The following is a 57,671-nucleotide window of genomic DNA, read 5'->3' on the forward strand; positions in this document are numbered from 1 at the left end:
CATAAAACATTGGCATTGACTATCAAGCACACTGTTGAGTTCTCAAACAACCGACGCACACCGTTCCGGTCCAAACCATGTGGTTTGACCCGAATCCGGGGCAACCTCTTAAACTTACCACCATCGATTCCGTCTCGCAAATCCCCAGATCATAATCTGAAGTCTGCTTCGAGACGGCGCGATGCCGCATGTCTCAGAGGAGAGAGTCAAACCCCGGCACGTCCAGCCGTTCACCTTGCGGTTCCTGGCTGTCCGTCTGCCCGTCGGGCTGACGTCGAGAACATTACACACGTCCGACCGCGCATGCCAAATCACGGCCGGCGCCTCGGACGCGCCGCGTCACCGCAGGTGAGTGGGCATTTTGAGGGCTCGTTGGCAATACCCGACCATTCCTTGTGACGGGCGCCACCGGACCTGACCCGCAGTTGCCCGCCATGGCGATCCGACTACTTCGAGCTCCCCGGATCCGGACGCCGATTTTGGCTTGCCGGCGGCACGGCAGGGGCCACCGGTCGGAGTGGCCGCGTCGTCGTACGCACGCGCCGGCCGCGGCCCCGCGCCGAAGGCGTCGGCACACAGCTGGGCGAAGTGCCTGACCACCGGCAGGGCCAGAGCCCAGCCCACCATCGCCCAGCCGAGATGCACGTACCCCAGCGCGCGGGCCACCGCCTCGACCCCTCGCACCTCGATACCCGCTGCCTCGTAGGGAGAGTCCACCACGCGAGAGCCAGCGCCGGTACCAGCGCCACCGCTACGCCCACCGCCTCGCCGAGCAACCAGTGCTCACCGAGCACCACCACGGGCGCACCCATCGGCATCAGTCCCAGATCCAGCCACACGAGCCCGGGTGAACCTGTTCTCCGTGATCGACCCGGACCAGTCCCGTACCGAGAGCGTCTTCGCCCCGGCCGGCCGCCTGGCGCCCCGCGCCAGGCTTCTCACCATGCGCCTGCCGGGAGCACGGCGCTGAATGCGGACGAGTGCTTCGCCCGCCTTCGCGCCGGACCGAAGCGGGCCCCCGCCGCCGAGGTGGCGGGGGCCCGCTTCAGGCCGTCACCGGGTCACTCGATGGACCATTGCTGCACGGTCAGCTCGTTGCATGTCCACAGCTGTGCCGGTGTGCCCGGCTCCGTGCCCCAGTCCGTGTCGTCCAGGCACAGGTCGTTGTGCCGGTTTCGGATCAGGTGGTGGCCGTCACCGTTCTCCTCGAGGGACCAATCCTGGTTGGCCCCTCCGTGGCAGGTCCACAGCACCACTTCGGTCCCCGGTTCGGTCCCCTCCCTGAAGGCGTCCAGGCACAGGTCGCTGTGCACGTTGCGGATCACGTGGTGGCCGTCACCCGAGTCCTCGAAGGACCAGTCCTGGTTCGCGCCGCCGTGACAGGTCCACAACACCACGTCGGTCCCCGGCTCGGTACCCCGGCCGAAACCATCCAGGCACAGGTCGCTGTGCACGTTGCGCAGCGCCTTCGCGCCCGGGGGCAGCGGGGCCGCAGGGGTGAGCTCCATCCAGTTCACCCGGACGGAGTTGTCCGGGAACACGAGGTGGAGCGGGAACGTGCCGCCGGTGGGCGGCAGGTCCACCGAGACGGTCTGCCAGGTGGCGGCCTCGCCGTCGAGCGTGAGCACCGCGTCGTTGCCGGCCGCGGAGGAGTCGACGACGACGGTCCCGCCGTCCTCCTCGAACTGGTACCAGGCGAGGTTACCGCCGCCGGAGGTCCCGCCCGGTTCGGCGACCAGCGACCCGATCTCCTCGGCGGTGAGCGCCCGGTCGAAGACGTTGAAGTCGTCGACCGCGCCGTCGAGCAGCGGGTCGGGCCACTGGGACCGGCCGATCCAGTTCTGCGGCGTCTGCCCCAGGTCCGCCGGGCTCAGCGTCATCTCGGTGTTGCTCCCGACCACTTCGCCGTCGAGGTAGAGCGTTCCCGTGGACCCCGAGAGCGTGACCGCGACATGGTGCCACCCGTCCGGCGGCAGCGCGGACGGAGCATTGATCTGCTGCTCCGCCGCGCTGCCGCCGGCCGTGATGGCGTACCGCAGGCTGTCGGTGCCCCCCGCGCTCGGCGTGAGGAACATGTAGGCGTCCGTGCCGGATCCGAAGTCGAAGATCCGTGCCCAGGTCTGCCCTCCGTCCCAGTTCACCCACGTGGAGATCGTGAAGTCCTCCACGCCGCTGACCACGCCCTGGGGCAGCTCGGTGTCCCGCAGCGCACCACCACCGTTGAGCGACACGGCACCGCCGAACCCGGCAGGCCCTTCGGACCAGCCGGCGTCGATCATCCCGGGAATCTCGGCGGTGGCCAGCAGCTCACCGTCGGGTGCGTCGCGCCGTACCTCGACGGTGGCGTCCTGCGCCGCCGCCGCCCGGAGCGTCATCGAGCCGACGCCGCCGAGATGGTACGGATCGTACGCCGCCCAGGCACCCGCCTGGCCCCGGATGGCTTCACCTCCCCCCGTCTCCGGATCGTTCGCGGCCGCGACGTCGATGTCCGACGCCTCGTCGTGGTGCTCCACCTCCTTGCGGGGCTGCTGCAGGACGTGGGTGACGGAACCCGTCAGCTCCGGCGCCCCCGGGTCTCCCCCGAGGTCGGTGTAGCTCGCGATGACGACGAGTGCGATGTCCGCGGCGTCGCCGTGCTCGGCGTCGGCTTGGGTGACGAGCACGCCCTCGCACCCGGTCTCCTGCTGCCCCGGGTGCACATGCGCGTTGCCGCCCTCGTCGTGGAACAGGCCCTGCTGAACCGTCACCCGCTCGCAGTCGATCGCGTCGCCGGAGCCGTCCTCGGGGTCCACCACGGAGACCTCGAACGGAATCTCGTCACCCCAGGAGAAGACCTGCCCGTTCGCTGGTGTCTCGATCGTCACCTCGGGGCGCGTGTTGCCGGCGGCGATGGTGAGGTTCGAGCTGTTGGACCGGCCGGACGGGTCGCTGACCGTCAGGCGTGCCGTGTACGCGCCCGGCTCCGTGTACGTGTGCGTCAGGTTCGGCTCGTCCGACGTCGTGCCATCGCCCAGGTCCCAGGCGTAGGTCAGCGGGTCGCCGTCCGGGTCGTGGCTGGTGTCCCCCGTGAAGGACACCGTCAGCGGTGTTGGGCCCGAGTCGACGTCGGCCGACGCCTCGGCCAACGGGGTCCGGGCGCCGTCGGTGTAGTTGATCCGGTACAGGCCGGAGTCCGGGTTCACCCCGCCGCCGCCGTAGTTGAAGTCGACCCCCCATTCGATGAGGTACATCGCGCCGTTCGGCCCGAACTCCATGTCGTGCGGGCTGCGGAACTCGGTGTTCGGCAGGAACCGCTCGAAGCCGGCGTAGTCGCCGTTCTCGTCCAGGCGAAGCGTACCGATCCAGTTCCGGGACCACTCCATGACGAACACGGCGTCGTCGTAGTACGCGGGGAACTGCCCGTCGCCGAGGAGGTCCGGATCGTCGTGGTAGACGTCGCCCGCGAACGCGGTGCGGCCGCCGCCCTCGGGGATCTCCGGGAACTCGGGGGACGAGCCGTAGGGGTAGTACACGAACGCGTCCTTCGCCGGAGGGACGACGTCGAGGCCCGTGTTGAACGGCGAGTCGTTGGCCGGGCCGGTCGCGCAGTCGAAGAGCTCACCCGGTGTCTCGGTGGCGAAGTCCCATTCCCGGTAGGGCTGGTTGTCGGCGATGCAGTACGGCCAGCCGTAGTTGCCCGCCTCGCGGATCTGGTTCCACTCGTCGTAGCCTCGCGGCCCGCGGTCCGGGTCGTCGCTCCCCGCGTCCGGACCGACCTCACCGGCGTAGACCCAGCCGGTCTCGTCGTCGACGGCGATCCGGAACGGGTTGCGGTGCCCCATGGTGTAGATCTCCGGCCGGGTACCTTCCGTACCCGGTGGGAACAGGTTCCCCTCCGGGATGGAGTACGTGCCGTCGTCCTCGGGGGTGATCCGCAGGATCTTGCCGCGCAGGTCGTTGGTGTTCCCGGACGTGCGCCGCGCGTCGTAGGCGTGCTGGGCGTCCTCGCTGACGTGGTCGTCGTGCACGCGACCGTCGATCGGCGCGAACCCGCCCGAGGCGAAGTGGGCGGTGTCGTCACCGGTGGAGGCCAGCAGATTGCCGTCCGGGTCGAAGGCCATCGAACCGGACGAGTGGCAGCACACCTCCCGCTGGTGGGTGAATTCCAGCAGGATCTTCTCGGACGTCATGTCCAGCGACTCGCCGTCGACGGTGAACCGTGCGATGCGCTGCACCTCCGGCTCCGGAGCACTGTAGAACAGGTACAGCCACTGGTTCGCGGCGAAGTCCGGATCGAGCGCGATCCCGAGCAGGCCGTTCTCGTTGCCGCGGTGCACCGGGATCTCGGCCACCTGGGTGACCGCACCCGTCTCGGGGTCGTACAGCTTGAGCGCACCACCCAGCTCGACGTAGAAGACGCGCCCGTCCGGCGCGACCGCGAGCTCCATCGGGTTCTCCGTGCTGTCGTCCAGCGTGACCTTCTCGAAGGAGGCCTCCGCCGGCAGGCCGCCGCGCGGCTCACCGCAGTCGCCCTCCGCGGCGCCGGCCGCCCACTGGATACCGCCGAGGATGTGATCGCGCAGCAGCGGCTCGTCGTAGTACTCGGCCTCGTGCCCGAGCGCGGAGTACCAGCTGCGGCCGCCGTCGTAGCTCGAGCACCACGCGATCGGGTGGTCCCCACCCATCGCGTCCGGTCCCGGGTCGTAGGTCGACTCGTCCAGGGTGGCCAGGACGTGGACGTCGTCCCGCGGGTTCGCGGTGAAGTTGTACCACTCGTCGGTCCGCACCCACTCGGCCGGCAGCCCCGCCGTCGACGGATGCGTCGCGTCCTCGATGCGGACGGTCGCCTCCTGGAACTGGTCGTCCCCGGACGGGTGGCTCTTGAAGAACGCTCCGCCCATGAGATCGGACCACCACGGCCAGTCCGTCTTGTCCATGTTCGACGACGAGTGCAGCCCGACGACGCCGCCGCCGTCCTGCACGAACGCCTCGAAGGCCGACCGCTGCTCGGCATCCAGCGTGTCCTCGCCATCCGTGAACAGCACGACCGCCTCGTAGTCCGCCAGGGTCCCGTCGGTGAAGACCGCGGCGTCCTCGCTCGCCGACACCGAGAAGTCGTGGTCGGCTCCGAGCTCTTCGACGGCGGAGATCGCCGCCGGGATCGAGTCGTGCCGGAACCCCGTCGTCTTGTGGAAGAACAGCACGTCGAAGTCGTGCTCGTGACCCTCGTGCGCCTGAGCCGCGCTGAACGCGGCCCCGGCCAGGGCCGACGCCAGCATTGCCGTTGCTGTGACACCTGCGATGAATCGATTGCGTCTTTGCATGATCCCCTCACCGTGTTTCATTGTCGGTGCGGTGGCGGCACGTCGCCGGCCACCGCGAACCCCCCGCAGGCGCTGTCAGTGCACCGGCGCCTCCTCTCCGACGAGCCCGGTCAGGAACGCGAGACCGTCGAGCGCGATCGCGTCCTGGTCCGCCGCGAGCGGCCGCCAGATCGCCGCCGCGGTGGCGATCGAGTCGTTGTCCCCGGTGAACGACTCGATGTTCAGCGGACCGTCGTAGCCGACATCGTCGAGCGCTGACAGGAAGCCACGCCAGTCGATGTGGTCGGCCCCGGGTGCGCCGCGGTCGTTCGCGCAGACCTGCACGTGCGCGACCCTCGAGCCCGCCCGCCGGACCGCCGCGGGCAGGTCCTGCTCCTCGATGTTCATGTGGAAGGTGTCCAGGGCCAGCCCGCACGCCTCGGGCGCCAGTCCCTCGACGGCCTCGAGCGCCTGCTCGACGGTGTTGAGCAGGCTCGTCTCGAACCGGTTGAGGGGTTCGACGGCGACGACGGCACCAGCCGCGCGCGCATGCTCCACGACCGGCGCCAGCCCGTCCCGCAGCTGCAGGTAGCAGGCACTCCGCTCTGCGGGCGACATCCGCCACGTGCGACCCACCGAAGCGTAGGCGGGCCCGGCGACCACCCGCGCCGAGACGGCGTGCGCCATGTCGACGACACGTCGCATGTAGTCGCGGGTCGCGGTGATCGTCGCGCGGTCCGCCGCGACGAGCTCCCGGCCCGGCGCCATGGCGAGCACCAGCGTAGGTGTCAGGCCCAGCGAGTCGAGCAGCTTCGCCGTGCGGACGGGGTTCCAGTCGTCGACGTTCTCCACGGGCAGCTCGATCGAGTCGAACCCCCACCCAGCGATGCGCGGCGCGAGCTCGGCCAGGCGCTCGTCCGTGAGCGGCGAGCACCACACCCAGGTGTTCACTCCGAAAGTTCTCGGTGCCTTCATCCGTCCTCCAACGACGTGTCCCGGCGCACGGGGCCGGGTGCTTGCTCACCTACGGTTTCTTCCGTGCCGACCCCCAGGTACCGGGCCTGCAGGTCCGGGCGCCGCAGCAGCTCGTCCCCGGAGAACTCGGCCTCGATACGGCCGGACACCATGACGAGCTGGCGGTCGGCCATGCGGACGGCGGCACGCAGGTTCTGCTCGACGACGAGCACGGCCACCCCTTCGCCGACCAGGTGGCGCACGGCGTCGACGAGCACGTCGACGACGGCGGGAGCCAGCCCCTCGGACGGTTCGTCCATCACCACCAGGTGGGCGTTCAGCAGGAGCGCGCGCCCGACGGCGAGCATCTGCTGCTCGCCGCCGGACAGGTCGCCCCCGCGGTTCTTCTTGCGCTCAGCCAGACGTGGGAACAGCTCGTAGACCGCCTCGGGGGTCCAGCGTTTGCCGCGCGCCCGCCGTGCCAGCATGGCGAGGTGCTCGTCGACCGTGAGCGACGAGAACAACCGGCGCCCCTGGGGGACGTAGGCGATCCCCGCCCGTGCGATCCGCTCCGGGGTGAGCCCGCCGATCCGGCGGCCCCGCAGCGTGATCTCCCCGGCCGACGGAGGGACGAACCCCACCAGGGTGTCGCAGAGCGTCGTCTTGCCCATACCGTTGCGCCCGACGACGCCGACCGACTCGACGCCCATGTGCAGGCCGACGCCGTCCAGCACGGTCGACGCCCCGTACCCGGCGGACAGCCCCTCCACCCGGAGCAGGGGCTCGCTGGTCTCACCCACGGTCATCCCTCCGTCCCGAGATAGATCGCGTGCACCGTCGGGTCGCTGCGCACCTCGTCCGGCGGCCCCTCGGCGACGAGCTCGCCGTCGGCCATGACGACGACCCGCTGCGCCACGGCGAAGGCCACGTCCATGTCGTGCTCGATGAGCAGCAGCGTCACCCCGTCGGCCAGCGAGGTCAGCAGCTCCGTGAGCCGTTCCCGCTCGCCGCGGGACAGGCCGGACGCCGGTTCGTCCAGGAGCAGGACCTCCGGCCGGCAGGCCATGGCCATACCGAGCTCGAGCTGCCGCCGCCGGCCGTGGGACAGCTCACCGGCGGTCGCGTCGAGGTCGCCGGCAAGCCAGACGCTCTCGGCGACCTCGTCTGCGACGGTCTCCATCTGCCGGTCCGCCCGCGACCGCCAGAGCGGCCACTGATGCCGCCTCGGCCCGGCGACGGCGAGGTACAGGTTCTCCCGGACCGTCAGTCCGCCGAAGCTGCGTGCCTTCTGGTAGGTCCGTGCCATCCCCAGCCGGGGCCGGTGCCGCGACGGGACGAAGCTGCAGTCGTGTCCCTTGATCGACACCGTGCCCTCGGTCGGGGTGAGATCCCCGGCGATCACGTTGAACAGGGTCGACTTCCCGGCCCCGTTCGGCCCGAGGATCGCCAGCCGTTCGCCGGCCGGGACGTCGAGGTCGACGCCCCGCAGGGCACGCAGCCCGCCGAACGCGACGACGAGCGAGCGCACCTGGACGGCCAGGTCGGTGACGAGCGATTCCGCGTGCTCCGGGGCGACGCGCTGCACGGTGGCCGTCACCGCTGCGGGACGCCGTCGACGACGGGGATCGCGTTGCCCTCCCAGGGCAGTTCACGTTCCTCGCAGCCGGGGAAGTCGCGCGAGGGCGACGGCGTGTCCGGGCTGAACGTCCCGCCGAAGGTCTGGTCCACGCCGGGGATGACGGCCACGGTCTCCTGCTCGATCTCCCCCGCGTCGTTGACGACGAGCTGGGACAGCCCGACGTCGACGATGCCGCTGCGGTTCTCGTCCAGTCGCATCGGGCCGTAGGGCAGGTCGAGCTCGAGGCCGGCCATCGCCGCCTGCAGCGCCGCCGGGTCCGATGCGTCTCCGCCGGTCTCCGCGAGCGCCTCGACCAGGGCCACGCCGGCCGAGTAGTAGCCGTAGAAGAACCCGAACGCGGCCGCCACCGACGGCGACGCCGGCTCGTTGTCGGACAGTGCCCCGGGCAGGGTGTCCCAGGTGGCGTCGGCACTCGCGAGGTACTCCTCGATCTGCGGGGTGTGCACGTCCCCGGGGAACGTGGCGAAGCCTCCGACGTACGCTCCGGCGATGTCCGTGCCGAGCGCCTGGGCGAGGTCCGGGTTGAAGAAGAAGTTGCCCGCGTGCTGGTCGCCGGTCAGGTCGCCCTTGCCGTTGACGAACGCCTCGAGGGAGGCCTGGGTGCCGGTACCGCCGACGGCCCAGAAGTACCCGTCGACCTCGTCCGGGCTCGGGAGCTGCGCGATGTAGGACGAGTAGTCCGTGGTGCCCAGCGGCGGGTAGACCCGGTGCGTGACCTCGCCCCCGACGGCGCAGAAGTCGGCGATGAATCCCGCTGACGACGTGTGCCCGAAGCTGTAGTCGTCGGCGATGACCGCGACGGTGTCCCAGCCCTGCTCGTTGTGCAGGATGTCGCCCATCCCGGCGTTCCAGATCGCGCCGTCCCCGTACCACCGGAAGTAGTTGGGTGCCTGCACGTGCAGGGTCTGCTCCTGCGAACCGGAGATCCCGGCGAGGACGGTCAGGTCGGGGTTGGCCTTCGCGTACTCGGCGACGGCGAGTCCCTCGTCGCCGGAGAGCGGGCCGATGATCACGTTCGCGCCCTGCTGCTCGACGAGGCGGCGGGTCTCCTCGAGGATGCGGTCGGCGGTGTCGTTGCCGCAGCCGATGCCGACGAGCTCGATGGCCGTGCCGTTCACCTCGGCTCCGGAGAAGCCGTCCAGGGCACTGGTCGTGGAGCTCACCATGGCGCCGGCGTGGTTCACCATCGCGAGTGCGACGCCACCCACGACGTCCTCGTGGAAGCCGCCGAACGGGCCTTCGCACTGGCCGAGGATGCCGAGGCGGACGGCGCCGTCGTCGGCGGGTGCGGCGCCGTCGTCGGACCGTGCGGTTCCGCCGTCGGCGGGCAGCCCGTCGCCTGCTCCGGCTCCGGCGTCGGAGCAGGCGGCTGCGGCCAGTACGAGACCTGCGGCCATGGCGGCGGCGAACGTCCGTGTCCTGCGTGGTCGGGTGATGGTCATGGGTTCTCTCCTGTCGGTGTGGCTTGCGGCCGGCTGAGGTCGGCCGATGGTGCGGTTCGCGCCCGTGACGGGCGAAGGCGGTGGCGGATCTTCTCAGCGATGCCCGCGAGACCTTCCGGCGAGAGCACCATGATCAGGAGCACCACCGTGCCGATCACGGTGTTGAGCCGGGCCTCGGTGATCCCGATCTGGTCCGCCAGGGGGATGTCCCGGAGATAGGTGAAGACCAGGACATAGACGAAGGCGCCCAGCCAGGCGCCCTCGATGTAGGAGATGCCGCCGATGACGGCCATGATCAGCAGGATCAGGCTGGGGTCGAGCGCGATGGAGGCGGGGTCGATCTGCCCGTTCCACCAGACGTTCAGGACTCCGGCGAGCCCGGCGACGAACCCGGCCAGGGTGAAGGCGGCCGTCCGGTGCAGGGGGACGTTGAACCCCAGGGACGCCATCCGGACCGGGTCGTCGCGCACGCCCTGCAACGCCAGGCCGAACGGGGTCCGGCGGATCGCGCGGAATCCGGCGTAGGTGACGGCGGACAGCAGCACGGCGGCGTAGTAGAGACTGACCGGTGCCGACATGAGCTCGGGCCGGGGGATGCTCGTGAGGCCGCTCGGGCCGGAGAGCTCGACGATCTGCGCGAAGACGAAGAAGCCGATCACCGTGTAGACCATCGTCAGCATCAGGAAGTAGAGCCCGGTCATCCGGCTCGCGAGCCCGCCGAGCACCGCCGCGACCGCCGTCGTGACGACGACCGCGAAGACGACCGACGGCCACGGCCCGAGCCCCAGGTTGAGCCCCCGGGCGCCGTCGGTCAGGACGGCGTTGCCGTACATGAATCCGGCGATCCCGAAGAACAGGAACTGCGCCAGCGACACGAGACCGCCGTACCGGGCCAGGAAGATGATCGACGCGGCGGCGACGCCGAGCACCAGGGTCTTGGTCATCACGAAGTTGATGAAGAACGCGGGGGCGAGCGCCGGCAGCACCAGCAGCACCCCGGCCAGGGCAAGGAGCGAGATCATCCCCCGCCGGGTGGTGCGGGACCAGGTCATGACGCCCTCCCGAGGAGTCCCTGCGGGCGGGCCGCCAGCACCAGGGCCAGGACGGCGAACGTCACGATGATCGCGTAGAACGAGTACTGCGCCGGAAGGTACGCGGGGGCGAAGGCCACGACGGTGCCGTACAGCAGCGACCCCGCGACCGCGCCCCGGAACGAACCGAGCCCGCCGATGATCACGACGACGAGGGAGTTCAGCAGCCAGTCGGCGTCCGTGCCCGGGGCGGCTCCCGCGAAGGATGCGCCCAGCACCCCGCCGAAGCCGGCGAGGAACGAGCCCACGAGGAAGGTCACCGCGAAGACGAGCCTGATGTTGATGCCCAGCCCGCGGACCATCTGCCGGTCGTCGACACCGGCGCGGATCACCAGGCCGAAGCTGGTCCGGTGCAGCAGCAGCCACAGCAGGACGCCGACGACGACGGCGACCGCGAGCATGAACAACCGGCTCAGCGCGTAGCGCTCGCCGAACACCGTGAAGAAGTGGGTCACCGCGCCGGGCCACACCATCCGGCCGGCCAGCCCGCCGAACACGCGGAGCATCTGGTCGGCGAGCACGACCGTGATGGCGAGCGTGATGAGCGCCTGACGGAGCTCCTGCCCCTCGTTCCACTGCAGGAACACCTGCTGGATGACCAGGCCCAGTACCGCCGCGACCGTCGCGCCGGCGAGCGCCGGCACGACCCAGTCGAGGATGCCGACGTCCGAGGCGTCGATGTTGCGGGTGCGACCGGTCATCGCCTCCTGGACGCGGATCGCCACGTAGGCGGCCAGGAGGAACAGCGATCCGTGCGCCATGTTGACCGTGCGCATGAGCCCGAAGATCAGCGTGAACCCGGACGCCGCGACGAACAGCAGGCCACCGAACGTCAGGGCATCCAGCAGGGTCACGAGGAACGTGCCCGGGTTCTGCGCGGCGGGGCCGGCCGGCGTGTCCGTGGCGACGAACACCACCCAGGTGGCCGCCGCCGCGGCGACCACGGCTCCCAGGAGGCCGGGGAGCTGTCGTCGTACTTCCTGGCGCCGGACCGGGGCGGCCATCTGGGTGGTCCGCTGTGCCGTGGCAGTCATCACGGTACGTCCGCGTAGTCCGGAACGGTGACCCGTGCGCCGTCGCGCATGGCGGAGTCGTGGGCGCAGATTCCGACGGACGTCCAGTTCGCGGCCGTCACCTCGTCGACGGCGGGTGCCCGGCCCTCGGCGATGCTCCGGACGAATTCGTGCACCAGGTGCGGGTGGGAGCCGCCGTGACCGGCGCCCTGGACGAACGAGAGATGCTCGTTCTCGTCGTCGTAGACACCGTGGGTGGTGAACGGCGCGATCTCCGGCGGCAGGCGGTGGGCGAAGTCGGGAATCTCGATGCGCTTCGGCGTCTCACCGACGTGCAGTACGTGCCCCGCTCCCTGCGTCTGTTCCCACTCGAAGGTGGCCCGGTCGCCGAAGACCGCGAAGTTCTCGACGTACTCTCGTGCCGTCTCGAACAGCGAGCGTGCGATCTCGGCGCCGGCCTCGGAGTCGCGGAGGGTCAGCAGCGCGCTCTCCACGGCGAACGGTGATCCGTAGTGTGCTTCCAGGTCCGGTGCGATGCGGCCCGACCCGAGGCAGACCACGCTCTCCGCGAGCGTATCCGCGAGCGCGAGCACCGGGCTCACCGCGTGCGTGGCGTAGTACATGGGAGGCAGGCCTTCCCAGTAGCCGGGCCAGCCGGCCATCTCCTGGTGGTGTGCCCCCCGGAGGAACTGGATCCGCCCGATCGTGCCGTCGGCGACGAGGTCCTGGACGTGGAGGAACTCTCGCGAGTACACGACCGTCTCCATCATCATGTACGTCTTGCCTGATTTGCGAACCGCGGCGACGATGGCCCGGCACTCGTCGAGCGTCGTCGCCATGGGTACCGTGCATGCCACGTGTTTGCCGGCCTGCAGGGCGGCGATCGTGTGCTCGGCATGCGCGGCGATCGGGGTGTTGATGTGGACGGCATCGATGTCGGGGTCGCGGAGCATCTCGCGATAGCTGGTGTACCGGTGAGGGACCCCGAAGGCGTCCGCGACGCGGTTCAGGGCGGCCTCCGACCGCTGACACACGGCGACCAGCTCGGCATCGGGGTGGGCCTGGTAGATCGGGATGAACTCGGCTCCGAACCCGAGCCCGGCGATCGCGACCCGAATGTTCTCAGTCAACGTTGACCTCCTTGGGTTGCCACCACGCTAGAGAGCTGCCCCGGGGGGACTCCATGCGTGATCACGCATGGATGCTTAGATATTTCACATGGCCTCCGAACGGACTCGTCACGTCGCGTTGCTGATCGAGACCTCGAACGCATACGCCCGCGCCCTGCTGACTGGTGTGCACCGATACGCCGAGGACAGGGGCGGCTGGTCGATGTACCTGGGCGAGCACAGCCGCCAGGAGACCGACTTCTCGTGGCTCGACGGCTGGCGCGGCGACGGCGTGCTGGCGCGCATCGAGAACAAGGCGACGGCGCAGATCGTCCAGCGGCTCGGCCTTCCGACGGTCGATCTCAGCGCGGCGCGGCTCCTGCCGGCCCTGCCCGGGGTCGAGACCGACGACGACACGATCGCCCGGTGGGCGGTCGAGCACTTCGAGCAGCGGGGACTGCGGCACTTCGCCTACTGCGGCGACCACCGCTTCGCGTGGGCCCTCAAACGGGGTGCGTGGTTCGCCGAGCATGTGCGCCGGCGCGGCCTGAGCTCCCACGAGTTCCAGATGGTGCCGTCCGGGCGGCGGGCGGCCGACCGCGCCCGGCTTGCCGGCTGGCTCGCCGAGCTGCCGAGGCCGGTCGGGGTGCTGGCGTGCTACGACATCGCGGGGCAAGAAGTGCTGGAAGCCTGCACGATCGCGGGTCTTGCCGTGCCGGACGAGGTCGCCGTCGTCGGCGTCGACAACGACGAGCTCATCGCCGGCCTGACGTCGCCCCCGTTGTCCAGCATCGAGCCGGGCGCTGTCCGGATGGGGCACCTGGCTGCCCGGCTCCTGGACAAGATCATGAACGGAGAGCCGATCGAACCGGGCCTGCGGCTGATCGACCCGATCCGTGTGGTGACAAGACAGTCGTCCGACGTCCTGGCCGTCGACGATCCCATCGTCGTCGAGGCGCTCCGGTTCATCCGGGACAACGCCGACAAGGACATCAAGGTGGGGGCGGTGCTGCGGGAGGTGGGACTCTCCCGGCGGGCCCTGGACCATCGGTTCGGCAAGCTTCTCGGCCGTTCCGTGCACGCTGAGATCACTCGTGTCCGGATGGCACGTGTCGCGGACATGCTGTCGTCGACCGACTGGACGCTGCCACGTATCGCGGACCGGCTCTCCTTCAAGCATTCGGAGTACATGAGCGTCGCGTTCAAGAAGTACACCGGCAGCTCACCGGGCGCGTACCGGCGCACCGTCAACAAAGGCGTCGCCCTACCGGACGCCGACCCTGGCTGACCGAACGGCGTCGCCGGCCGTCAGCCCCGGTAGCGGGTCCCAGCAGGCTCGACCACCAGGTGGCCGATCCCGCCGAGACCTGCTACCGGAACTACCTCACTTGGTAGAGAAGGCCGCGTCGAAGGCCGCCTCCGGGGCGTCGAAGGCGAGGCGGCGCACGAGTTCGAGCGCCTCGGGCGCGCCGAGGAGCCGGTCCATGCCGGCGTCCTCCCATTCCACGGAGATCGGGCCTTCGTAGCCGATCGTGTTGAGCATCCGGAAGGCGTCCTCCCAGGGGACGTCCCCGTGCCCGGTGGAGATGAAGTCCCAGCCGCGCCGGGGGTCGGCCCACGGGAGGTGGGAGCCGAGGCGGCCGTTGCGGCCGTTCGTCATCCGCTTCTTGGTGTCCTTGCAGTCCACGTGGTAGATCCGGTCGCGGAAGTCCCACAGGAACGCCACCGGGTCCAGGTCCTGCCACACCATGTGCGACGGGTCCCAGTTCAGGCCGAACGCCTCCCGGTGCCCGATCGCCTCGAGCGCGGCGACGGTGGTCCAGTAGTCGTAGGCGATCTCGCTCGGGTGCACCTCGTGGGCGAACCGCACCCCCACCTCGTCGAACACGTCGAGGATCGGGTTCCAGCGGTCGGCGAAGTCCTGGTAGCCGGCCTCGATCATGTCGGCGGAGGCCGGCGGGAACATCGCGACGTACTTCCAGATCGACGACCCGGTGAACCCGACGACCGTCTTCACCCCGAGCTTCGCGGCGAGCCGGGCGGTGCACTTCATCTCCTCGGCCGCGCGCTGCCGCACGCCTTCCGGGTCGCCGTCGCCCCACACGCGGTCGGACAGGATGTCGCGGTGGCGCTGATCGATCGGGTCGTCGCACACCGCCTGTCCCTTGAGATGGTTGCTGATCGCCCAGACCTGGAGCCCGTGCCGCTCCAGCAGCTCGCGCCGCCCGGCCACGTACTCGTCGTCGTCCCACCGCCAGGGGTCGAGGTGGTCGCCCCAGCAGGCCAGCTCGAGTCCGTCGTAGCCCCAGCCGGCCGCGAGCCGGGCGACCTCCTCCAGTGGCAGATCGGCCCACTGGCCGGTGAACAGCGTGATCGGTCGTGCCATCGTGTTCTCCTCCTCTACGTGACGATCCGGCGTCGCCGGGTCGTCCCCTGTCGGTCTTCGGTCACGCCGCGCGCCTGCGCAGGACGACGACGGCCGTCACCGCTCCGGCGACGACGAGTCCGCCCAGCGCCCAGCCGGTCCATCCCGGCATGCCGGCGGCCGTCGGCGACCCGTCCGCGGTGCGCGCGGCCGCCTCGGCGCCGTCCGTCTCCGCGGCGGGCGGGTCGGCGGCAGGCGCCTCGGAGTGCTCGGACTGCTCGGGTTCGGACGGCTCGGCGCTCGGTGGTGCCACGACGTCGAGCTCGGTCTCGGCCTTCGCCTTCCGTGGTTCCTTCACCCGCGCGGTCACGGTCCAGTGCCCTTCGTCGAGCAGCGCGGGCTCCGAGCGGTACCAGCCGACGCCTTCCGAGGCGGAGGCGAGCGTGACCGGACCGACCTCCTCGCCCGTGCCGGAGACCGCCCGCACCACCACGACGGCCGACTCCTCGACGGGGTGTCCGTCCCTCGCCCAGGTCACCGTCGCGGAGATGCCACCGGCGCCGTCCGTGCCGAGGTCGATGTCGATCGGGCCGCCGTGAGCCGCCGCGGGAGCCGTGGCGGCGGGCCCGACGGCGAGTCCGAGCGCCAGCGCGAGCGCCACGCCGAGACGTGTGAACCGTCGCATGGTCGTTCCTCTCCGGGTTGTCGGGGGTGGCCCCCGTGGGGCCTCGGCACGGGGCCGGAGCGCGTCCACCCCGTGCCGAGGGTAGGCCGGTGGTGACCGGCCCTGCCGTCGGCCTTCATCGCACCCCGGGACGGCCCTGGGCCGGGGCCGTCGGTGGGGCGTTCAGCGCGGTGCCGGCCGACGGCGGTCGGCGGGGCGTGCACCGGCGGGCCGGTGCACGCCCCAGGTCTGTCAGTTGCACCTCTCCTCGACGGTGACGACGATGCGTGCCTTGCCGGACGGGAGGAGTTCCCAGTCCCCGGTCACGGTCAGGTCGGTGCGGCGGGCCGGCACGGCGATCACCCGGTAGTCGCCCGCGGCGAGGTTGTCCAGGTCACGCGCCTTGCCGCGCACGGAGCCGTCGACCCACCGGTGCACCTTGTACTTGCGGACCCCAGGAAGCTCGACCGGGTCGATCGACCCACCGGCGCCGCAGGTCGCCGGCCGCACGACGACGTCCGGCGTGTTCGGGTCCGGGCAGTCGGGCTCCAGGGTGACCGTCGTCTGGAGACGGCCGTGGAAGATCTGCGTCCACCCGTCAGCCGGGACCAGTTCGTAGCCGTCGGCGGGCCAGGCCCGCACGACGTAGTCCCCCGGCGGCAGGTCCGACCCGTCGCCGATGTAGGTGCCGATGTCGTCCGCGGCCCACACGACGTAGCGATGCACGCCGTCGGTGGGCACGCCGCTGACGTCGCCGGTGCCCACGACGGTCGAGCCGTCGTCACCGAACGAGCAGGTCGGCTGGGTGAGTTCGACGGCGGGCGTCGCCTCGAGGACCTCGGGTTCGGTGCCGGCCACCCGGAAGTGGTCGAACGACGCCGTGGCGACCGACTGCTGGGGGCCGCCGAGTGCGAACAGACCCACCCGGGCGTCCTGCAGTCCGTCGTGCGTCACCGGCTCGGCGAGGGCCGTCCAGTCCTCACCGTCCGCGCTGTACTCACCGGTGAAGGTGGACCCTGCCTTCGTCAGGCGCAGGTGCCACACACGCGACTCGAGGCCGTTGGCGCCCGGCTGCGGGTCCTGGATCACGGCGTCGACCTCGCTACGGAGCTCGATGCGCTGTGTGACGGCGCTGCCCGGCGCGTTGTCGGTCACGATGTCGAGCTTGACGTAGTTGTCGTCGTCCCCGTACGCGATGAGACCGCCCTGCTGGTACTGCTGGTCGAAGTCCGACCCGTCCACCAGGGTCTCGACGGTCCAGTCGTCGTCCGGGAGGTCCTGCACGACGATGTTCGGCGTGTCGGTGTTGCTGCCGGTGTAGATGTCCGTGGCCGTCGTGTCGATCTCCAGCGCGCCACCGGTCACCCGGTACCCCGCCGGATCCTCGCGCACGACGTCCCAGCGGCAGCCGTCGAGGGCGTCCCCGTCGAACTCGTCGGAGGGCCCGGGGGGCTCGGCCGTGTCGTCCGGCGTGAGGTGGAACCAGTCGAACTCCGCGTCCACGACCTCCGCGGCCGAACCGGTGCCCGCGAGCGCGACGAGCCCGATCTGCGGGTCGTCGATGCCGGTGAGCGACTTGGTCTGCGGCATGGCCGTGAAGTCCACGCCGTCCGACGAGTACGACGCCGTCAGGTCCTCGCCGTCGCTGCTGGCCAGCCGCACGTACACCGTGTCCGGGTACGTCCCGCCGAGGGCCCCGGTGTTGGAGTCCCCGACCTCGTTCGGTGCGCCGTCCTCCTCACGGACGTACTGGAAGATGCGCGTGGCCGGGTCGGCAGGTGCCGAACGCCCCTGGATCACGATCTTCGCGTAGTTGTCCGCGTCGCCGTAGATCAGCAGGCCGGCCTGCTGGTACTGCGCGTGGGCCGGGATCGTGACCTTGGCCGTCGCGGTGAACGGGCCGTCGGGGAGATCCTGCAGGACCAGGTTCGGCACGGTGACGTTGTTCGTCCCGTAGAAGTCGGACACGCTCGCCGGGATCGTGAGGATCCCGTCGGCGACCCGCAGGTCCTGGTTCTGGTCGAGCACCGTCCAGCGGTCCGGGTCGAGCTCGGCACCGAGGAAGTCGTCCGACCGGCCCGACAGGCAGGGAGTCGGCTCGGAGCCGGTCCCCGTGACCTCGACCATGACGTACTCGACGGCGTAGGCGCCGCCCTCGTCGGTGACGCGCACCTGCAGCCGGTAGGTGCCCGGCTGGTCGTAGGTGTGCTCGAGCGTGGGCGTGCCACCCTCGACGAACCCGTCGCCGAGTCCGACGTCCCAGGCGTAGGAGAGCTCGCCGGACCCGTCCGGATCGGTGGCGTCGGCGGTCGCGGTCACGGTCAGCGGGGCGTCGCCCGAGACCGGGTCGACCGTCAGCGTGACGTCCGGTCGTTCGTTGTCGGTGACCCCGCGGCCGTCGATCTCCATCCAGTTGACGTTGATCCCGCCGGAGAGCAGGACGAAGTGCAGCGAGCCCGAGCCGGACGGCACGTCGGTCAGCTCGGTGCCGACGTCGACGTACTGCTGCCAGTCGCCGGTGTCCGGCACGGTGATGCGGCCGATCTCCGGACCGTCCGGCGCGTCCCAGCGCAGGGAGACCTCACCACCGCCGGCCGCCGAGGCGGCGCGCAGCGAGATCGCGTCGACGCCTGCCAGGCTCACCGGTTCGTGAGCCCAGTAGTCACCGGGCTCGATGAAGCCGATGTTCTGGCCGCCACCGGCGCTGTCGCCCGTCTCCTCGATCTCGACGCCCGGGTCGCCGGCTCCGTCACCGATGCCGTCGACCCGGCCCGTGCCGGTGAAGAACTCCGACTGGACCAGCTTGGGCTGCAGGACCTGCAGGTCCGTGGCCGTCAGCGGCTCGCCGGCCGCTCCGCCGTCGTCGGTGTAGAACGCCTCGATCACCCAGAAGATGTTCGACTCGATGCCGTGGCCCTCGTCGCGGGCGGTCTGGAGGACACCCTCACAACCGGTCAGCTCGTCGAACGGGTGGGCATGGGAGTCGTGCCCGAGCGAGGTGAACAGGGAGACGTTCTCGCACGTGACCTCGCCGTCGGGATCGTCGACATCGATCTCGTAGCGCACCTGGTCGCCCCACTCGAAGAAGCCGCCGTTCTCCGGGAAGGTGATCGACACCTCCGGGGCGATGTTGCCGACCACGATCGTCACGTTCGCCACGCCGGTCAGCCCGGCGGAGTCGGTCGCGACGAGCTGGGCGGTGTAGCGGCCGTTCTCGGTGTAGGTGTGGGTCGGGTTCGCCTCGGTGCTCGGCGCGGAACCGTCCCCGAAGGTCCACTGGAGCGAGATCGGTTCCCCGGCGGGGTGCCGGGTACCTTCCGAGGAGAACTGCACCGTCAGCGGGGCCAGGCCGTCGGTCACGTCGGCGGTGGCCCGTGCGATGGGTGCCGGGTCGCCCTCGACGTAGTTGACCTTGTACACGCCCGAGCTGTCGTTGTTGCCGCCGAACCCGGAGCCCCAGTCCACGACGTACAGCGCGCCGTCGGGCCCGAAGTCGAAGTCCATCGGCCGGTCGAAGCCGGCGTCCGGATCGAAGATCCCCGGCAGGACCCGGTTGATGTCCACAAGATCGTCGCGCTGCTCGCCGGTGAGCTGGAAGGAGTACATCCGCCCCTGGTTCCACTCCCCGAACAGCGCCTTGCCGTCCCAGTAGGCCGGCCACTTGACGTCGGACTCCAGCTCCGGGTCGTAGGAGTAGACCGGGCCGCCCATCGGCGCGCCACCGCCGCCGATCTCCGGGAACAACGGGTTCTCCGCGTACCCGTACCAGACCTCGGCCTCCACGGCCGGCGGCAGCTGGGTGAGGCCGGTGTTGTTCGGCGAGTCGTTCACCGGCCCGCCGGTGCAGTCGAACGCCGCGCCGGACTGCCCCGTGGCGAAGTCGTAGTCGTGGTATGCGCTGTTCGCGCCCGTGCAGTACGGCCAGCCGTAGAAGCCGGGCTCGCTCACGACGTTCCACTCGACGGTGCCGGCGGGGCCCCGGTCCGGGTCCGCCGAACCGGCGTCCGGACCGTAGTCGGCGACGAGCACGTTCCCGTTGGCGGGATCGACGCCGATCCGGAACGGGTTGCGGAAGCCCATCGCGTAGATCTCGGGCAGGGTGTCCGCCGTGCCCGGGGCGAACATGTTGCCCTCGGGAACCGTGTACGAGCCGTCGTCCTGCGGCGTGATCCGCAGGATCTTGCCGCGCAGGTCGTTGCTGTTCGCCGCCGTGCGCTGCGAGTCGTAGTTCTCCCGCCCGTCCCGCTCGTCCAGCGGCGAATACCCCTGGGACTCGAACGGGTTCGTGTTGTCGCCGGTGACCACGTACAGGTTGCCGTCGCCGTCGAAGACCATGTCACCGCCCGCGTGGCAGCACGTCTGGCGCTGCGTCGGGATGATCAGCACGGTCTCCTCGGTGGCCGGGTCGATCGTGCCGGAGCCCGCGTCGTAGTCGAAGCGCGAGACCCGGTTGTGCGGGCCGTCGTCACCGACGTCCTCCGGGGACCAGAACAGGTAGACCCACCCGTTGGCCGCGAAGTCCGGATCGAGCACGATGCCGGTCAGTCCGTCCTCGTTCGACTGGGTGACCGAGAGCGTCATCGCCGTCTCGGTGGTCTGCGACTCCGGGTCGATCAGCTGCACCCGGCCGTCCCGCTCGACGTAGAAGACGGTGCCGTCGTCGGCCACGTCCAGCATCATCGGGTTCGCGGTGTCCTCGTCGAGCGGCACCATCTCGTAGCTGTCGGTCTGCGTCGCGGAGCAGTCGGAGACGACGACGCCGGCCGCGGTCTGCAGGCCGCCCAGGAGGTGCTCGAGGAACTCCGGCTCACTGAACGAGGCGTCGGTGTGCCCGCCGCCCGTGTACCAGGACCGGCCTCCGTCGAAGGCCTGGCACCAGGCGATCGGGTGCTCGGCACCCATCGCGCCCGTCCCGGCGTCGTAGGAGGACTCGTCCAGGGAGGCGAGGACGTGCACCTCGTCGCGCGGGTTCGTGCGGTAGTTGTACCACTCGTCGTAGCGCTCCCACCGCTGCGGCAGGTGCTCGGTGGACGCGTGCTCGTGGTCCTCGACCTTGACCGTGGCGTCCTGGTTCTGCGGGTGGGAGTTGAAGTAGGCCCCCACCAGCTCCCCGTACCACGGCCACTCGTACTCCGTGTCGGAGGCCGCGTGGATGCCGGCGTAGCCGCCGCCACCCTGGATGTAACGCTCGAAAGCAGCCTGCTGCCCGGCGTCCAGGACGTCACCGGTCGTCGAGAGCCAGGCGACGACGTCGTAGTTCGCCAGGTTCTCGTCGGTGAACGCCGCAGCGTCCTCGGTGGTGTCCACGGTGAAGCCGTTGTCGGCACCGAGCTGTTCGATGGCGGCGATCCCCGCGGGGATCGAACCGTGCCGAAATCCCGCCGTCTTGGAGAAGACGAGCACGTTGAACGGGTCGGCCTCGGCCGGGGCCGCGGCGAGCGGTGCGGCCAGTGGTGCGGCCTCCACGGCCGCCTGTGCCGACGTCGCGCCGGCCAGCGTCACGGGAGTGGCAACCGCGAGTGCGATGGCGACGGCTGCCAGCCGTCTCCCCGCACGCGGTGCTCCCCAGAGCAGATTTCTCACCAAGAACTCCTTCGTCGTCGAACGGTCTTGTTGTGCGCTCCGGGGCTCCGAGCCGTCGGCCCTGACGGCGTCGTCACCGGTCGTGCTACCGGCCTCGGACGTCCGCCGAGGCTCCGCTCCTCCTCTCCTCGCCCGTCAGGGCAGCTCCACCCAGCCGCTGCCCTGCCGCGAGCTGCGCTCCACCGCGTCGAGCACCCGCTGGACCGCCAGGCCGTCGGCGAACGACGGCCGGGGCTGGCGCCCGGCCGCCAGATCTCCCACCAGGTCCACGACCTGATGGGTGAACCCGTGCTCGTAGCCGAGCCCGTGACCAGGTGGCCACCAGGCTCCGGTGTAGGGGTGGTCCGGCTCGGTCACCACGATGCGGCGGAAGCCCGCCGTGCGTGAGTCCTCGCCGTCGTCGAAGAAGTGCAGGACGTTCATGTCCTCGAAGTCGAAGGCCAGCGAACCGCGCGTGCCGTTGATCTCGATGCGGATGGCGTTCTTGCGGCCCGTGGCGAACCGCGTCGCCTCGAAGCTCGCCAGGCCCCCGCCGGACAGCCGCCCGAAGAACAACGCGGCGTCGTCCACCGTGACCGGGCCCGTGCCCTCGCCGGCCTGACCGGACAGGCCGGCGGACGACGCCGCGACGGGGCGCTCGCCGACGAAGGTCTCGAGCAGCCCGCTGACGCCGGCGACGGACTCGCCGGTGATGAACTGGGCCAGGTCGACCACGTGTGCGCCGATGTCGCCCAGCGCGCCCGACCCGGCCTTCTCCTTGTCCAGCCGCCACGACAGCGGCGCCGACGGATCGGTCAGCCAGTCCTGCAGGTACTGCGCCCGCACGTGGCGCACCTCGCCGATGCGGCCGTCGGCCACCAGCTGCCGGGCGAGCTGCATCGCCGGCACCCGGCGGTAGGTGAAACCGACCATGGCCCGCACCCCCCGCTCGGCCGCCCGCTCGGCGGCCGCGGTCATCTGCTCGGCCTCGGCGACAGTGTTGGCCAGCGGCTTCTCGCAGAGCACGTGCTTGCCGGCGTCCAGGGCGGCGATGGCGATCTCGGCGTGCGTGTTGCCGGGCGTGCAGACGTCGACCAGGTCGACGTCGTCCCGCTCCAGCAGCGTGCGCCAGTCGGTCGTCGAGTCCTGCCAGCCGAGCCGGTCGGCGGCGGCGCGGACACCCTCGGTGGAGCGTCCGGCGACGACGCGCATCTCGACCCTCAGCGGAAGATCGAAGAAGCGGGGGGCGGTGCGCCAAGCCTGGGAATGAGCGGCGCCCATGAACGAGTAGCCGACCATGCCGACGCCGAGCCGCGTCCGGAGCGCGTCACCCATGAGTGTGGTCCTTCCTTCGTCGGGTTCCGGCCGTCGTCGCGTGGCGGCCGGGAGGGCGGCGGCGAGGCGGGGCGCCTCGCCGCCGTGAGGTGGCGTCCGGTCCTCAGGAGCGGAAGCCGATCTCCAGGTACTGGTCGACGTTGTCGGCCGTGACGACGGGGGCGTAGAGCTGGATGGTGCGCGGCGCCCCCGCGGAGTTCAGGTCGGACATGTTCTTGTCCTGGGCGATCAGCCTGGCCAGCTTGATGCCGTCGGCCGCCTGGGTGGACGGGTAGATGACGGTGGCGCGCAGGACGGAGTCGCCGGCCTGGATGTGCTCCATCACGTCGAGGGAGCCGGCGCCGCCGACCATGAAGAACTCGTCGCGGCCGGCGTTCTCGATGGCCGCCAGGACGCCGACGCCCTGGTCGTCGTCGTGGTTCCAGATGGCGTCGATCTCCGGCTCCGCCTGGAGCAGGTTGGAGGTCGCGGTCTCGCCGCCCTGGATGGTGAAGTCGGCGGCCACCTGGGTGGAGACCGACAGGCCGCAGTCGTCGAGGGCGTCGGCGAAGCCCTCGGACCGGTCCTGCGTCAGCGGCAGGTTGGCGATGCCCTGGATCTCCGCGACGACGGCGTCGGGCTGGTCCCCGAGCTCCTCGCAGATGTAGGTGCCGGCCGAGACACCCATCCCGTAGTTGTCACCGAGGATGGTGGCCCGGGACGCGAACGGGCTGGACAGCTCGCGGTCGACGTTGATGACGGGGATGCCGGCCTCCATCGCGTCGAGGGCGACCTCGGTCAGGGAGTCGCCGTCGAACGGCAGCAGCACGATGGCGTCGACGCCGTCGTTGATGAACTGCTCGATGTGGCTGATCTGCATGTTGACGTCGTTGGTGGCCTCGGCCTGGCGCAGCTCGACGTCCTCGTACTGCTCGGCGGTGTCCAGCGCCGACCGGGTGATGGCACCCATCCAGCCGTGGTCGGCGGCGGGGGCGGAGAAACCGATCACGACGTTCTCGCCGGGCTCGTCGTTGGCGGTGCCGCCGGAGCCGTCCTGCTGGCTCATCGAGTCGTTGTCCTCCTCGGGCGGTTCGTTGCTGACGCAACCGGCGACCAGGAGGGCGGAGGCGGCCAGGGCGGTGGGGATGCCGAGCATCCGGCGGAGGTTCTTTCTGGCGGACATGAGATCTTCCTCGATTCGGTCCGATACCGGGGGGTGGGGTGAGGTTCCTGGAGAGATGAGCCTGGGAGGGCCTGGTCAGGTCGATCTCGACCTGTTGGCGAAACGCTGCTGCAGGAGCACGGCGGCCACGATGATGGCGCCCTTGGCGACGAGCTGCGCCGAGGTGGACATGTTGTTGATCGTGAACACGTTGGTCAGCACGGTGAAGATGAGGACACCGACGACGGTGCCGACGATCGTGCCCCGGCCGCCGATGAGCAGGGTGCCGCCGACGACGACGGCGGCGATGGCCTCGAGCTCCCAGAGCATGCCGTGGGTGGAGGTGCCGGCCGTGGTGCGGCCGAGCATCATCGCGCCGGCGATCCCCGCGGTCAGGCCGGCCAGACCGTAGATGTACAGCGTGTGGCGCTGCACCTTGATGCCGGCGAGGCGCGACGCCTCCGCGTTGCCGCCGATCGCGACGGTCCGCCGGCCGAACGTGGTCCGGTTGAGCAGGAACCAGCCGGCCACGGCGACGGCCGCGAAGATCCACACGAGGATCGGCACGCCGAGCGGCTCCGTGCGGAAGAACTCGATGAAGTCGTCGCTCTGGACGCGCTGGGTCTGCCGGTTGGAGATCATCTCGGCCAGACCGCGGGCGCTGGCGAGCATCGCCAGCGTGGCGATGAACGGGACGACACGTCCGTAGGCGATGATCGCGCCGTTGACGAGGCCCGCGGCCGTACCGACGACCATGGCCGTGGAGACCATCACCACCCAGTGGGTGTCCTCGGCCATGGCCTGTGTCGCCAGTGTGGTGGCCCAGACGGTGGTCAGCCCCATGACGGAGCCGACCGAGAGATCGATGCCGCCGGAGGTGATGACGAACGTCATCCCGATCGCGAGGACGCCGATGACGGCGGCGAGCCGCAGGACGGTCATGAGGTTGTCGATGCTGGCGAACCGTTCACCGCCGGTGATGACACCCACCACGCAGATCAGCGCCAGGGCCAGCACGAGCCCCAGGTTGCGACCGGCGGCGCCGGAGAACATCGAACGGAATCGTGCCCTGCTCTCGGTCTCCATGTCGGCCGGCGGGGCGGCCGTGGGTTCGGTCACGCGCTTGTTCCTTCCATGACGAGGTCGAGCACCTGGTGCTCGTCGAGCTCCTGCGCGGGCGCGCTGCGCACGACCCGTCCGTCGGACACGACCAGGACCTGGTCGGCCAGCCCCAGCACCTCGGGGATCTCGCTCGAGACCACGAGGACGGCGGCCCCAGCGTCGGCCAGGCGGCGGATCAGTGCGTAGATCTCCGACCGCGCCCCGACGTCGACGCCGCGCGTGGGCTCGTCGAGCAGCAGCACGTCGCATCCGTGCACGAGCCAGCGGGCGAGCATCGCCTTCTGCTGGTTGCCGCCCGACAGGGTGCGGATCTCGCGGTCGACGTCGGGGGGACGCAGGTCGAGGGCGGCGGCCTGCTCCCGCGAGGCCTTCTTCTCCGCGGGCTCGTCGAGCCATCCGGCCCGCGCCATGCGGGCGAAGGTGGACAGGGTGACGTTGCGGTAGACAGGTTCGTGGAGTATCAGGCCCTGGCTCTTGCGCTCCTCCGGGGCGAGTCCGATGCCGGCGGAGACCGCCGCGGCGACGGAGCCGCGACGGAGGGCTCGGCCGTCGAGCGTGATCCTCCCCGCCGTGGCGCGGTGTGCGCCGTAGATCGTCTCGAGGATCTCCGAACGGCCCGAGCCGACGAGCCCCGCCAGACCGACGATCTCGCCGGCGCGGACCGTCAGGGAGACGTCCTGGAAGGTGTCCGCGAGGCCCAGCCCGTCCACCTGGAGCCGCACCGGGGCACCCTGCGGCACACCGGGCCGTTCCGGGAACGCATACTCGACGTTCTTGCCGGTCATCAGCCGGATCAGCTCGTCGGTGCCGGTCGAGGCGACCGGGAGGTTCCGGCCCACGGTCACGCCGTCCTTGAGGACGGTGATGCGGTCGCCGATCCGGCGGATCTCCTCGAGGCGGTGGGAGATATAGATGATCGCGATGCCCTGTCCGGTGAGTTCGTCCACCACCCGGAAAAGGTTGTCGACCTCGCCGGAGTCGAGGACCGCGGACGGCTCGTCCATGACGATCACCCGGGCGTCGCGCGACAGGGCGCGCGCCATCGAGACGATCTGCTTACCGGCCGCCGACAGTGCGCCGACCTCCTGGTGGGGCCCGATCTCCGAGTGTCCGAGCCGTTCCATGAGGCGGCGCGTGCGGCCGGAGGCCTCGCGCCGCTGGGTGAAGCCCGCCGACGCGAGCTCGTGGCCGAGGTAGATGTTCTCGGCCACGGTGAGGCCGTCGACGACGTCGAGTTCCTGGTACATCGTCGCGATGCCGTGCTCGAGGGCCGCGACGGGGTGCGGGATCCGGATCTCCGCGCCGTCCAGGCGGATCGTGCCGGTGGTGGGCTGGTGCGCCCCGGCGAGGACCTTGATGAGGGTCGACTTGCCGGCCCCGTTCTGGCCCAGGAGGCAGTGCACCTCACCGGGTGCGACGTCGAGATCGACGCCGTCGAGTGCCCTGGCGCCGGGGAAATGCTTGACGATGCCCTGCATCTGCAGCAGCGGTGCGGCGGGGTCTCCAGTGACCATACGCCGACCCTAGGGGCGACTTCTGCGCACTGTCAATCATAAGTTCGGGTACTTTAGGACTGTTACCTCCCCGTGATCGGGATCCGCAGGCGGCAAAGTCGCAATGAAAGGTGGCATGGTTCACTGTGCTCATGGAAGGGCTGGCGAAGTTCCCGCCGCGACCGACGGGAGCGGGCGAGATGTTCCAACTGTTCAGGAACGGTGCGCCACGAACGCGCGCCTCGCTCGTGGCCGAGACCGGACAGTCACGGTCGACCGTCGCCGCGCGTATCGACGCGCTGCGGTCCATCGGGCTGCTGGCCCCGGCCGGCGAGGCCTCCAGCACCGGCGGCCGACCACCGTCGACGTTCGCGTTCAACCCCCGGTCGCGGATCGCACTGGGTGTCGACCTGGGCGCCACTCACGCGCGTCTCGCCGTCACCGACCTCGCGGGCGAGCCGATCACGCACCTCGACGAGCCGCTGGCCATCGCCGAGGGCCCCGACCGCGTGCTGACGTGGGTGGCCGAGGCCGGCAGCAAGCTCGTCACCCAGGCAGGACGTCGCATGGACGAACTCGCCGGTGTCGGCATCGGACTGCCCGGACCGGTCGACCACAGCACGGGCCGGCCCGTCAATCCCCCGATCATGCCCGGCTGGGGCGGTGCCGACGTCCCGGCCGAACTGTACGCACGGCTCGGGGCACCCGTGATGGTGGACAACGACGTGAACATCATGGCGCTCGGCGAGCACCGCACGATGGCCCCTGACGTCGACGATCTGCTGTTCGTCAAGGTGGCGACCGGCATCGGCGCCGGCGTCATCATGGACGGGTATCTGCGCCGGGGAGCGCAGGGAGCCGCCGGCGACCTCGGACACGTCACCGTGCCCGGCGCCGGCGACATCCCCTGCCGGTGCGGCAACAGCGGGTGCCTCGAGGCCGTCGCCGGCGGCGGGGCCATCGCGACCCGGCTGCGCGACGCGGGCGCCGCGGTCGGCACCACCCAGGACATCGTCGAACTCGTCCGGTCCGGCAACGTCGCCGCCGGACAGGCGGTCCGCCAGGCCGGCCGCGACATCGGCAGCGTGCTGGCCACGTCCGTCAGTCTGCTGAACCCCGCGCGCATCGTCGTCGGCGGCATCCTCGCCGACGCCGGCGAGCATCTCATGGCGGGCATCCGCGAGGTCGTCTACCAGCGCTCGCTCCCGTTGGCCACGCGGGACCTGCGGATCACGCCCTCGGAGGCGGGTGCCCAGGCCGGCGTCGTCGGGGCGGCGACACTTGTCATCGAGCAGTACCTCGCGCCATCGTCGGTCGACACACTCATCGCTGCCAAGGAGGACTCGTGACCACGCGTACCGCACTCGTCGTCCGGGGAGGTTGGGACGGACACGACCCGGTGGAGACCACCGATCTGTTCGTCCCGTTCCTCCAGAAGGCCGACTTCGAGGTCATCGTCGAGGATTCCCTCGAGATCTACGCCGACGAAGAGGTCATGGCCCGGACTGATCTCGTCGTCCAGTCGTGGACGATGGGCGACATCCTCGTCGAGGAGATGCACGGGCTGCGGGTGGCGGTCGAGAACGGCACCGGCCTCGCCGGCTGGCACGGCGGGATCCTCGACGCCTTCCGCAACGCCACCGACTTCCAGCACATCGTCGGCGGTCAGTTCGTCGCCCACCCCGGCGACTTCGTCGACCACGAGATCGCGGTCCGGCCCGAACGTGCCGACCACCCCGTCGTCGAGGGCGTGCCGTCACCGATCCCGCTGCACACCGAGCAGTACTGGGTACAGCACGATCCGGCGTGCGACGTCCTCATGACCACCACGCACCACCCGCGCCCGGACATGCCGTGGCACGAGCCCGTCACGGTGCCGGTGACCTGGACACGCCAGTGGGGGAAGGGACGCGTCTTCGCCTGCACCGTCGGCCACTCGATAGCGGAGCTCAAGCATCCCTCGATCCGCCGGATCATCACTCGCGGGCTGCTCTGGGCGGCGCGGCCCGCGCAGTAGGGGGCCCACGCACCAGCGGCCGGGACGCGACGGCGCCCGGGACGCGTCGTCCCGGGCGCCACCACTCCTGCGGGGTCAGCCCGCGTCCGACAGGTCCTTCACCCTCACGTCCCGGTAGTAGATCGTCTCCCCGCCACCATGGTTCTGGAGGCCGATGTATCCCCGGGAGAGGTCACGCGCGGGATCGGTGCTGACGAAGTCGTTCACCAGCACGCCGTTGAGGAACACCTTGATGGTCTCGCCCACCACGCGGATCTCGTAGGAGTTCCACGACCCCGGCGGGTTCAGCGCCCGCTCGACGGCGTCCGGGTCGGCGCCCTGGAACGTGTAGATGGCCCCGGTGGTGCGGTCCTGCTCGTCGCTGGCATCGATCTGGATCTCGTAGCCCTCGTTCACCGCGACCCACGGGTCGTTCCCCGGGTCGGGGAAGCCGACGAAGACGCCGCCGTTGTCGTCCGTCACCAGCTTCCAGTCGAGCTTGAGGCTGTACTGCCCCAGCTCCCGGCCGGTGTACCAGAGCAGGCCCAGACCGCCCGTGCTGCGGATCGAGCAGTCGCTCTGGCGGCCGAACGAGCCGGCACCCGCCAGCCGCCACTCGTCCAGCGACTCCAGGGTGCCGTCGAACAACGGCTCGTAGCCCCGCGCGGACCGCTCCGGCCGGCAGATGTCCGGGCTGCCGCGGCCGACCTTGAGCACGTCGAGGTTGACGTTGCCGTCGTCCCCCTCGTCGTAGCGCAGCGTGATGGTGTTGACGCCCCGGTCCAGCCGGAGCTGCCGGGTGACCGTCTCCCAGGTCTTCCAGTCGCCCGTGGGCTCCAGCGCCCACGGCTCGACCTCCTCGCCGTTGACGAGTACGGACACGGTCTTGGTGCCGTCGAAGGGGTTGGGCCCGTTCGAGTACCGCAGGCTCACCGGCTGGACGCCCGGGCGGCGGCTCTCGACGGTGAAGGTCGCCGAGGCGCCCACCTCGCCGAACCCGTCGACGAACCCGGAGCCCGAGTAGCCGGAGTGCTCGGTGTCGACGCCTGCCGAGCCCCGCAGCGTCGCCTCCTCCGCCTCGTGGTAGCCGCGCTCGGCGGGTGACCGGTAGCCCGGGATCGCGTTGAGCGTGTACCAGGCCTCCGTGTTCCACAGCTCGCGGCCGGCGTGGTCCGAGAACGGGCGCGGGCTGCGCAGGTGCACCACGCGGCCCGGTTCGAGCCCGTCCACGGCGAGGTGGACGCGCGTGCGGTCCCTGGACACCTTGGCCCGTGAGACGAACAGCGGCCGCTCGTCGACCTTCGGTCCGCCGTACGTACGCGTGGGCACGTACCGCCAGTGGTCCATCCGGAAGGCGGCGTTGGGATCCTCGGCGATCTTCGCCACCGTCTCGCGGGACAGCGGCTGCGTGTACTCGACCACGAACCCCTTCCTGGTGGCCCGCATCTCGGTCATGTCGAAGGCGTTCTCGCCGTTCGGCATGAGCTTCTGCAGGCCGTAGCGCAGCTTGCCCGGCTCGCTCCAGTTCCCGCCCTCGCCGATCCCGCCGACGTACAGCGCCCCGTCGGGCCCGACGACGGTCCGGTTGACGCCCGCCTCCAGGCCGGCGGAGTGGCGGAACACCGCGCCCTGGTACTCGCCGTCGACCTTCTCGAGGAAGCCGCGCTGCAGGCCGCCGTAGGTGACGTCGCCGAACACGAGCTGGCCCGCGTACGGGCCCTCCTCGAGCCGTACCGGTGAGCTCGGCGAGTTGCCGATCTCGTTCTGCGGCACCCACAGCGCCGGGGCGCTCACCGGCTGCTCGTCGAAGGGGCCCGCCGGGTTGGTGAAGTGGTTGAAGAACTTGTCCTGCTCGATGTGGACCAGCTTGGAGCTGGGCAGCCAGGCGCCCTGGTTGTCCATCACGAACAGCTCGCCGTCCGGTCCCTCGACCATGCCGTTGGGCGTCCGCAGGCCGCCGGCCACGTACTCGACGTCGCCGGTCTCCCGGTCGATCCGGATCGCGGTGCCGCGGTTCTGCGCCGGCTGCGGATCGGTGGTGGCGCCGCCGTTGTCGATGGCGACCGACAGGTTGACGTAGAAGTAGTCCTCGTCGTGCAGCAGGCCGAAGGCGAACTCGTGGAAGTTCTCGCCGAACGGCCACTCGGCCACCGTGCGGTGCTCGTCGTAGAAGCCGTCCCCGTCCGGGTCCGTCAGTTCCGTCAGGGCGTCGCGCTCGGAGACGTAGATCGAGTCCCCGATCACCGCCACGCCCATCGGGTTGAACAGATCCGTGGCGACCTTCTCGACCGTGACCTGGTCCCGTGAGGTCTCGCCGGTCACGTTGTCCAGGAGGAACACCTCGCCCGGCTCGGGGTCCTCGACCCAGCCGGCCGGACTGACCGACCCGGACGTGACCACGACGAGGCGGTCGTCGCGGGTCCAGTCGAGCGCCGCGACCATCGGCTCGAACCCCTCCGGGCGCAGGTCGGTGAGCGTGTAACCGGCGTGGACCGAGTCGAGGCGCATGCCGTCGCCCGCCGTGTCGTCCTGCCCCTCGCAGTACTTGGTGCCCGGCGCCGTCACGCGCACCACGCCGGCCTCCGTGCTCAGCACGGTCGAGGGCACGACCTCGTAGTCGGCGGCCCCCGGCGGGCGCCACTCCAGCTTGAGGACGTTGTCCCCGGTGTTCTCGAAGTACTCCACCCGCAGGTCGTGGTACCCGGCGGTGAGGGCCGCGGAGCCCTCGACCGACTCGGCGCCGTGCAGGCCGTCGTTGTCGACGACAACGCTGTCGTCGATGGCCAGGCGCGACCCGTCGTCGCTGGTGAGCCGGAACTCGTAGGTGCCGTCGGACGGGACCGACAGGTTGGCCAGCGCGTGGGCGATGAAGCGGTCGCCCAGGCCGAAGTCCGCATCCGTCGAGTAGTCGATGGTCGGCTTGAGCTGGTCGACGTTCGGCGTCTGGCCCGAGCGGAGCGTGCACAGCTCGCTGATCTCTCGCGCCAGGTCGTAGGTTCTCAGGGTGACGCCCGGCTCCTGCGGCGGCAGGTCGTCGGCCGCCGCGGCGACAGGGACGGTCCCCGCCAGCACGGCACCTGTCGTTGCTACGGCGGCCGCGAGCGCGACCGCCTGTCTCGTACGGGTAGTGGATCCTCGCGAGCGCATGCGCCCTCCTCGGTCGACTTTGACCTTGCGAGGATGAACTTACGAGGACTTATGTCGATCGTCAAGCAGAAGCTGTCTAATCGCCGACATTACTCGGAGGCAAGGCCGACGGGCCGCCCTCCAGGAGCGTCCTGAAGCCGTCCTCGTCGAGAATCGGCAGCCCGAGCTCCTCGGCCTTCGCCGCCTTCGATCCGGCGCTCTCCCCCACCACCACGTAGTCCGTCTTCTTCGAGACGGACCCGGCCGACTTGCCGCCCGCGGCGATGACCGCCTCCTTGGCGCCGTCACGCGTGAAGTCGACCAGGGACCCGGTCACCACGACGGTCAGGCCGGCCAGCGGGCCTTGCGGCTCGCTGCCCTCGGCGGCCTTCGCGGCCATCGCCTCCGGGCCGGGATGGTCCGGCGTGGCGAACCGGACGCCCGCCGCCCGCCACGCCTCGACGATCTCCACGTGCCACGGGACGTCGAACCAGGCGAGCACCTCGTCGGCGATGACCGGGCCGACGCCGTCGACCGCGGCGAGGTCCTCACGCGAGGCGGCGCGAATCGCGTCCAGCGAGCCGAACCAGTCCGCGAGGGCGCGGGCGGCGACCGGGCCGACGTGCCGGATGTTGAGCGAGACGAGCTGTCGCCACAGGTCCTTGGTCCGGGCCAGTGCGAGCTCGTCCAGGAGCTTCGTCGCCTGCGCGGACGGCTCCACCAGCTCGTGGTCCTTGCGGATGCCCTGGCGGCGGCGTTCGGCCGGGTCCATGTCCTCGGTGCCCGGGGGGTAGACCTTCGACGTCTTCTGGAAGGGCTTGCGCACTCGCGCCACGCCGTCGTCGTCCACCTTGGGCTCGCCGGTCTCGGCGTCGCGGACGACGACCTCGATGGGGACCAGGTCGTCGAGGGTGAGGGAGAACAGTCCCGCCTCGGTGCGCAGCGGCGGCGTCGCAGGGACCCGCGGCTGCGTGAGGGCGGCCGCGGTGACCTCGCCGAGCGCCTCGATGTCGAGGCCGCCCCGGGAGCCGATGTGCTCGACGCGTCCGCGCACCTGCGCGGGGCAGGATTCGGCGTTGGGGCAGCGCAGGTCGACGTCGGCCTCCTTCATGGGGCGCAGCGGTGTGCCGCACTCGGGGCACTCGGCGGGCATGACGAAGTCGCGGCGCGGGTGGCCGTCGTCCGCGAGCGCGGCGACGGGGCCGAGGACCTCGGGGATGACGTCGCCCGCCTTGCGCAGCACGACGACGTCGCCGATGCGCACGCCCTTGGCCGCGACGACGTCCTGGTTGTGCAGGGTGGCCTGGCGGACGGTCGAGCCGGCCACCGTCACGGGCTCCATCACCGCGTACGGGGTGGCCCTGCCGGTACGGCCGACGCCGATCCGGATGTCCAGGAGGCGGGTGTTGACCTCCTCGGGCGGGTACTTGTAGGCGATGGCCCAGCGGGGGGCGCGGCTGGTGGCGCCGAGGCTGCGCTGCTGCTCGCGGCTGTCCACCTTGACGACGATGCCGTCCAGCTCGTGCTCGATGTCGTGCCGGTGCTCGGCGAAGTAGGTGATCATCTCGCGCACCCCGGCCAGTCCGTCGACCACCCGGTTGTGCGGGGACACCGGGATGCCCCACTGCTCGAAGAGGGCGTAGGCGTCGGACTGCCTGGCGAGCTCCGCGTGCTCCCCCGTGGTCCACTGCAGCGCGCCGACGCCGTGGGCGTACATGCGCAGGCCCTCCAGGCGGGCGAGCCCCGCCTCCAGGTTGAGCCCCTCCTTCTGGTCCAGGAGCTGCCGCAGGCCGCCGGCCGCGGCGTTGCGCGGGTTCGCGAACTGGGGGAACCGGCGCAACGCGGCGAGGCGAGCCTTCTCCTCGTCGAACGGCTTGCCTCCGGCATGGCCCGGCGCGCGGTCCCGTGCCTCCTGCACGACCCGTTCGCGGAGCTGCTCCTGCAGCTCGTTGAGCCGGGCGAACGTGGCCACGGGGATGAAGACCTCGCCGCGCACCTCGACGAGGTCGGGATGCCCGTCGCCCTCGAGCCGCTGCGGTATGCCGGCGATGCGCAGGACGTTCCGCGTGACGTCCTCGCCCTCACGGCCGTCGCCGCGGGTCACGCCGCGGACGAGCCTGCCCTGCTCGTAGACCAGAGAGATGGCGAGCCCGTCGATCTTGACCTCGCACAGGTAGCTCGGCACGACGTCCTCGGCCAGGCCGAGGTCGCGGTGGACCCTGGCCGCCCACTCGGCGAGCTCGTCGGTGCTGAAGGCGTTGTCCAGCGACAGCATCCGCTCGACGTGCCGGACGGTGGCGAACCCGGCGGCGGCCGCGCCGCCGACGGTCTGCGTGGGCGAGTCGGGCGTGACCAGCGAGGGGAACTCGGCCTCGAGGGCCTTGAGTTCGCGCATCCAGCCGTCGTACTCGGCGTCGGACACCTCGGGGGCATCGCGCGCGAAGTACGCCTCGCGCGCCGCCTCGACGAGCTGGGCGAGCTCCGCCCAGCGGCGCCGCGCGGCCACCTGCTCGCCGGCGGCGCCGCCGGTGTCCGACGAGGTGTCGGCGGGAGCGTCCTTGAGGACGACGGACTGGGGTTCGATGTTGCGCTCGGTCACGGGTCCATCATGGCCCGGCTGTCTGACATCGACGACGCGAGGAGTTCCTCGCGGCACGGCCCGGCACCGGGAGGAGCGCCGCCCGCCCGATCAGGCGTCGACGGTGACCGCGTGGTGCGCGATCTTCTCCTTGAGCTGCGGCAGCAGGGCCGCGTACGCGCTCGGGTCCAGGGGCAGCAGCCACTGCTTGACCTTCTGGCCGCGGGAGACGTCGATGCCGATGTCGGCGAGCGTCTCGTCGATGTTGTGCATCGAGAACGGGATGACGTTGGTGCCGCGCGCGTGCTTGCCGCTGGTGCGCTCCTTCATCCAGCGCACCCGCTCGGTGACCGCGACGCGCCGCTCCTCGAGCGGCGGCAGGTCGAGGATGCCGGCCAGGTAGGCGCCGATCCAGAGCGCGCCCACCTCGGCCGACAGCGGGCTGAAGAGCGACGAGTTGTACCCGGCGAACGTCAGGTTGGGCACGTCGTGCGGGAGGATCTGGTGCCAGAACTCGAAGTTGCCGTCGTCGTCCTGGAGGCTCCTGGCGATGGCGTCGTCCAGGAACGGGATCCGCTGGTGGAACCCGGTGCCGCACACGACGACGTCGGCCCGCACGCTTTCGCCGTCGCTGAGCTCGGCGACCGGGTGTCCCTCGTCGCCGACCACGAACCGGGAGATCTCGGTGTCGCGGTGGACCGTGATGGTTCCGGCGGCGATCTGCTCGTAGAACCCGTCGGTCGACAGGGAGATGGTGCTGCTGGCGATGTCGGAGAACGCGCCGTGCGGCACGAGGCCGAGTTTCTTCAGCCCCAGCTGGGCCGACACGAACGCGCCCAGGGAGTCGACCATCCCCTGCCGGACCGGGTTGCCGGCGCCGTGCAGGAACCGCTCCATGCCGGTCTCCTGCGTCTGGTACCGGAACAGGTTCTCACCCAGCCGGTTGAGCAGGAGGTACTTCATGTTGAGCGCGCCGCCGATCTTCTTCGGCATCTTCCACAGCAGGTGCCGGGCGACGACGGTGGTGCTGGCGGCGACCTCGCCGATCTCGGCGGCGACGTCGCACGCGGACTTGCCGTAGCCGACGACGACGACGTGCTTGCCGCGCACCGACTCGACGTCGTTCAGCTGGCTGGACGCGATGAGTCGCCCGCCCGCGCGCACGAGGTCGGGGTAGCCCTGGTAGCGGGGCAGGACGGGGTCGGAGAAGATGCCGTTGGCGACGACGAGGTGGTCGAAGCGCTCCGGTGCGCGCAGCGGCGCCCCTGACGGGCGCGCGGTCACCAGCCAGCCGTCCTTCTCAGGGGTGGGCTCGGCGCGTACCACCTCGGTCGACAGCCGCAGGGTCGGCTTGAGGTCGAAGGTACGCACGTACTGCTCGAGATAGGCCTGGACCTGCGTCCCCGTGGGCCACTCCGGGTACTCCTTGGGCATCGGCAGATCCGAGAAGGCGTACGAGTCGCGGTTGTTCTGCGTCCGCAGGCCCGTGTAGCGGCGGGTCACGCTCCACACGCCGCCGACGTCGGGCGCCTTCTCGTAGATCGTGAGCTCGTGCCCCAGTTCCTTGAGCACCTTGGCGGTGGCGAGCCCCGCGAATCCGGCTCCGACGACGGCAATCCTCACAGTTTCCCCTGCTCCTTCGTCCGGAAGAAATCTTCATTGCGACAATCCGGTCGAATGCTAGCGCCATACCCCCCGTCAGGAACAGGGGGTATGCGGGAAATGTTCTGCTCGTGCAGATCCTCGCCGGTCCCCGCCGGTCACCAGCGGCTCGCCTGGAGCGGCTCGATGAACCGCACGGGGAGGGCCGCCGGGTACCGCGTCCAGAGGGAGCGCGCCATCCGGATGTCCTCCGGGGCCACGTCGAGCCGCATCTGCGGGATCCGGTGGACCACCGCGGAGATCGCCGTGCGCCCGATGATGGACGCCACCCGCTGCGCCGGACAGCTGTGCGGCCCCACGCCCCAGGTCAGGTGGTACCGGCCACCGGCGTCGGACAGGGGGTCGTCGATGGACAGGGCCGGGTCCGCGTTCGCGGCGGCGATCGCGGGGATCAGCGCGTCCCCGGCCGCCACGACGCGGCCACCGAGCTCGCAGTCCTGGCGCGCGAAGCGCGGCAGGACGTTCACCACCGGCGGGCGGATCCGCGACGCCTCGTCCACGGCGCCCGTCACGTCCAGCCGCCCCCCGTACAGCCGCGCGGCGAACCGGTCGTCGGTCAGCAGCATGTGCAGGGCACCGGCCACCCAGGCGACCTCGGCGTCGTGCGCGATGACGAACATCTCGGCGAGGGTGGTCATCACCTCGACGTCGTTGTCCATCGCGGAGTGCTCGATCACCGCCGTGGTCAGGTCCTCGCCCGGCTCGAGCCGGTGGGCGGCCACGTGCTCCATCATGATCTGCATGGTCTCCTCCGACGCGGCGATGGCCGCGTCGGTGGCCGCGTAGATGTCGCGGGTCAGCAGGCTCATGCGCTGCGCGTCGGCGTGGCTCAGGCCCAGCAGCTCGCCGAGCACGTGCACGCACAGCGGCACCGTGAAATCCCGGATCAGGTCGGCGTCGCCCCGGCCGGCCAGTCCGTCGAGGATCGCGTCGCACGCCACCTCCACGGACACGCGCAGTCGTGTCTCGTCGATCGTCGTGAACGCGTCGTCGATCGGCGCCCGCAGCCGGCGGTGCCGCGGCCCGTCCACGTAGTAGGCGTTCTCGCGCGGCGCCATCACCGCGAGCAGGCCCGACGGGAGCGCACGCCGCCGCACGTACGTCCAGTTGCGCGGGTCGCGCGAGAACATGATCTCGCTGCGCAGCATCGACGCCGCTTCCTCGTAGCCCAGCACGAGCCAGGCCGGAACGCCGGGAACGATGTCCACGGGAGCGAGGGGTCCCCACTTCTCGCGCAGGCGCTCGTAGTCGGAGTACGGGTCCAGCACGTCGCGCTCGCCGAGCAGGACCGGCCGGTACGGCACGTTCTCCAGCCTGGTCCGGTCGGGGCCCACGTTCAGTCGCCTGGGTTGCATGTGGGACCTCTGAGGGCCGCCCGCGTCACGCGGGCGCTTTCTGGAAGGCCGGGAAGGTCAGGGCGTGCTCGACCAGCTGGATCAGCGCCGCGGCCGACGACGTCTTGTTGCGCGCGTCGCACCGCACGATCGGCGTCGTGGGCAGCAGGTCGAGCGCGGCACGGATCCGCTCCACCGGGTACTGCGGCGAGTCGGGGAACTGGTTGATCACCACGGCGAACGGCATCTTGGTGCGCAGCTCGAGCTGGTCGAGGACCTCGAACGAGGCCTCGATGCTGCGGGTGTCCACCATGACCAGGGCGCCCACGGCACCGTCGGCCAGTCCCGCCCACAGGTCCCAGAAGCGCCGCTGTCCGGGCGTGCCGAACATGTACAGCGCGATCTCCTCGGACACGGTGAGCCGGCCGAAGTCCAGGGCGACGGTCGTCGTCTGCTTCTCGGGCAGGTTCGGGTCGACGCCCACGCTGGCCGTGGTGATCTGCTCCTCGGTGCGGAGCGGCTCGATCTCGCTCACGGAGTCGATCAGGGTGGTCTTGCCCACCCCGAACGCGCCCACCACGAGCACCTTCACCGAGCGCGCCACCGAAGGCGCGAGATGCTGTCCTGGCATCGCGGATCCGGATGTCGGTTCAGATGTTGCGGAGTCCATCGAGCACCTTCTCCAGGATGTCCCGTTCAGGCAGGACGTGCGCCTGGTGGTTGGAACGGATCGTGAGGTGGCCGGAGTCGACCAGGTCCGAGACCAGCACCGCGACCAGGCTGACCGGCAGGGCCAGGTAGGCGGCGACCTCGGCGAGTGCGAGCGTTCCCCGGCAGAGGCGCACCAGGTCACGCTGCTGTCGGGTCGCGGTCGTCGGCGCGGGTCGGCCGTCGACGGCGACCAGCAGCGTCTCCGGGCGCAGGGTGTTGCGGGTCGGGTGTGCGCGCCCGGACGTCAGGACATACGAACGGACCGGATGGTCCCGGTACTCGTCCCCCTGTGACATAGAGCTACCGCCTCTCCTCGATGAGGTCAGTTCTCCCTGGCCTCGGTACCCAGGGTGCGTTCCCCGATCATCAGGACCTGTGCCTGCATCTGCTGCGCGACCAGGGCCGGGTCGATGCTCGACTCGGTGACCACGGCGAGCCGCGAACCGTCACCGGCACCGCGGACGAACAGGAAGCCACCGTCGAACTCGACGACGATCTGACGGATCGTGTCGCTCGTCCCGAACTCCCTGCTCATACCGATTCCCAGCGCCGCCAGGCCGGCGCAGGCGGCCGAGACCTTGTCCGCGACGTCCAGCGGCGTCTGGTCGGTCCGCACCTTCATCAGGCCGTCGGACGTGAGCACCACGACGTGGCGCACACCGCGCACGCCACTGATGAGCTCGAGCATCCAGCTGTTCTCGTCGGCCTGTGTCATGCCTTCGGCCTGCGTGGTCATCGGTCCTCCGAAGTCGCGCCGGCGTCCGCCGACGGATCGCTGCTGTCAGTTGCGTTGCCGGGCGTCGGGTCGACGCTGAAGAAGGCTCCCATCCACTGTCCCGCCTCCTCCGCCGTCTGCTGCCGGACGTGCCTGGTGTGTCTGCCGTTGGACTCCCCGGATCCTGCGGGTTCGATGGTTTCTGCCTCCTCGCGACGTGAGCGCCGCTGCGGCAGCGCGATCGGCTCCGGGAACTCGTCGTCGTCCGTGCCCCTGCGGGCCGGACGGATTTCCGGGGCCGATGCGCCCGGCGATGGGGTGGTCGTCGTGTCGAGCCCGTCGAGGGGCTCGCGACCGCGCGGCGGCCGGTCGGTGACGGTCGCCGACGCCGACGGCGTCGACCATGGTTCGTCGCTCAGCGTGGACTCCTTCTCGTCGACCGCGTCCGTGGCGGCGCTGTCCGCGAATCCGCCGAACTTCCCGGCGGAGTCGGTCCCCTCGTCGGCCGGCGCCGCCTCGGGGGTGGCGGAGACCACCGGCATGGCCCCGGAGAACGGTGTGACCGGCGCCGTCGGCCCCGTGGTCCGGCTCGCCGCCGGAACGTCGGCGGAGGCCGAGACGTCGGCGATCGCGGTCGCCGCCGACACCGTCCCGCGGGTGGGCAGGCTCGGTGCCGTCGGCACCGGCGGGACGCGCACGGCCTCGCCACCGCCGGTGTTGCCGAGGTTGGACGGCGCCACCGGCTCGGTGAGCTCGCCCGGGATCATCACGATCGCACGCAGGCCGCCGTAGACGGACTCGGTGATGTCCACGCGGAACCCGTGCCGCCGCGCGTAGGTGCCGACGACGGCGAGGCCGGTCTGCGGGATCTCGCCCAGGTCGGTGATGCTCACCTGCTTCTTGCCCGAGGCGATGTCGCGCGCCTGGTCGAGCTGCTTGGCGTCGAGGCCGACACCGCAGTCGTCGATCTCGACGACCGCGCCGCGCTGCACCTGGCGCAGGGAGACGAGCACCTGCGTGGTGGGCGGGGAGGACTGCGTGGCGTTCGCCAGGAGCTCGGCCACGAGGTGGATGAGCGGCTCGACGATCCGCGCGGAGACGGCGACCCCGGGGTCACCCGAGACCTCGACGCGGTGGAAGGCGGTGATGCGCCCTGCCGCGCCCTGCACGACGTCGGGCAGCGCCAGCGGCTCGTTCCACTGCTGGCCGGGCCACTCGCCGCACAGCGCGGCGAGGCTCTGCGCCTGTCGCGCCTGCTGGGCGGCGGCGTGGTCGACACGCATCGACGTCTGCAGGATGTCCGGGTCCGTGGGGTGCCGCTGCACCATGCGCGACGCCTCCTCCTGGATGCGGTGCGCGGACGCCTGCACCTTGCGCCCCAGCGAGACGACGGCGACCTGGACGGCGTCGCGCCGCGCCACACGCTCCTCCTGGACCTGGGTCAGCGCGATCCCGGCCTCCTCCAGCCGCTTGAGCGCCTGGTCGTCGTCGATCCGGGGCAGCGGCGGCACCGGGTCGTTCGCGAGGAAGGCGGGCAGCTGCTGCGTCACGAGCGCGTCGAGGGCCGCGCGACGCTCCTCGGCGATCTTCTCGAACACGTGTGCCCGGTGCACGTACATCCGGCTCTCGGCCACGTCGGTGTTGGCGCTGCGCTGCGCGATGATCGCGGCGACCACGGCAAGGATGATGGCGGCGACTCCCACGATCCAGCCGAGGGTCTTGCCGCCCCACTGCGACGTGTAGAGAGCAGGTGCCACCAGGACGAAGGCGGCGACGCCGACGACGCTGACCCAGGGCGCGACCTGGCGCAGCCTGCTCGGCGGAGTGGAAGACGTCGAGCTCACAGAGCCGGTCCCCTCATGTTGGATTTCATCGTCAGAGAGCCACGCGGGACGAGAAGACGCTTCGTGGCCCTCCTCGCCGACATGGCGCGACGAAGGCGGAGCAGCCCTCATCTGGGTTCGAGTTCTACCACAGGAAGAAATCCGGCGGTACCCCTCAATCGTGGTGTGAACAGGAATTTTCCCCCGGAACGGCCACCCTCTGCGCCCGCACGACCGCGCCTGGCCTGTGAAAAGTTAGTGTTCCCTCATGACTGCTGCACCCGGCACCCCGCTCGATCCTTCCGGCGACCCGTACACCGGGCTCGAGAACGTCTCCGGCGACGAGGCCCTGGACTGGGTCCGCGAGCGCAACGCGCACATGTCGGACGCGCTCGGCGGCGAGCTGTTCGACGAGATCGAGAAGCAGGTCCGGGAGGTGCTCGACGCCGAGGACAAGATCCCGCACGTGTCCCAGATCGGCGAGCACTACTACAACTTCTGGCGCGACGCGCAGCACGTGCGCGGGGTGTGGCGGCGCACCACGCCGTCGTCGTACGCGACCGACCGGCCGGACTGGGAGACGGTCCTCGACCTGGACGCGCTGGCCGAGGCGGAGGGCGAGAGCTGGGTGTGGCACGGCGCCTCGGTGCTGCGTCCCACCCCGGAGCAGCTCGCCGCCGGCGAGCCGTGGCGTCGCGCGCTGGTGGACCTCTCCCCGGGCGGGTCGGACACGGATGTCACGCGAGAGTTCGACCTGGTCGAGAAGCGGTTCGTGCCCGCCGCGGAGGGCGGGTTCGTCCGGCCTGCCGCGAAGGGGAGCCTGGGCTGGGTCGACGCGGACACGGTGTACCTGTCCACGGACTTCGGCGAGGGTACGACGACGACGTCGGGCTACCCCCGGATCGCGAAGCTGTGGCGCCGCGGCACGCCGCCGGAGGAGGCGGTGACCGTGTTCGAGGGCGAGGAGACGGACGTCGTGGTCTCGGCGCGGCGGTCGCACACGCCGGGGTTCGAGCGCGACCTGGTGGTGCGCGTGCCGACGTTCTACACGAGCGAGACCTGGCTGGTGACCGGCGTCGGGACGCCGGAGCAGGAGACGACGCGGATCGACGTCCCCGACTCGGCGAACGTCGGGCTGCACCGGGAGTGGCTGCTCGTGCGGCTGCGCGAGGACTGGGACAGGTACCGGGCCGGGTCGCTGCTCGCGGCGCCGCTCGACGCGTTCCTGGCGGGGTCGCGGCAGCTGACGGTGCTGTTCGAGCCGACCGCGACGGCGTCCCTCGCCGGCACCGCCTGGACGCGCCACCACCTCGTGGTCAACGTCCTGGAGGACGTCACCAACCAGCCCTACGTGCTGACGCCCCCGGACGTGCCGGAGGGCCCCGACGGGGCCGCCGCCGTGCTGGAACGGCCGTGGACGCGGTCGGAGCTCCCGGTGTCGGGCGAGCTGCTGTCCGTCGGGGTGAGCTCGGTCGACGCCGTCGACTCCGACGACGTCTGGGTGACCACCGCGGGCTTCCTGACGCCGCCGACGCTGGCCCGGGGAACCGTCGTCCCCGACGCCGGACCGGACGGCGGGCCCGCCACGCCGGTGCCGCTCAAGGCGGCCCCTGAACGCTTCGAGGGCGGCGGCCTCGTCGCGCGCCAGCGGTTCACGACGTCCGACGACGGCACCCGGGTGCCGTACTTCCTCGTGGGCCGCTCCGACGCGCTCGACGGGGACGCCACCGCCCCGACCCTGCTGTGGGGCTACGGCGGCTTCGAGATCGCGCTGCAGCCGGCCTACTCGGGCACGATCGGCCGCGCGTGGCTGGAGCGGGGCGGCGTCTACGCGGTCGCGAACATCCGCGGCGGCGGCGAGTACGGCCCCGCCTGGCACCAGGCCGCGCTGCGGGAGAAGCGGCACAAGGCGTACGAGGACTTCGCGGCCGTGGCCCGCGACCTGGTCGCCACCGGGGTCACCGAGCCGCGTCGCCTCGGGATGGAGGGCCGGTCCAACGGCGGCCTGCTCGCCGGGAACATGCTCACGCAGTACCCGGACCTGTTCGGCGCGGTCATCGTGGGCGTGCCGCTGCTCGACATGAAGCGGTACTCCCACCTGCTGGCCGGAGCCTCCTGGGTGGCGGAGTACGGCGACCCCGACACGGACGACTGGGAGTTCCTGCGCGGCTTCTCGCCCTACCACCTGTTCTCGCAGGACCGGGAGTACCCGCCCGTGCTGCTCACGACGTCGACCAAGGACGACCGCGTGCACCCCGGCCACGCCCGGAAGCTCGCGGCGCTCATGCTCGCGCACGGCAAGGACGTGACCTACTACGAGAACATCGAGGGCGGTCACGGCGGCGCGGCGGACAACGCCCAGGCGGCCTACATGGCGGCCACCCACTGGACGTTCCTCTGGAACCGCCTGGCGGAAGCCTGACCGGCTGCCGACCACGCCATCGTGTGCCGACCACGCCATATTGCCCGGTGGTAACGCTGCCATGAGACGGAATGGCGTGGTCGACGAAATGGCGTGGTCGCGGCCCTGAGACGACGGGGGTCAGGCGCGCCAGGAGGTCGTGACCGTGGCCTGGCCCAGGACCTGGGTGCCGCGGTAGGCGACGACCGACTGGCCCGGGGCCACGCCGCGGAGCGGGTCGCCCGTCAGCTCGATCTCCATGGTGGTGTCCGGCGCAGGTGCGTCCGGTGTCGCGGTATCCGGTCCCGTGGCGCCCGACGGCGGTCCAGGGTTGCGCCCGGCGACGGCCGGCACGTCCCCGGTGGTGACTGCGCGGATGCGGGCCGGGACCGGGGTGCCGTGGGCGCGCACCTGGACCTCGGCGTCGAACCAGCCGTCGTCGTCGGCCGGCACGCCGGAGCCGCCCGGGGTGGCGTCCAGGACGCCTTCGAACCAGATCGCCTTCTCGCCGGCGATCCGGTTCACGCTGAGCAGTTCGGCGGGGCCCACGACGATCGTGTTGGTCGAGGTCTGCACGTCGACGACGTAGCGCGCCTTCCCGTCCGCGCCCGGGCGGCCGAGCCCGAGCCCCTTGCGCTGGCCGACCGTGTACGCGTAGGCGCCGTCGTGCTCGCCGACCACCTCGCCGGTCGTGTCGACCACGGCGCCAGGCTTCGAGCCGAGGCGCCGCTGCAGGAAGCCACGGGTGTCGCCGTCGGCGACGAAGCAGATGTCGTAGGAGTCGGGCTTCGCGGAGACGGACAGGCCGCGCTTCGCCGCCTCCGCGCGGACCTCGTCCTTGGTCGCGAACCCGCCCAGCGGGAACATCGCCCGCGCCAGGCGTTCCGGTCCCGCCACGGCCAGCACGTACGACTGGTCCTTGGCCGTGTTCGGCGAGCGGTGCAGTTCGCGGACCACACGGGCCGCGCGTCCGCCGGGGGCGTGTTCGTCGTCCCCGGGAACGCCACCGGCGTCGTCCCCCGCCACCTCGCGCGTCTCGATCCGGGCGTAGTGGCCCGTCGCGACGGCGTCGAAGCCGAGGGCCGTCGCCTTGTCGAGCAGTGCCTCGAACTTGATGTGCTCGTTGCAGCGCACGCAGGGGTTGGGCGTGCGGCCGGCCCCGTACTCGGAAAGGAAGTCGGCCACGACCGTCTCCTCGAACGTCTCCGACAGGTCCCACACGTAGTACGGGATGCCGAGCACGTCCGCGGCGCGGCGGGCGTCGCCCGCGTCCTCGATGGAGCAGCAGCCGCGCGAGCCGCTGCGGAACTGGTCGCGGTTGCGCGACAGGGCCATGTGCACGCCGACGACGTCATGCCCCGCCTCCACCGCGAGCGCCGCGGCGACGGCGGAGTCGACGCCGCCGGACATCGCTGCGAGGACCTTCACGCGCGACCACCTCCGACGAGTCCGGCGGCGCGGGCGCGTTCGACCACCTGGGGCAGCGCGGCGGCGAGTCGTTCGACGTCGGCCCGCGTGGAGGTGGCGCCGAGCGAGAACCGCAGGGCGCCGCGTGCGGCGGTCTCGGGGATGCCCATGGCGAGCAGGACGTGCGAGGGCTGGGGCACGCCGGCCTGGCAGGCGGATCCGGTGGACGCCTGGACGCCGGCGGAGTCCAGCAGGTAGAGCAGGGAGTCGCCCTCGGCGCCGGGGAACGCGAAGTGGGCGTTGCCGGGCAGTCGCCCGCCGGGGTCGGCCTGCGGGTCGGGGCCGCAGAGCATGGCGTCGGGGACGACGGCGCGCACCTGGGCGACCAGCAGGTCGCGGAGGGCGGCGACGCGCGCGGCATGGGTCTCGCGGACGGCGACGGCGTCGCGGACGGCGACGGCGAACGAGGCGATCGCGGGCACGGCGAGGGTCCCGGAGCGGACGCCGCGTTCCTGGCCGCCGCCGTGCAGGACGGCGTCGAGCGGGAGGTCGCGACGGGCGAGCAGGGCGCCGACGCCGGCGGGGCCGCCGAGCTTGTGCCCGCTGACGGTCATGGCGTCGGCCCCGGAGTCGGCGAAGTGCACCGGCAGCTGGCCCACGGCCTGGACGGCGTCGACGTGGACGGGGATCTGGTGATGCCGGGCGACGCGGACGACGTCGCGGACCGGCTGGACCGTCCCGACCTCGTTGTTCGCCCACATCACCGAGACGAGCGCGGTCTCGCTCGCGTGCTCGGCGAGTTCCGCGCGCAGGGCGTCGAGGTCGACGCGGCCCTCGGCGTCGACGGGGAGGAGCACCACCTGCGCGCCGGTGTGGCCGGCCAGCCAGAAGGCGGGGTCGAGCACGGCGTGGTGCTCGACGGCGGACACCAGGATGCGGGTGCGGCGCTTGTCCTCGGCGCGGCGGCCCCAGAACATGCCCTTGATCGCGAGGTTGTCGGCCTCGGTGCCGCTCGCGGTGAAGATCACCTCGCTGGGGCGGGCCCCGAGCGCCTCGGCGACCGTCTCGCGGGCCTCCTCGACCGTGCGCCGGGCGGCGCGGCCGGCCGAGTGCAGCGAGGAGGCGTTGCCGGTGTGGCGCGTGTGCTCGACGAAAGCCGCCAGCGCCGCCGAAGTCATCGGCGTCGTGGCGGCGTGGTCGAGGTAGGCACCGGTGTCCGGAGGCCCGGAGCTCTCCGGGTGCCCGGCGACGGGCTCGGTCAGGGAGGCTGTCACGTCCATCAAGTCTACGAACCGCGAGAGGGTGCTATTACTTCCCGCCGCGGCGCCAGCGTGCAGCCGGCGTGCGGCCGGGGATGCCGCCGCGGGTGTTCTCGACGCGCCGGGCCGGCGTCGTGGACGGTGCCACGACGCCGGGCCGGAGGTACTCAGGGGGCACCAGGGTGCGTCACCATCAGCGGCGGCCGCGCTTCTTGTACACCTGGACCGTCGACGGGCGGGGCCCGCGCCACGAGCCCACGGGCCCGCTCTCGCCCTCGTCGAGGTAGTCCGGGAAGTAGGACGTCTGCCCCGCGAACGAGCCGTCGTCGCCCGGGTGCTGGACGTTGACGTAGACCATCTTGTCGCGCACGTCGATGAGCGGGCCGCACGCCTCCGCCCTGCGGGGCACCGAGAGGAACTGCTCGACGTTGCCGCGCTCGCGGCCGGTGAGCGTGACCTTGAAGATGCCGTCGCACTTCTGGATCGCGGAGGGCTGGCCGTCCGTCGAGATCCACAGGTTGCCGTCGGTGTCGAACGCCACGTTGTCCGGGCAGGAGATCGGCGACACCTTGTCGGCCGGGAAGCCCGAGAAGTACGTGGAGTCGTTCACGCTCGGGTCTCCCGCCACGAGGAGCAGGTTCCAGGCGAACCAGGTGGACGTCTGGTCGCCCTCGACGATCTCGACGATGTGCCCGTCGCGGTTCTCGTTGCGCGGGTTCATCTCGTCGGCGGGCGGGCGCCCGTCGGTGCCGCGCTGCGAGTTGTTGGTGCAGGCGATGTAGACGTTGCCGGTGAACGGGTTCGGCTCCACGTCCTCGGGGCGGTCCATCTTCGTGGCGCCCACGGCGTCCGCCGCGACGCGCGTCCAGAGCAGGACCTCCTCGACCGACATCCCGGGCACGGCCGACTCGCCGTCGACCACGAGCGGCAGCCACTCGCCGGTACCGTCGAACGCGCCGTCGGACGGCACGGTGCCGGAGCCGTCGATCTCCTCGGCCGGGGAGTCGCCCAGGAACTTCGCGACGTACAGGTCGCCCTCGCTCAGGAGCGTCTTGTTGTGGGCGCGTGCCCAGTGGCTGTGGCCGTCGCGCATCGCGTTCTTCGAGACGAACTTGTACACGTAGTCGAAGCGCTCGTCGTCGCCCATGTAGGCCACGATCCGCTTGTCCGGCGCCACGATGACGTTCGCGCCCTCGTGCTTGAACCGGCCCATCGACGTGTGCTTGACCGGGGCGGCCGACGGGTCGTACGGGTCGATTTCGACCACCCAGCCGAAGCGGTGGTGCTCGTTCTCGTAGCCCGGGTTCGAGGTGTCGAAGCGCGGGTCGTCGAGCTCCCAGCCGTACCGGGTGCCCGAGTTACCGAGGCCGTAGCGGGCGTCGCGCGGGTCGTTGCCGGCCACCTTGAAGTAGCCGTGCCAGTTCTCCTCGCCCGACAGCACCGTGCCCCACGGCGTGGTGCCGCCGGCGCAGTTGTTCAGCGTGCCGCGCACGGTGATGCCGTCCGGGTCCTCGACCGTCCTCATGAGGTCGTGGCCGGCCAGCGGGCCGTCGATGGTGAACTCCGTGTCCATGTGCACGCGGCGGTTCTTCGGGGCGACGCGCAGGTAGGTCCACGGACCGCCCTCGTACTTGCGCGTCACCTCGACCACGGACATGCCGTGGGCGGCGCGCGTCACGGCGCGCTTGGTGGCGTCGTCGTAGGACTCGTCGAACATGATGTTCGGGTTGGTGTACTCGTGGTTCGTCACGAGCAGGCCGCGGCGTCCGCGCCGGGTCTCGACCATCGAGCGGATGTGGCGCGGGTGCTCCGGGAGGATGTCGAGGTAGTCGCAGTTGTAGCCGAACTGCAGCTTCTGCTGCTCCTCGGACTGGTCGGCGATGTCGAAGGCGTGACCGCCGGGCAGGATCGGGTCGCCCCAGCGGATGATGGTCGACCAGTCGTAACCCTGGGGCACGACGACGTCGTCGACGGTCCAGTCCTGCGTCTCGATCGGGCCGAACGACAAGCCCCTGCCGCGACCGTGGCCCTGGCCGGTGAGCGTGCCGGCCGCGGCGGGCTGCGCGCCGATCGCCTCGGCGCCCACCACGACCGCGCCCGCCGCGACGGCCATGCCGCCGAGCATGACGCGGCGCGACAGGGCCTTGGAGGCGACGTCGCGGAAGTACTCGTTGGCGCTCACGTTCGGCGCCGGGTGCGCGCACTGGTCGGCGCACTTCCAGTAGCAGGTGGCGGCGGCACGTTTGCCGCGGGCGTAGTGCGGGGTGGTCGCGACAGGCAACAGCTGACGCGACTCGGGGGCGATCGTCATCGTGGTGACTCCGGTCTGGCGAGGAGGGGGGACGGTCGTCGCCGACGCTAGGAGCGAGCCGTGACCTCGTGCCGACCTGGTGTGAACGCTCAGGTGAACAGGAGGTGACCCGCTGGCGTGACGTCGCTCCAGCCCAGGTCGGCGAGCAGCGCGGCAGCGCCCCGGGATCGCAGGCCCCGCTCGCACACGACGACGACGGGTGCGTCCGCCGGGTGGTCCGCGAGGGCGGGGGGCAGGTCGCCGGCGGCGAGTGCCTCCAGGTCGGCGCGGACGGCGGGGGTCCCGGCGGGGAGCCGCGCGGGCAGTCGCCCGACGTCGACCACCAGCGCGCCGTCAGGCAGGTGCGTGGTGAGGTCCGCGCTGTCGGGCCCATCGGTCCCGGTCGCTCGTCCGTCGTCGGGCACGGGCGGTGCCGCGGGTGCCGCGAGCGGGATCGTGTCCCAGCCCGACGTCCGCGCGTCGTACACGAGGAGTCGCCCGAGGGCGACGTCGCCCGTGCCGGTGAGCAGCTTGACCGCCTCGACCGCCAGGGCCGAGCCGACCGCGCCGCACGCCGGGCCGAGGACGCCGACCGTCTCGCACGAGTCGCCCTCGGGCGGCTGCGGTCCGAACACGTCCGGGTAGGTGAGGGCGCGGCCGCCGGGCGCGGCGGACCACCACACCGAGACCTGGCCGTCCCAGCCCAGCACGGTGCCCCACACGACGGGCATGCCGAGCGCGGCGGCGGCGTCGGACACGGCGTAGCGGGTGGCGAACGTGTCCGAACCGTCCACGACCAGGTCGTAGCCGGCCAGGATCTCCGCCGCGTTCGAGGCGTCGAGGCGGAGGCGGTGCTCGGCGATCTTGAGGCCGGGGCCGCACAGCGCGCGCAGGGTGTCGGCGGCGGACGTCGTCTTGGGTCGCCCGGCGTCGTCGGGGCCGTGCAGCACCTGACGTTGCAGGTTCGACGGCGCGACGACGTCGTCGTCCACGATGCCCAGCGTGCCCACGCCTGCGGCGGCCAGGTACTGCAGCACCGGCGACCCGAGCCCCCCGGCCCCGATCACGACGACGCGCGCCCCGGTCAGCCGCGCCTGTGCTTCGGGCCCGAACCCGCCGAGCAGCAGGTGCCGGGCGGCACGGCGCCGGTCGCCGGGCGACAACGGCTCGCGGATCGGCACGAGCGGCGGCAGGGACGTCATGGCACCATTCTGCGCCGTGCGCGATGGCGACCGTGATCGCCAGGAGGCCACCCTCAGGCCCCGGTGGCGATTACAGTCGCCAGAGCAGCCAGATCGAGCCGGAGTGGCGATCGTAATCGCCACCCCCGGAGGCATGCTCGCCACGGACGAAAAGCACTTCGCCGGGGACCACGGGCTGGTGAATGCCCTGTTCGGGTACTCCGACACGCGGCTGCCAGGCATCCTGGAGAACATCGTCTGGCTGGAGCTCCGTCGCCGTGGCTACGACGTGCGGATCGGCAAGGTAGGAGCCACCGAGGTCGACTTCGTCGCGGAACGGCACGAGGACAGGATCTACGTGCAGGTCGCCACGACGATCGCCGCATCCGAGGAGACCCGGCGGCGCGAGTACGCCCCGCTGCAGGCGATCGAGGACAACTACCCCAAGTACGTGCTGACGCTCGATCCGCAGGCGGGGGACCGCACGGGCGGCATCCAGCACCAGCGCATCCCGGACTTCCTCCTCGCGAAGACCTACTGATATGCCTCCATGAGCCGGGTTGCTCCGGCGCTCAGGCCTTGTGGTTGCGGATTTCTTCCGCTGCCTGGGGGAGGACGTCGGCCAGTTCGCCGATGACCGCGAAGTCGCAGATCTCGAAGATCGGCGCCTCCGGGTCGCTGTTCACGGCGACGATGTGCTGCGACGCCTGCATCCCACCCCGGTGGTGCGGCGCGCCCGAGATGCCCGCGCCGATGTACACGCGCGGCGCGACGGTGACGCCGGTCTGCCCCACATAGGTGTCCCACCAGCCCTCGAACACCGCGTCGCGCGACGCGCCGACGGCCGCGCCGAGCGCGTCGGCCAGCTCGACGACGGGGGCGAAGTCGCCCTCCGTCCCGCGCCCGCCCGCGACGACGATCGCCGCCTCCTCCAGGGGAGGCCGGTCGCCCACGCGTGCCTTCACCTCGCGCGACGCGAGCGTCACGCCGAGCTCCGGCACCTCGACGGGCAGCGGCTCCGTCTGCGTGTTCACGGGCGTGCCGGCGGGAACGGGGACGACGGCGTTCGCGCGGACGGTCAGCACCGCGACGTCGGTGGTCACCTCGCACGACGTGTCCCACGACCCGGCGAAGACGCGCTTCGAGCCCACGATGCGGCCGGAGGGTCCCTCGGAGACCCCGGCGGCGTCGATGATCAGGCCCGCGTCCAGCGTGCGGGCGGTCAGCGCCGCCGCCTCCTTCGCCGCGAAGCTGCTCGGCAGCAGCACCACGTCGGCGTCGGCGCGGCGCACCGCCGCGGCCAGCGCCGCGGCGACGACGGCGGGCAGGTGCCGCTCGTCGCCGGCGACCACGTTGCCGGCGGCGTCGGAGAACTCCGCCTGGTGCACCGACTCGACGCCGTACGCCTCGAGCTGCGCGAGGACCTCGACGCCGACGCCCTCCAGGGCGACCACCTCGACCGTGCCGAGGCCGCGGGCGATCGTGAAGAGCTCCAGCGCGCTGGTGCGGATCTCGGTGGCCGGGTCGAGCAGGACCAGGACGGTGCGGTTCGTCATCTCGGGTCCCTCAGACCAGGTCGTTCTTGATCAGGTATGCGGCCAGGGCCTTGCCGCCCTCGCCCTTGTCGGTGACGAGCTCCACCTCGGGCCGCTGGGGGCGCGGCCCGGCGCTGAGCACACGCGTGCGGGCGACGGGCGCGTCCAGCCCGATGTCCGACGCCGTCCACGCCTCGCCCTGCTTGCTGCGCGCGGCCATGATGCGCTTGAAGTTGGGCAGCCGGGGCTGGTTCGCGGTGTCCGTCACCGACAGCACGGCCGGCAGCGGCGCGGAGAGTTCCTCGGTGACGTCGTCGTGCTGACGGGTCACGGACAGGACGCCGCCGGACACACCGACCTTCTTCGCGAGGGTGAGCGCGGGGCGGCCGAGCTCGGCCGCGAGCAGGGTCGGAACCACCGAGCCGAGGCCGTCGAGCGCGGCCATGCCGGTGATCACCAGGTCCACCGGGCCCTCGGACTCGAGCTTACGGACGGCGGCGGCCAGGGCCGCGGCGGTGCCGAAGTAGTCGGCGCCGGCGAGAACGTCGTCGGATACGCGGATCCCGCGGTCGACGCCGAGCTGGAACGCCTTGCGCAGCGCGGGGTCGCCGTCGGGCGGCGCGACCGTCAGGGCGACGACCTCGCCCTCCCCGGCCGCCTCGACGATCTGCAGGGCGGCCTCGATGGCGTTCTCGTCGAGCTCGTTGAGGGTGCCCTCGTCGGGCGCGCGGCGGACGCGACAGTCCTCGAAGCCCCGGTCCGTGCTGATGTCCGGGACGTACTTGACCGCGACGACGATGCGCATGAAAGAAACCCTAACCGGGCGGACCGGGCGGCACCCGGCAGCCTGCCGACCGCATCGCCCGGCCGCGCGGGCGGGCGATGCGGTCGGATCAGTTCCCGGTGGGGCGGTCAGCGCACCCAGTCGGGGCGGGCGGGGTCCGTCGTGTAGTCCAGGCGGGGAGCCGGCGGGGTCTCCATGCCCTCGCCGAGGAAGTAGCTCACGTGCGGCGGCTGGTTGTACGCCGTGTTCTGCCAGGCCACCGCCGTGCGGTACATCGGATCCGACATGAGCGTGCGCAGGCGGTGCGCCGTCGGGTCCACCGTGGTGGCGATCCGCAGCGCCGTCGAGTCCTCCGTGCGGGTGACGATCTCCTCGCGCCAGTCACCGAACAGGTCGGCCTGGAGCGACACGTTGCCCTTCGTGGAGTTGTTCGAGAACGTCCCGGTGGCGCGGTAGATCTCCACCTCCTCGCCGGCCTCCCAGTCCCACTTGGCGATGGTGGGCACTCCGACCCCGGCATCCTGGGAGAAGTCGTGGTCGCCGATCTCCCGCAGGAGGTCGCCGTCCCACCAGGTGAGGAAGTTGGCGGCCGGGATATCGGTGCCGATCAGCTCCCCCGACACCGAGCGCAGCTCGCCGACCCGCGAGTTCCACGCGTAGTCGCCGCCGATCGCCCACGACTCGGCGCCGTCGTACCGGGGGTCGACGTCGCCGGCCGCGGCGCGGCCGGTGTCCCGGTTGCCCGGGATCGACCACAGCACCTCGCCCGTGGCCGCGTCCCGGAAGGTCGCCCCGCGGTCGCCGGACGCTCCCATGGACTCGTGCGCGGCGAACACCTCCAGACCGTCGCGCGCCGGGTCGAGGTCGCTCACGTGGATCGCGTCACCGTGACCGAGCTCGGTGCTGTACAGCCCGGTGCCGTCGTCGTCCACGGTCATCGACCCGAAGACGATCTCGTCGAGCTGGTCGCCGTCGACGTCGGCCACGTGCATGTCGTGGTTGCCCTGGCCGGCCCACTCGGCGCCGGTCTCGTTCGAGTCGAAGACCCAGCGCTCGCTGAGCTCCTCGCCGTCCCAGTCGAACGCGGCGATGACGGTCCGGGTGTAGTAGCCGCGGGAGAACACCGCGGAGGGGTGCTCGCCGTCGAGGTACGCGGTCGCCGCGAGGAACCTGTCCACGCGGTTGCCGTACCCGTCGCCCCAGTCCGCGACGTTGCCGCGCGGCGGGACGTAGTCGATCGTGTCGAGAGCGACGCCGGTGGCGCCGTCGAACACCGTGAGGAACTCCGGCCCGTTCAGGACGTAGCCGTTCGTGGTGCGGTGGTCCGCGCCGGCGTCGCCGATCACGGTGCCCGCGGCGTCGGTGGTGCCGTCGGCGGTCTTGGCCATCAGCTCGGCCCGGCCGTCGCCGTCGTAGTCGAACACCTGGAACTGCGTGTAGTGCGCCCCGGCCCGGATGTTCACGCCGAGGTCGACGCGCCACAGCCGCGTGCCGTCGAGCTCGTACGCGTCGAGGTAGACGTTCCCGGTGTAGCCGGAGTGCGAGTTGTCGTGGGAGTTGGACGGGTCCCACTTGACGATGATCTCGTACTGCCCGTCGCCGTCGACGTCGCCCACCGAGGCGTCGTTCGCGCGGTAGGTGTACTCCTCGCCGTCGGGCGTGACACCGCCGGACGGCTTGTCGAGCGGGATGTCCTGCGTCTGGCCGTCCCACGGGGTGAACTCGGCGGTGGCCCAGCGCTCCTTCGCCCCCTTGCCGTTGCCCCGGCCCTTGCCGTTCCCGTGGCCCTTGCCTCGCACCTCGCTGACGCGGTACGTCGAGTCGGCGGTGCCGTGGGCGTCGGTCAGGTTCGTCGAGCCGGTGACCGGCCTCCTCGTGATCCGCTCGCCGTCGCGGTAGACGTGGAACCGGATCGCCTCGGGGTCGTCCCCGAGCATGCGCCAGCCCACGTAGACGCCGCCGTCCGGCAGCGCGACCGCGACCGGCGACCGGTCGATCCGCTCGGCCTGCCGCGACAGCAGGGTGTCGGCCGGCGAGACCACCGCGTCCGACGACGCCGACGCGCCGCCGGCGTTCATCGCGACCACCGTGTAGTGGTACGGCACGGTCGTGAGGACGTCGGTGTCGTCGTACGAGGTCCCGGTGACGGCGCCGACGACCACCGGCTCCTCGTCCGCGGACTCGGCGCGCAGGACCCGGTAGTAGAGCGCGTCGCCGACGGCGTCCCAGCTCAGCGACACCAGGTTCTTGCCGACCTCACCGACCGCCAGGCCCGACGGCGTCGCCGGCACCTCCACGTCCGGGTCGACGGTGGACACCTCCAGCGGCGGGCCCGCGATGCCCTCCGTGCCCTCGTCGTCCAGGGCCAGCACGGTGTACTCGTAGCCGAGCCCGACGTACGCCGTCGTGTCGGTGTACGACCCCTCGGTGACGTCCGCGACGGCCTCGCGCACGGTCGTCCCCTCGGCCTGCCGGTACACCCGGTAGCCTGCGGCGTCGTCAGTGGTGTCCCAGGTCAGCGGGACCGAGGCGGTCACGCCGTCGAACGTCACCTCGCCGGCCGCCAGGTTCGCCACGGCCGTCTCGAGCGGCGTGATCGTCACGCCGTTCAGCCAGCCGTTGGCGACGATGCCGAGCGTCCCGTCCGTGACCTCCACCGGCTGGATCACCTTGCTCGACACGGAGCCGCGCCCCGCGTTCGACGAGCCGAGGTCACGCCCCTCGACGTTCAGGCCGAGCCGGGCGGTGCCGAGCATGTCGCCCCAGTACGCGGTCACGGCGTAGCTGCCGGGCACCAGGTCGACGGCGAACGGCGTCTCGGAGGACGGCAGGAGGAAGTCGCGCTCCATAGCGTTCGGGTCGTAGTCCCAGTCGGTGCCGCGGTCGCGGCCGCCGGGTCCGGCGTCGCTGGTGAAGCCGTATCCGAGGTCCTGGCCGTAGAGGGTGGTGGGGTCGACGGCGGTCCAGCCGTCGAGCGTCTCGTTCCCCTGGAGCTGGAAGTCGAACTTGTACAGCGCCGCCTTCGTGCTGACGGTGATGCTGTCCGACGGCGCCGAGTCACCCCGGCCGTTCGCCGCCACGACGCGCAGGTCGTAGGTGGTGCCCTCGGTCAGCCCCGTGATGTCGGCGACCGGGACGGTCGACGTCGTGGCGAGCGCCCAGTCCTCCGTGCCGCTCTGGCGCCGGAACACCCGGTAGATATCCGCGTTCTCGGTGTCGTCCCAGGTCAGCCGGATGCTCGTGTTCGACACGGAGCCGGTGTCCAGGCCGGTCGGGGCGGGCGGGACGGCCGCGGGCGGCTCGACGTCGACCACCTCGCCGGACAGCGGGATGCCCAGGCCGGCCGTGCCCTGGGCGACGAGCCGCGCCATCTGGATCGCGCCGTACTCCTGGAAGTGCGTGTCGTCCGTGGTGCCGTTGGGCCGGTTCGGGTAGACCCCGGCCGGGACGTGCAGGAACACGGACTTCGCTGCCTCGGGCCCGATCTCGTCCAGGTAGCCGCGGCTGCTCGCGGACAGGTCCACGAGCGGCACGTCCAGCTCGGCGGCGAGCTCGCTCGCCTCGCGGACGTAGGCCGGGAACGAGACGTTGAACTCGCCGGTGTCCGGGTCGAACGAGCGCCGGGAGACGGGCGTGACGAGCACGGGCGTGGCTCCGCGCTGCCGCGCGCCGTCCACGTAGGTGCGCAGGTAGTTGCGGTAGTCGGCGGGGGCCGCGTACCGGTCGTCCACGCCGTAGCTGTTGTCGTTGTGCCCGAACTGGACGAACAGCGTGTCGCCCGGGCGGATCCGTGTCAGCACCTCGTCGAGGCGGCCCTGGCTGATGAAGTTCTTCGAGGAGCGTCCGCCGATCGCCTTGTTCGTGACGACGACGTCGTCCGACAGGAACCGGTCGATCATCTGGCCCCAGCCGGCCTGCGGCGCCCAGTACGTGTCGTACGTCTGGACGGTGGAGTCGCCCGTGACCCACACGGTGGGCAGGGCGCCGGGGTCGCGCTCCGTCCTGCGGGTGATCGTGAGGCCCGCGAGGTTCGCCGCGCTCCCCGCGAACTCGAGGTTGAGCTGGCCGTCCACGAGGGCGATGTCGAAGGTCGCGGTGACGAACTCGCCGGCTTCCGCCTGGGAGGGCTCCACCTTCTCCATCTGCTCCGCGGTGATCGCGATGTCGGTGGCGCCCTCGAGGTCGCCCGCGACCACGTCGATCGTGTAGTCGCCCGCCGGCAGGTCGGCGACGAGCTCGGTGTCGCCGACGGTGACGAAGTCGCCGCGCAGGGCGTTGTCCGTGCCGCGGTCGGTGCCGGTGACGGCGGAGGGGTCGACCCAGCCGAGGCGGTTCCCGGCGGTGTAGGCGGTCTCCGCGGTCAGCGCGGCGGCGCCGTCCGCGACCGCGCCGGGCCCGAGGTCGAGGACGAGCCCGCCGTCGGGCAGCTCGACGTCGGGCAGGCCGACCAGGGAGCCGACGCCGGGGGCGCTGGGCGCGCTCTCTCCGTCCGCCCCGAGCGCCGTGGCGCGGTAGTAGTGGACCGCGCCGGTGTCGATCCCGGAGTCCGTGGCAAACACGGTGCGCTCGTCGGTGCGCGCGACCTCGGTCCACGGCCCGTCGAGGCTGTCGGCACGGCTCAGCACGTAGCCGGAGGCGTCCTCGACCTCGCTCCAGCGGATGGTCAGGGAGTTCTCGTCCGCGTGCGCGACACGGACGGACTCGGGGGCGGCCGGCGCGGCAGCCGCGGGAACTGCGGTGACTGTGGCTACGGGAAGGGCGAGCACGGCGGCCAGGGCTGCGGCTCGCAGGACTGGCGATCTGCGGGGGATTGCTCGGGACAAGGTCGTTTCACCTCGCGGTCTCGTCGTTGAGCTGCGTCAGTACATAGATGGAGCGGGCGGTGACCCTGCAGCTTTGAAAGGTTTCATTGGCCGCCCGTCACACATCATGCAGGGCGCCCGGGGAAGATGTCCAGCATTTCGGGAAAAGGCTTACCGCGCCGCCGGGCGGGTGGGTGTGGTCGGCCGGTTGTCGTGAGGTCGGCCGCATGTCGTGTGATCGGCCGCTCGGGGGACCGACTTCACCACATCGGACCGACCACCCGACAACCGGCCGACCATGCACGAGGTTCGCGCGCATCGCCCGAGATGCGCTGTCGCCGACCTCGTGCCGGGGACGCCAACCTCATGCCTCCTGGCTCGTGCGCCTGGCCGGCCGGGTCAGGAATACCTGCACGCTCAGCGCGTCCAGCGTCGTCGTGGCGTCGCAGCGGCGTTCTTCCTCGTCCGGGGGTTCCGGGCGGTCCCAGGCGGAGTCCCAGACCCGGTCCCAGCGTTTCGCCGGGGCGCGGTCGCCGTCCGTCCCGGCGACGGCGGGCAGGGTCACCTCGGCGTCGGACAGCCCGCCGTTGATCACGAGCAGCACGTCCGCGTCGTCGTCGCCCGGGCCCGAGCGCAGCATCTGCAGCACGCACCGGCCCGGGGTGTCCCACGCCACGACGTCCATGGGCGCGCCCGTCTCGGAGAACCACAGCAGGTCCGGGTAGGGCTCGTACGGCCGGGGGATGCCGAGGAAGAACGAATCGGCCCGGAGGGCGGGATGCTCCTGCCGCAGCCTCGCCAGGAAGCGGGTGGTGGCCAGCAGGTCCTCGCCCGCGCCGTCCAGCTTCCACGGCACCCAGGACACCTCGTTGTCCTGCACGTACGCGTTGTTGTTGCCGTCCTGCGAGCGCCCCGACTCGTCGCCCGCCGTGATCATCGGGGTGCCCCCGCCGAGCAGCAGCGTCGCGAGCAGGTTCCGCTGCGAGCGCCGCCGCAGCGGCACGATCGCCTCCCAGGGCTCGGTGGTGGCGTCGTCGCCCCCGGGCGAGTGGCCCTCCAGGCCGTGGTTCCAGGAGAGGTTGTTGTCGGTGCCGTCGCGGTTGTCCTCGCCGTTGGGGTGGTTGCGCTTGTGCTCGTAGGCGACCAGGTCGGCGAGGGTGAAGCCGTCGTGGGCGGTCACGTAGTTGACGGACGCGACCGGTCCCCGCACGAGGGGCGGGTCGCCCGGCCCGAACAGGTCGGCGGATCCGGCCAGCCGGGTCGCGAGTTCCCGCAGCCCGCGCATGGGCGCGCCGTGCGAGCCCTGCTTGGGGGACTCCAGCCAGAACCCGCGTGCGGCGTCGCGGAACCGGTCGTTCCATTCGGCGAGCGGTGGCGGGAACTGGCCGGTCTGCCAGCCGCCGGGCCCGACGTCCCACGGTTCCGCGACCAGCTTGAGCCCCGACAGCACGGGGTCGGTCTGCAGGGCGACGAGGAAGGGGTGGTCGGGATCGAAGCCGAAGGATCCGCGGGCGAGGGTCACGGCGAGGTCGAACCGGAATCCGTCCACGCCGATGGTCTGCGCCCAGTAGCGCAGGGAGTCCAGGGCCAGCTGGATGACGCGTGGTCTGCGGAAGTCGAGCGAGTTGCCGGTGCCGGTGACGTCCGCGAGTGCGGCCGGGGAGGCGCCGTCGTGCAGGTAGTAGACGGGGTTGTCGAGGCCGCGCCAGGAGAGGTGGAGGCCGTCGTCGCCGCCTTCGCAGGTGTGGTTGTAGACGACGTCGAGCAGCACCTCGATGCCGGCGGCGTGCAGGAGGTGGACCATGCCGCGCACCTCGTCGAGTACGGCCTCGGCCCCGTTTTCCTGTGCGGCGCG

General features: G+C 71.2%; 37 protein-coding genes (1 of these 37 running past the window's edge). 6 read left to right on the forward strand and 31 right to left on the reverse strand.

The features are described 5' to 3' along the window. The first annotated feature begins 847 nt into the window (after window positions 1–847). Entirely contained in the window at window positions 848–970 is a 123-nt protein-coding gene (locus ACYVK5_RS20235) for a hypothetical protein (protein ID WP_460707786.1), read from the forward strand. A 91-nt stretch (window positions 971–1,061) separates the two neighbouring features. Here the strand turns inward: ACYVK5_RS20235 and ACYVK5_RS20240 are convergent, their stop codons facing one another. The 8 genes from ACYVK5_RS20240 to ACYVK5_RS20275 all read right to left on the reverse strand — a co-directional run bounded on the left by ACYVK5_RS20240 (window position 1,062) and on the right by ACYVK5_RS20275 (window position 12,551). Beyond that, on the reverse strand, window positions 1,062–5,303 hold the full coding sequence (locus tag ACYVK5_RS20240; RefSeq protein ID WP_460707787.1) for a ThuA domain-containing protein: 4,242 nt from the start codon (window positions 5,301–5,303) through the stop codon (window positions 1,062–1,064). A gap of 75 nt (window positions 5,304–5,378) precedes the next feature. Further along, window positions 5,379–6,257: a sugar phosphate isomerase/epimerase family protein gene (locus tag ACYVK5_RS20245; RefSeq protein WP_460707788.1), complete on the reverse strand. Its 879-nt coding sequence runs from the start codon at window positions 6,255–6,257 to the stop codon at window positions 5,379–5,381. Continuing rightward, the gene (locus ACYVK5_RS20250; RefSeq protein ID WP_460707789.1) at window positions 6,254–7,036 is read right to left on the reverse strand and encodes an ABC transporter ATP-binding protein; all 783 of its coding nucleotides are present in this window, start codon (window positions 7,034–7,036) and stop codon (window positions 6,254–6,256) included. The genes ACYVK5_RS20245 and ACYVK5_RS20250 overlap by 4 nt, the downstream gene beginning before the upstream one ends. A 2-nt stretch (window positions 7,037–7,038) precedes the next feature. Then, complete coding sequence (locus ACYVK5_RS20255) at window positions 7,039–7,833, reverse strand: ABC transporter ATP-binding protein (RefSeq protein ID WP_460707790.1); 795 nt, start codon at window positions 7,831–7,833, stop codon at window positions 7,039–7,041. Continuing rightward, window positions 7,830–9,317 (reverse strand): ABC transporter substrate-binding protein, encoded by a 1,488-nt coding sequence (locus ACYVK5_RS20260; RefSeq protein WP_460707791.1) that lies wholly within the window; start codon window positions 9,315–9,317, stop codon window positions 7,830–7,832. Before ACYVK5_RS20260 ends, ACYVK5_RS20255 begins: the two co-directional genes overlap by 4 nt. Next, complete coding sequence (locus ACYVK5_RS20265) at window positions 9,314–10,369, reverse strand: branched-chain amino acid ABC transporter permease (protein ID WP_460707792.1); 1,056 nt, start codon at window positions 10,367–10,369, stop codon at window positions 9,314–9,316. Before ACYVK5_RS20265 ends, ACYVK5_RS20260 begins: the two co-directional genes overlap by 4 nt. Beyond that, window positions 10,366–11,442 (reverse strand): branched-chain amino acid ABC transporter permease, encoded by a 1,077-nt coding sequence (locus ACYVK5_RS20270; protein WP_460707793.1) that lies wholly within the window; start codon window positions 11,440–11,442, stop codon window positions 10,366–10,368. Before ACYVK5_RS20270 ends, ACYVK5_RS20265 begins: the two co-directional genes overlap by 4 nt. Then, window positions 11,442–12,551 (reverse strand): Gfo/Idh/MocA family protein, encoded by a 1,110-nt coding sequence (locus tag ACYVK5_RS20275; protein ID WP_460707794.1) that lies wholly within the window; start codon window positions 12,549–12,551, stop codon window positions 11,442–11,444. The genes ACYVK5_RS20270 and ACYVK5_RS20275 overlap by 1 nt, the downstream gene beginning before the upstream one ends. An 88-nt stretch (window positions 12,552–12,639) precedes the next feature. On the opposite strand from ACYVK5_RS20275, the gene ACYVK5_RS20280 reads away from it, so the two are divergent. Continuing rightward, window positions 12,640–13,818: a XylR family transcriptional regulator gene (locus tag ACYVK5_RS20280; RefSeq protein WP_460707795.1), complete on the forward strand. Its 1,179-nt coding sequence runs from the start codon at window positions 12,640–12,642 to the stop codon at window positions 13,816–13,818. A 96-nt stretch (window positions 13,819–13,914) separates the two neighbouring features. Here the strand turns inward: ACYVK5_RS20280 and ACYVK5_RS20285 are convergent, their stop codons facing one another. The 7 genes from ACYVK5_RS20285 to ACYVK5_RS20315 form a co-directional block, all read right to left on the reverse strand. Continuing rightward, complete coding sequence (locus ACYVK5_RS20285) at window positions 13,915–14,916, reverse strand: sugar phosphate isomerase/epimerase family protein (protein WP_460707796.1); 1,002 nt, start codon at window positions 14,914–14,916, stop codon at window positions 13,915–13,917. Window positions 14,917–14,977: 61 nt separating this feature from the next. After that, entirely contained in the window at window positions 14,978–15,580 is a 603-nt protein-coding gene (locus tag ACYVK5_RS20290) for a hypothetical protein (protein ID WP_460707797.1), read from the reverse strand. A gap of 231 nt (window positions 15,581–15,811) precedes the next feature. Continuing rightward, entirely contained in the window at window positions 15,812–21,142 is a 5,331-nt protein-coding gene (locus tag ACYVK5_RS20295) for a ThuA domain-containing protein (protein WP_460707798.1), read from the reverse strand. 135 nt (window positions 21,143–21,277) lie between these two features. Then, a complete protein-coding gene (locus ACYVK5_RS20300; protein WP_460707799.1) occupies window positions 21,278–22,456 on the reverse strand; it encodes a Gfo/Idh/MocA family protein in 1,179 nt (392 codons plus the stop codon). Window positions 22,457–22,559: 103 nt separating this feature from the next. After that, window positions 22,560–23,618: a substrate-binding domain-containing protein gene (locus tag ACYVK5_RS20305; RefSeq protein ID WP_460707800.1), complete on the reverse strand. Its 1,059-nt coding sequence runs from the start codon at window positions 23,616–23,618 to the stop codon at window positions 22,560–22,562. Window positions 23,619–23,693: 75 nt separating this feature from the next. Continuing rightward, window positions 23,694–24,683, reverse strand: coding sequence for an ABC transporter permease (locus tag ACYVK5_RS20310; protein WP_460707925.1), 990 nt, complete (start codon window positions 24,681–24,683; stop codon window positions 23,694–23,696). 29 nt (window positions 24,684–24,712) lie between these two features. Beyond that, a complete protein-coding gene (locus ACYVK5_RS20315) occupies window positions 24,713–26,233 on the reverse strand; it encodes a sugar ABC transporter ATP-binding protein (RefSeq protein WP_460707801.1) in 1,521 nt (506 codons plus the stop codon). A 131-nt stretch (window positions 26,234–26,364) separates the two neighbouring features. On the opposite strand from ACYVK5_RS20315, the gene ACYVK5_RS20320 reads away from it, so the two are divergent. Together ACYVK5_RS20320 and ACYVK5_RS20325 are read left to right on the forward strand one after the other, a co-directional pair. Beyond that, window positions 26,365–27,561 (forward strand): ROK family protein, encoded by a 1,197-nt coding sequence (locus ACYVK5_RS20320; RefSeq protein WP_460707926.1) that lies wholly within the window; start codon window positions 26,365–26,367, stop codon window positions 27,559–27,561. Then, window positions 27,558–28,229 carry a ThuA domain-containing protein gene (locus tag ACYVK5_RS20325; RefSeq protein ID WP_460707802.1) on the forward strand — a complete coding sequence of 224 codons (672 nt, stop codon included), beginning with the start codon at window positions 27,558–27,560 and terminating at the stop codon, window positions 28,227–28,229. The genes ACYVK5_RS20320 and ACYVK5_RS20325 overlap by 4 nt, the downstream gene beginning before the upstream one ends. Window positions 28,230–28,304: 75 nt before the next feature. On the opposite strand, the gene ACYVK5_RS20330 is transcribed toward ACYVK5_RS20325, so the two are convergent. The 8 genes from ACYVK5_RS20330 to ACYVK5_RS20365 form a co-directional block, all read right to left on the reverse strand. Then, window positions 28,305–31,355, reverse strand: a complete 3,051-nt coding sequence (locus ACYVK5_RS20330; protein WP_460707803.1) for a family 16 glycoside hydrolase — start codon at window positions 31,353–31,355, stop codon at window positions 28,305–28,307. Window positions 31,356–31,431: 76 nt separating this feature from the next. Continuing rightward, on the reverse strand, window positions 31,432–33,840 hold the full coding sequence (gene ligA / locus ACYVK5_RS20335; protein ID WP_460707927.1) for an NAD-dependent DNA ligase LigA: 2,409 nt from the start codon (window positions 33,838–33,840) through the stop codon (window positions 31,432–31,434). Window positions 33,841–34,023: 183 nt separating this feature from the next. After that, a complete protein-coding gene (locus tag ACYVK5_RS20340; RefSeq protein ID WP_460707804.1) occupies window positions 34,024–35,535 on the reverse strand; it encodes a flavin-containing monooxygenase in 1,512 nt (503 codons plus the stop codon). Window positions 35,536–35,672: 137 nt separating this feature from the next. Next, window positions 35,673–36,929 carry a cytochrome P450 family protein gene (locus ACYVK5_RS20345; RefSeq protein ID WP_460707805.1) on the reverse strand — a complete coding sequence of 419 codons (1,257 nt, stop codon included), beginning with the start codon at window positions 36,927–36,929 and terminating at the stop codon, window positions 35,673–35,675. A 25-nt stretch (window positions 36,930–36,954) separates the two neighbouring features. Continuing rightward, complete coding sequence (locus ACYVK5_RS20350; protein ID WP_460707806.1) at window positions 36,955–37,539, reverse strand: GTP-binding protein; 585 nt, start codon at window positions 37,537–37,539, stop codon at window positions 36,955–36,957. Between the two features lie 19 nt (window positions 37,540–37,558). After that, window positions 37,559–37,915, reverse strand: coding sequence for a DUF742 domain-containing protein (locus ACYVK5_RS20355; RefSeq protein ID WP_123813445.1), 357 nt, complete (start codon window positions 37,913–37,915; stop codon window positions 37,559–37,561). A gap of 26 nt (window positions 37,916–37,941) precedes the next feature. Next, complete coding sequence (locus ACYVK5_RS20360) at window positions 37,942–38,355, reverse strand: roadblock/LC7 domain-containing protein (RefSeq protein ID WP_460707807.1); 414 nt, start codon at window positions 38,353–38,355, stop codon at window positions 37,942–37,944. After that, the gene (locus ACYVK5_RS20365) at window positions 38,352–40,178 is read right to left on the reverse strand and encodes an ATP-binding protein (protein WP_460707808.1); all 1,827 of its coding nucleotides are present in this window, start codon (window positions 40,176–40,178) and stop codon (window positions 38,352–38,354) included. The genes ACYVK5_RS20360 and ACYVK5_RS20365 overlap by 4 nt, the downstream gene beginning before the upstream one ends. A 247-nt stretch (window positions 40,179–40,425) precedes the next feature. On the opposite strand from ACYVK5_RS20365, the gene ACYVK5_RS20370 reads away from it, so the two are divergent. Next, window positions 40,426–42,579 carry a prolyl oligopeptidase family serine peptidase gene (locus ACYVK5_RS20370; protein ID WP_460707809.1) on the forward strand — a complete coding sequence of 718 codons (2,154 nt, stop codon included), beginning with the start codon at window positions 40,426–40,428 and terminating at the stop codon, window positions 42,577–42,579. 120 nt (window positions 42,580–42,699) lie between these two features. Here the strand turns inward: ACYVK5_RS20370 and mnmA are convergent, their stop codons facing one another. From mnmA to ACYVK5_RS20390, 4 genes are all read right to left on the reverse strand, one after another. Continuing rightward, window positions 42,700–43,986, reverse strand: coding sequence for a tRNA 2-thiouridine(34) synthase MnmA (gene mnmA, locus ACYVK5_RS20375; protein WP_460707810.1), 1,287 nt, complete (start codon window positions 43,984–43,986; stop codon window positions 42,700–42,702). Continuing rightward, on the reverse strand, window positions 43,983–45,143 hold the full coding sequence (locus tag ACYVK5_RS20380; protein ID WP_460707928.1) for a cysteine desulfurase family protein: 1,161 nt from the start codon (window positions 45,141–45,143) through the stop codon (window positions 43,983–43,985). The genes mnmA and ACYVK5_RS20380 overlap by 4 nt, the downstream gene beginning before the upstream one ends. A gap of 274 nt (window positions 45,144–45,417) precedes the next feature. Then, window positions 45,418–47,535, reverse strand: a complete 2,118-nt coding sequence (locus tag ACYVK5_RS20385) for a PhoX family protein (RefSeq protein WP_460707811.1) — start codon at window positions 47,533–47,535, stop codon at window positions 45,418–45,420. A gap of 89 nt (window positions 47,536–47,624) precedes the next feature. Further along, entirely contained in the window at window positions 47,625–48,716 is a 1,092-nt protein-coding gene (locus ACYVK5_RS20390; RefSeq protein ID WP_460707812.1) for a ThiF family adenylyltransferase, read from the reverse strand. 103 nt (window positions 48,717–48,819) lie between these two features. Here ACYVK5_RS20390 and ACYVK5_RS20395 point away from each other — a divergent pair, with 103 nt between their 5' ends. Continuing rightward, the gene (locus tag ACYVK5_RS20395; protein ID WP_460707813.1) at window positions 48,820–49,236 is read left to right on the forward strand and encodes a hypothetical protein; all 417 of its coding nucleotides are present in this window, start codon (window positions 48,820–48,822) and stop codon (window positions 49,234–49,236) included. A 31-nt stretch (window positions 49,237–49,267) separates the two neighbouring features. Here the strand turns inward: ACYVK5_RS20395 and ACYVK5_RS20400 are convergent, their stop codons facing one another. From ACYVK5_RS20400 to glgX, 4 genes are all read right to left on the reverse strand, one after another. Beyond that, window positions 49,268–50,251 carry an electron transfer flavoprotein subunit alpha/FixB family protein gene (locus tag ACYVK5_RS20400; RefSeq protein WP_460707814.1) on the reverse strand — a complete coding sequence of 328 codons (984 nt, stop codon included), beginning with the start codon at window positions 50,249–50,251 and terminating at the stop codon, window positions 49,268–49,270. A 10-nt stretch (window positions 50,252–50,261) separates the two neighbouring features. Further along, complete coding sequence (locus ACYVK5_RS20405; RefSeq protein ID WP_460707815.1) at window positions 50,262–51,035, reverse strand: electron transfer flavoprotein subunit beta/FixA family protein; 774 nt, start codon at window positions 51,033–51,035, stop codon at window positions 50,262–50,264. Window positions 51,036–51,142: 107 nt separating this feature from the next. After that, window positions 51,143–55,837 carry a rhamnogalacturonan lyase family protein gene (locus tag ACYVK5_RS20410; protein WP_460707816.1) on the reverse strand — a complete coding sequence of 1,565 codons (4,695 nt, stop codon included), beginning with the start codon at window positions 55,835–55,837 and terminating at the stop codon, window positions 51,143–51,145. Window positions 55,838–56,180: 343 nt separating this feature from the next. Continuing rightward, a protein-coding gene (gene glgX, locus ACYVK5_RS20415) for a glycogen debranching protein GlgX (protein WP_460707817.1) crosses the window boundary here: on the reverse strand, window positions 56,181–57,671 show its 3' portion. 942 nt of this gene lie beyond the right edge of the window; 1,491 of the gene's 2,433 nt are visible here — the last part of the coding sequence; its start codon lies off the right edge, out of view — the gene reads right to left on this strand; the stop codon is at window positions 56,181–56,183.

Source organism: Myceligenerans halotolerans (genome assembly GCF_054782975.1).

Bases quoted from the DNA above. Each gene is read 5' to 3' on its own strand.
- ACYVK5_RS20400 (WP_460707814.1), bottom strand. From the start codon at position 50,251: ATGACGAACCGCACCGTCCTGGTCCTGCTCGACCCGGCCACCGAGATC.
- ACYVK5_RS20245 (WP_460707788.1), bottom strand. From the start codon at position 6,257: ATGAAGGCACCGAGAACTTTCGGAGTGAACACCTGGGTGTGGTGCTCG.
- ACYVK5_RS20330 (WP_460707803.1), bottom strand. From the start codon at position 31,355: ATGCGCTCGCGAGGATCCACTACCCGTACGAGACAGGCGGTCGCGCTC.
- ACYVK5_RS20260 (WP_460707791.1), bottom strand. From the start codon at position 9,317: ATGACCATCACCCGACCACGCAGGACACGGACGTTCGCCGCCGCCATG.
- ACYVK5_RS20355 (WP_123813445.1), bottom strand. From the start codon at position 37,915: ATGTCACAGGGGGACGAGTACCGGGACCATCCGGTCCGTTCGTATGTC.
- ACYVK5_RS20300 (WP_460707799.1), bottom strand. From the start codon at position 22,456: ATGGGTGACGCGCTCCGGACGCGGCTCGGCGTCGGCATGGTCGGCTAC.
- ACYVK5_RS20350 (WP_460707806.1), bottom strand. From the start codon at position 37,539: ATGCCAGGACAGCATCTCGCGCCTTCGGTGGCGCGCTCGGTGAAGGTG.
- ACYVK5_RS20405 (WP_460707815.1), bottom strand. From the start codon at position 51,035: ATGCGCATCGTCGTCGCGGTCAAGTACGTCCCGGACATCAGCACGGAC.
- ACYVK5_RS20380 (WP_460707928.1), bottom strand. From the start codon at position 45,143: ATGACTTCGGCGGCGCTGGCGGCTTTCGTCGAGCACACGCGCCACACC.
- ACYVK5_RS20370 (WP_460707809.1), top strand. From the start codon at position 40,426: ATGACTGCTGCACCCGGCACCCCGCTCGATCCTTCCGGCGACCCGTAC.
- ACYVK5_RS20305 (WP_460707800.1), bottom strand. From the start codon at position 23,618: ATGTCCGCCAGAAAGAACCTCCGCCGGATGCTCGGCATCCCCACCGCC.
- ACYVK5_RS20240 (WP_460707787.1), bottom strand. From the start codon at position 5,303: ATGCAAAGACGCAATCGATTCATCGCAGGTGTCACAGCAACGGCAATG.
- ACYVK5_RS20320 (WP_460707926.1), top strand. From the start codon at position 26,365: ATGGAAGGGCTGGCGAAGTTCCCGCCGCGACCGACGGGAGCGGGCGAG.
- ACYVK5_RS20270 (WP_460707793.1), bottom strand. From the start codon at position 11,442: ATGACTGCCACGGCACAGCGGACCACCCAGATGGCCGCCCCGGTCCGG.
- ACYVK5_RS20360 (WP_460707807.1), bottom strand. From the start codon at position 38,355: ATGACCACGCAGGCCGAAGGCATGACACAGGCCGACGAGAACAGCTGG.
- ACYVK5_RS20265 (WP_460707792.1), bottom strand. From the start codon at position 10,369: ATGACCTGGTCCCGCACCACCCGGCGGGGGATGATCTCGCTCCTTGCC.
- ACYVK5_RS20315 (WP_460707801.1), bottom strand. From the start codon at position 26,233: ATGGTCACTGGAGACCCCGCCGCACCGCTGCTGCAGATGCAGGGCATC.
- ACYVK5_RS20290 (WP_460707797.1), bottom strand. From the start codon at position 15,580: ATGCGACGGTTCACACGTCTCGGCGTGGCGCTCGCGCTGGCGCTCGGA.
- ACYVK5_RS20285 (WP_460707796.1), bottom strand. From the start codon at position 14,916: ATGGCACGACCGATCACGCTGTTCACCGGCCAGTGGGCCGATCTGCCA.
- ACYVK5_RS20310 (WP_460707925.1), bottom strand. From the start codon at position 24,683: ATGGAGACCGAGAGCAGGGCACGATTCCGTTCGATGTTCTCCGGCGCC.
- ACYVK5_RS20280 (WP_460707795.1), top strand. From the start codon at position 12,640: ATGGCCTCCGAACGGACTCGTCACGTCGCGTTGCTGATCGAGACCTCG.
- ACYVK5_RS20345 (WP_460707805.1), bottom strand. From the start codon at position 36,929: ATGCAACCCAGGCGACTGAACGTGGGCCCCGACCGGACCAGGCTGGAG.
- ACYVK5_RS20385 (WP_460707811.1), bottom strand. From the start codon at position 47,535: ATGACGATCGCCCCCGAGTCGCGTCAGCTGTTGCCTGTCGCGACCACC.
- ACYVK5_RS20390 (WP_460707812.1), bottom strand. From the start codon at position 48,716: ATGACGTCCCTGCCGCCGCTCGTGCCGATCCGCGAGCCGTTGTCGCCC.